Source organism: Enterobacter cloacae complex sp. OE43NF (assembly GCF_023544405.1).
GTDB classification, from domain to species: domain Bacteria; phylum Pseudomonadota; class Gammaproteobacteria; order Enterobacterales; family Enterobacteriaceae; genus Enterobacter; species Enterobacter cloacae.
The window spans coordinates 1-57671 of the sequence record NZ_JAMJFW010000017.1; the positions used below are offsets into that span (position 1 = coordinate 1).

Here is a 57671-nt window from a genome sequence, read left to right on the forward strand (position 1 = left end):
GAACGGCACCCTGAAGACGCTGCAGGTTTGACAGCTTCGCTTTTGTGCGGCGGATTTCGTTCGAAATAAAGCGCGATGACGGAATAATCAGGTCATCAGGGCGGGCGGTGAACGCAGGAATATCCCCAATAATTTCATTCAGGGATTTACTGCCTGGCTCAGGTTGTACCGCTTCGGTGCTGTCTGTTTCAGTCTGGCCGGTTACAGGGAGAGACCATGTCACGCCCTTCCCCTGGCCATTTTTGATAACTACACCTTGGCGCTCAAACGCCAGCATCACTGAGACCATGCCGCGGGCATTACGGTTAACAACTGCGGCCAGTGCCGCGGTGGTCATAGCTCCGTTCTTGCCAAGCAGCTGGCGGACGACCTCAGCATCAACCGGTGCTGGTTCCTCACCTTTCAGACGCGGTGCCAGGTGCACTGGTGTCACAGCTGGTGCTTTTGCCAGTTCCCTGGCCTGCTCTTTTGCGGTACCGACTGACCATGACCCATCGAAGAAATCACACAACCCCTGCTGTTTGTGCTCGCGTAGCATGTTCAGCGCTTCTACGGGCTCAATATCAAGACGGGCGGCAACCTCACGATATGTCGCTTTTTTCATGGCTTTCAGTGCGTCGATTACAGATTCCATAATTTTCTCCTCAAAATTTACTTAACAGGTCTCAGGTGGCTAACGTTTCCGCGATAGCTCTCCCAGTCAAAGTTCACCCAAATGCCGTTATCCATGCGCAGGCGGTCAACAACCCTTTCACCCAGGGTTTCTACCAGCGCGTCGTAATTCAGGTTGGTCAGAACACCAACCGGGCGCATGGCGGCCAGGCGGCGATCGATAATCTGGTTCAACAAAACTTTCTCGCCGCGGCTGTCGCGCTGGATGCCGACTTCATCGAGCACCAGCAGATCAACTTTGCAGAGATCATCCAGCAGCGCGGCTTCAGAACGCCCTTCGTCATAACAGGCCCTGGCGCGCAGGGTCAGATCCGGAACAGTGACAATCAGCACCGTTCGCCCCTGTTTCAGCAGATAATTTCCAATGGCTGCTGAGAGGTGGTTTTTGCCAGTACCCGGCTTTCCGGTGAAAACGAAACTCGCAAAACCGGTTCCAAAATTTTGCGCATAGCTCTTTGCCATACTCAGGGCGTGGCGCTGGCCATCGCCGTTCACCGTGTAATTCGCGAAGCTGCAGCTGCGGTGCAGGTTCTGGATCCCGGATCGCCCGAAAATTTTCTCTGCACGTGCCTGCTGGTTGAGTTTGTCCACCTCAGCGGCACGTTTTAGACCTTCCTCGCGCTGCCAGGCCATCAGCTCAGCGGCGCTCTTAAATTTGGGTTCTACGCCCGGCGGAATGACGCGGCGAAGGCGATCGAGAATGGAACCTGCGTTTTGCATGCTTACCCCCTGAATCCTGGCGGAACGGAGCTGTCAGGACAGGAGATCCGATTGATATCCCGGCCACCAGCCTGATTCTGAACCGCCCCTGGCGATGGCAGTCGAAGAATTAAGTCATCCCATTTTTCGCGCAGTTTTGACGGTGACATCACGTTCCGGCACCAGAACGGGTCTCGCTGTACACGCGAAAACATTTCGCAAATTTGCTTATGTGTTCTGCCGTCAACGGCACACATCAGCCGGATTTCATTGGACCATGCAGTCCAGTTAGGCTCTTTAGGGCGCACCAGTTCCCCGTCTGTCTCAGCGGCTTTTTCATACAGTTTGACGATGCGGTTCCACATCCACTGGGCGCAGGTCAGATCTTCCTTGCTTCCCCACTGCCGTTTTCCTGCATGGGCAACCACGGCTTCTGGATGACGATTTAAAAACGCCTCTTTGGTCAGTTGTTCGTCCGACAGCGAAGCGTCCGGACAAGAAGTGTTTTTATTCTCTGTAGTAGTCTCTGTAGTAATCTCTGTAGGATCGAAATGGGTTTTGCCGTCCCCGCGGGCTGGGCTTTCCCCAGTTCCCGAACAAGGGATTCCCTCGTTACCGACCTGGGCTTTGCCCATTTCCCGAAATGGGTTTTGCCCATTTGGTGATTTATCAATGGCTTGCGTTAGTACCTGATCCACTCGCTCAAAGTTAACTTTGAAGTAAATCCGGTGCTCCAGTCGCTTATGTGTCTCTACCAAAACCCCCAGACGCTTAAGCTTTTTCCGGGCCGTCAGCTGCTCTTCGTAACTCAGCCCGGTTTCATCCTGAATTTCCTCTGAGGTTTTATGCACACCCAGATCAGAGGTGAGCTTGTCCATCCAGTAGGTCATCTGGCAAAAAAGAACTGTGGCGCTAACGCCGCCGAGGTGTTCGGCCAGTGCCGGGTAATAAGCAACCGGACGACCGAACCCGCGAATGATGTCAGATGGATTCATGGTTTTACTGACCCTTACGCCGCACGGTGGCAGTGCATAATTTGGACTTTCACGCCAGCCATCTGCGCCAGCGCATCGATCGCTTCCAGAGTCTCGCGTCGGATTACCGGTTGCGGCTTGCCTGTGAAGACAGCATTGGTGGCTTCGATACACTCTTTGTTAACCCTGGCCGCCCGGTAATGCATGCAGTCCTTCTGCGCCAGTTCGTTATCAATGGCGGTACGGATTGCATAGCTCAGCGCTTCCGCCTGTTTCAGGTAATTAGGCGTATCGTTGCGGAACGCACGCTGAATGATTTGCTTGTTGTTATGCAACCGACGCGCGTACTCGTCCGGATCAGATACGTCATCCAGTGACTGAAGCAGATCACCAAAGTGATGTGGGGTTATCAGCTGCGTCACAGTCTTCCAGCCCTTTTCCTGCGCCCAGGACTCCAGCTCATATGCCAGTTTTTTGATTTCCATCAGTCAGACTCCTTAGAGGCCTTGGGGTTAACCTTGTGCTCATACAAAACTGAGTCGTACTTCAATGCACCACCCGTTAATTTTTCCAGTCGAGCGGCGCGTCGTTCAGGTACTAACTCCCCCCACTCACTCACAGAGGATCGAGCGATGTTGAGAGCCCTCGCCACGTTGGCTTTTTTCCCAAAGTGTTTGATTACATCTTCGGTTTTCATTTTGTTCTCCTTGGTAAGTTTTCCTAACTTTATATGTTAAGGAAACAAGAGTCAATGCGCGTTAGGATTTCCGAACTATGAAAACGATCGGTCAGCGTATAAAAGAGCGGCGCTCTGCTTTGAAATATACCCAGCGCAGCCTAGGCAAACAGGCTGGGGTTGCTCATGTCACAATCTCTCAGTGGGAACGTGATGAAACCTCACCAAGGGGCGATAATCTCTTCAAGTTAGCTGCAGCTCTGGGCGTTGAACCTGGCTGGATCATTAAAGGCGATGACGGATACGAACCCGCCCCAGCAGAATCGCATCGGTTGCTGTCACCGCAACAGATTCAGCTTCTGGAGCTGTTTGAAAAACTCCCCAATTCAGAGAAAGAGCAACACATCATCAACTTGCGGGACAAGGTCAAAGACTACGATGAAACGTTCAATGACCTGATAAAAACCAAAAGCAAAGAAGAAATCCTGCAGATCCTCAAAAATCTCGACATCAAATAATTTTTCTCCACGCCAGGCCGCATCAGTAGCGGCCTTTTTGTGTTTTTCACGACCTTGATGTTAGGTTTTACGAAATTCACCCTTGACGTTTTGTTAGGTTTAAATAACAATCTGCGTTATCAAAACTTAACAGCAGTAATCAGTAAACGTTCCGCCTACCCGGCGATAAGGGCTAACAAAGCGAACAGGCAGGATGCCCACGAAGTAGCCGCCGGTGGCGTATGAATGACCGGATGATTCGCAAAGATAGGCTCAGCAGTAGCTGTGAGAGGAAAACATGTCAAAACAACATTTAGATTTAGCAGTTCGGTATGTGAATGCTGGCGTTGTTACGGAGTTAGCAATTAAAGCGCAAGAAATGGCTAGTTCACTGCGTGGAGATATCGATCATCTGAAAGATACAATGCTGGCCGCTGATGCCGGAATTGGTATTGATTTTGATGAATTGACCGCGTTATTCAATCACCTTTCTGACGCAGAAGAATTGCTTGTTCGCTGCGAAAAGGCTGGCAGAAACATTAGTCAAGAGATGCGTAAAACACTGACTGAACTTGCTTAAACCTCGCAGAAAACTTGTCTGCAACATGGAAGCGCATTCCACCCTTTCACTGATGGGGATTGGTTTGTTAGCTGGCGGAGTGTTCTTCCAGTTGTGGACAATTGAAAATTGTAGATGGCTGTTAATAACCTTCATAGGGGATACATTATGACAGACTTTAATCGTCAACCATCACGGCAACAGGCAGTTCGCCTTAACTGGTTTGAAATAAAACTTCGACAACTTTGTTATTTTCTGGCTCAAAAAGGCAATCCTGAACTCTAAAGGTTAATAGCGTCGATATAAACGCAACAACCTGACTGCAATTTAATTATATACGATAAAAACGTGCCTTAAACGGCAGGGATTTTCACATCTTAAATTAAGGATTATAAAATGAAAGCAACTATTACTACCGTAGAATTGAGCCTGGCAATCGTAAATTCAGACCTTGCAACCTTTAATGTTAACGGCTCTATTTCAGGCGTAGTTCATTTGCCATCCTCCGGCCCTGTTACCGTTGTGATTGATGGTGGCTACGTACTCGGGGAGTTCGATTGCCCTGCATGCGCTGTTAAAAACATTAGTTTGCTGTCTGTGAAATTCGCAGAAGCGCAGAACTCCTGTGGCATATCCTATTACGACCATAAGCGCCAACAACTTAATTGATATGGATGACATCATTTGTCATTGCGCTGTTTGCTGCCACGAATATAAAAAATCGGAAATGCACGAAAGGAAAACAGACATATATCCCTTTAAGCGCACGATTTATTTATGTGAGCAATGCAATGAAAAAAGAGAAAAGCGTGACGCTTTAAGAAAAGTAAAACGCGGCATCCGCAAACCATTTCATTCAACATCATTTTTCAAATATTAAACGAGGTTAATATGTCTGTTGAGTTAAAAGTATTTGGTGGTGCTTACTTCCCAAAAGATAAAGCATTAAAAAAACATCCCGATCTAAAACCACTTGCAACCGCAGTTAATGCGGCAACAAAAGCCATCGCTGAAGCCGTTATTTTCGGTAAGCTGGCGGCAGAACTTCCTGAACATATGGATGATTACTTCAAGGTGAAAATCTGGGAGCACCGCGAAGGTCTTCCCTGCCCTGATTTTGACGTCTTCTCATCTGAGTTTTTCGACAGTGTGGCCGTATGGAATGTGAATGCTGGTGAACCAGCTGCGGCGCCACAGCCAGAAGCTGATGCAAAGGAAGAATGGGAGGACAACAAGACTCAGAAAGAAATTAAAATCGTTGCGCAGCTCGACCAGGCATCCCGCGCGGCTTGTCTGGCACTGTTCGGCCCGGTCCCGGGAATCACTACAGCGCAGTACGGCCAGATCGTTGACCTGGTTAATGATGATGCTGGCAGCTTTACACGCGAACTGGCAGAAGCCCTAACAAAAGAGAGACGTGCGCTTGAGCTGGCGCCGGAACGCCAGGCGCAATTACTCTCCTGGTTACGTGAGAACACCAAAGAATCTGCACAGTGGCCGGACATTAAAAAGCAGATCGCTAAATGGATCGATACACCAGTTGATAAGCGCCCTCTGTCTACCACCACCACAGAAGAAAACCGTACAGACACCGGCTCCACGCTGGGTGGTGGAAACAAGACAGACCGTAGCCCGGATCTGGTTCATAACCTCTCTACGCTGCGTATCGAAGTGGCTATTGCCATTCTGAGTATGTACGACGAGATCGACATTTACTGGATCCCGAATAAATACATGATTCCAGCGAAAGCAATGGCGGAAGCCGCACAGGATCCTCGTTTTACTGCATGGTGGGCGCAGCTACGCGGCACCCCTGGAATTTTGGACTATTCGCGTGCGTCCATCATCGCCCTGATCAAGTCAGCACCAGAAGACATCTGGCTCAATCCGATCAAATTACGGGAGTACATCAATCGCGAGTTGGTTGAATCTGACCACGCGCACCCTGACCAGAAAACAATTGATACGGCCTGCCGCCCAAAAACTCGCACCAATGCTGAGAAAAAAGAAAATGATGAAACCGAATCGACTGTACCGGGCGAAACTCTGCCACCAGCAGTTTGCCCTGGCAAAGCTGCGCAACTCGACAAAGAACTCAAAGAGGCATTCGCTCAGAGCCCAGCACCTGAAAATCAAACCGGGGATCAACCGCGGGTGGAGAACCTGGGCGGCGGCGTATTCTCTGTCGATGCATTGTTGAACACAGCCCCCTCAAATGAGGGCGAAAAACAGGAAGCACCAACAGCTCTAAATGATCGCGAGATTGAAATCGCCCATGCATTAAACGAACTGATGTCTGGGCGGATAAATATCGTTGACAATGACGATATTGAATACCTCATCGCCACCACGGGTAAAGAGATCGAGCAGATTATCCCGTTACTGATTGCAGATATCACCGCGACAGAATTCTGCCTGTCGCCTGATTTCAGTGATGAAGAAGTACAGAATGTTGCCACTACGATTCTTGAAAAGTGGTCAGACGATATCAGCGTTCGCCAGAAAATAGCGCTTGATGCGATCGTGGAATATCGCCGTCCGGAACCACCAAAATCTGTCGAGCTCGATCCGCCAGCCGTTCCTGCAAAATCGATTGCCGCCCCAGAACCAGCAGCTGTTACAAACGCGCCGCTTTCGCCTGTTACCTACCTGCAACAGCTTACCATTGCAGCGCTGCAGGGCTTATGTTCCAACCCAGCATATTGCAATCAGTATGAGGAATTACCGGCTATGGCCGCCGGGCTTGCCCGCAGCGTTATCAATCATCAGGAAGGCTCCAGTGCGTCTGATTAACCGGAGCAAACGAGACAGCATCGGCGGGCCAGCATGCGCCGCCGCGCTCAAATGCCATTTTGAAAAATATGGCGAACATGGGCGTCGCTACACCCAGACGATTTACACAGTGCGTGTCGGCGAACAGAAAGTGACAGTCGAAGTCGTCAACCGGAGCCGTAGTTATGTGGCGACGGCCATGACCAGAGCCCGTCATCTTCGCCGCCTGCCAGGGTTGGCTGATTCGTGAGATTCAATATCCGCCAGCTGCAGCACGTATGATCGCAGCTGGCTATCAAGAGTGATAGCTATGAGTGAACAAAGTCTGATACCGCTGCGTGACTGGAAAGCTCGCAGATTGCACTTCCCCATAACAATCACATGCCTGGTGAAACACGGGAAACTGGGATACATACAACCGAGGCCGATTAAAATTGGAAATCGTTGGTGTATAGACGAACAGGCAATTTATATCGGACCAGGCGCGACGGGAGTCGAACCAGAAATTCACAGTGACGATGACGAAATTTTGCGGGAGATCCTGAGCGATGTCACCAAGGCCACGAAAAAATAATGTATCAATTTCCGGGCTGTATGCCCGGTTTGATCGTCGCACAGCAAAAACATACTACCAGTATAAAAACCCTTTAACGGGTAAGTTCCACGGCCTGGGAACAGACAGAGAGAAAGCGGAAAAAATAGCCACAACGGCAAATCAGAGAATTGCAGCAGCAGAAGCCGAGCACTATTTGCGCCAAATTGATGATACTCCAAAAGCAGCAGCACAGCGCGGGATCAGCCTCAAAGCATGGATAGAACGATATCTGAAGATTCAGAAACAAAGCCTGGATGCCGGATCGCTATCGCTGAAACGCTTTAAAGAAAAAAAACGCATGGCAGAGTTGCTTTCCAGGCGGCTTGGTTCCCGGCCAATGAAGAGTTTGGAGGTAAAGGATTTTGCCGTGTTACTGGATGAATATCTGGATGCAGGACATGCCAGCAGTGCCCTCTGTAACCGGGTGGTATGGGTGGATATTTTCACTGAAGCACAACATGCAGGAGAGGTGCCTCCTGGATGGAATCCACCAGCAGCAACAAAAAAACCTTCGGTGAAGGTTACACGTGCGCGCCTCTCTCTGGACGAATGGAAAAAAATACTGGCGCAAATACCCGAGGATCGGTACTCCCATAAAGCGATGCTGCTTGCCTTAGTCACTGGTCAGCGCCGGGAGGATATTGCGAACATGAAGTTTTCAGACATTAAGGACGGCTATCTGCACATCGAGCAAAGCAAAACGGGGGCACGTATTGCATTGCCGCTGAACCTCCATTGTGAAGCCATTGGCTTATCGCTGGAGGATGTAATACGGAAATGTAGGGATAGGTTTGTCAGCCCCTACCTCTTGCACGGGAAAATGAACAGTAAGGCGAAACCTGTGAATCTGATTCTGGTTTCCAAAGAGTTTGCCGCGGCACGTGATGCCGCCGGTATCGTACCGCCTGCAGGAAAAACACCCACAACGTTTCACGAACAGCGCTCATTGTCCGAACGACTTTACCGCGCCCAGGGGATCGATACGAAAATTTTGCTGGGGCATAAAACACAGTCAACCACTGACAGATACAACGATGATCGCGGGAAGGAATGGACCAAACTTGCAATTTAATTTTTCGCTGCGGTGCTCCTGTGGAGAGGATTAATTACTGATGGAGGTCATAAAAAAGGTAGGTATTTTGGAGAAAAGTTTTGGAGAGGTTTTGGAGAAAGGAAAAAAGTTATATATTCCAGACCGTTAAAACAACATACACCTTCTGAGTTCAGAGGCTTACTCATGTCATGGCAATACTTCAAACAGACTTACCTGGTTAAGTTCTGGTCACCAGTACCGGCCGTCATCGCGGCGGGGATCCTTTCCACCTACTATTTCGGCATTACCGGCACCTTCTGGGCCGTAACCGGCGAATTCACCCGCTGGGGTGGGCAACTGCTGCAGCTCGCTGGCGTGCATACCGAGGAGTGGGGTTACTTTAAGCTTATTCATCTGGACGGCACGCCGCTGACCCGCACCGACGGTATGATGATTATCGGCATGTTCGGGGGCTGTTTTGCCGCCGCGCTGTGGGCTAACAACGTTAAGTTGCGAATGCCTAAAAGCCGGATACGCGTTATGCAGGCGATTGTCGGCGGCATGATTGCCGGATTCGGCGCCCGTCTGGCGATGGGGTGTAACCTGGCCGCTTTCTTTACCGGCATTCCACAGTTTTCGCTGCACGCCTGGTTTTTTGCTGTCGCCACGGCGATTGGCTCTTACTTTGGCGCGAAGTTTACCCTCCTGCCGCTGTTCCGCATTCCGGTCAAAATGGTGAAGGTCAGCGCTGCCTCGCCGCTGACGCAAAAGCCTTCTCAGGCGCGTCGTCGTTTTCGTCTCGGCATGCTGGTCTTTTTCGCCATGGTCGCCTGGGCGCTCTGTACGGCGCTCAACCAGCCTAAGCTGGGCCTGGCCATGCTGTTCGGTGTCGGTTTCGGCCTGCTGATAGAACGTGCGCAGATTTGCTTCACCTCGGCGTTTCGCGATATGTGGATCACCGGCCGTACAATGATGGCCAAAGCGATTATTGCGGGTATGGCGGTAAGCGCCATTGGCATCTTCAGCTATGTGCAACTGGGTGTTGAGCCGAAAATCATGTGGGCTGGTCCGAACGCGGTGATTGGCGGCCTGCTGTTTGGCTTCGGAATTGTACTGGCTGGCGGGTGTGAAACCGGCTGGATGTACCGCGCGGTTGAAGGTCAGGTGCATTACTGGTGGGTAGGTCTGGGGAACGTCATCGGCTCCACCCTGCTGGCCTGGTACTGGGACGATTTGTCTCCGGTGCTGGCCACGAACTGGGACAAGGTGAATCTGCTCAGCACGTTTGGCCCGCTCGGCGGGCTGCTGGTGACCTACGCCCTGCTGCTGGTCGCTTTTTTACTGGTTGTCGCGCAAGAGAAACGTTTCTTCCGCCGTGCCACGGTTAAACCTGAACCCCAGGAGAATGCAGCATGAAAGAGATTGTGCCTGACTACCGCCTTGATATGGTCGGTGAACCGTGTCCTTACCCGGCTGTCGCCACGCTTGAAGCGCTCCCGCAGCTTCAAAAAGGGGAAATTCTGGAAGTGGTGAGCGACTGCCCGCAGTCCATCAACAACATTCCTCTGGATGCCAAAAACCACGGTTACACCGTACTGGATATTCAGCAGGATGGCCCGACCATTCGCTATCTTATCCAGAAGTAAACCGCCAGGTGACGGGGGGCGTCCCCCCCGTCAAAAAAGCTGCCTCACCTCCCATTTTGATGGCGAATACAGCGCCACTGAAAATGGTAGCACTACACTTAAAGTGGATAAAAAACAAACAGGAGGTGAGGTATGTTTAATTCAATTTTAGTCCCTGTCGATATCTCTGAAAGTCGTCTGACCGAACAGGTGATTCCCTATGTTCAGGCAAACGCAGCAATCGGTAACGGTAAAATCCATTTTCTGACGGTAGTGCCTTCTTTCCCTTACTATTCATCGCTTGGGCTGGCGTATTCGGTTGAAATGCCAAAGCTGGCGGAGATTCAGGAGGAAGCCCTTACGAAGCTCAAAGAGATGGTTAAGCAGTTTAATTTACCTGCCGATCGTGTGGAGACACACGCCATTTCAGGTGCGCCTAAAGATCAGATCCTGAAGCTGGCTGACAGTATCAACGCAGACCTTATTATCATTGCGTCCCATCGACCGGATATCACAACCTACCTTTTAGGTTCAAACGCGGCGGTTGTGGTACGCCATGCAAAATGCCCGGTGCTGGTTGTACGCTAGCGAGGCTGCTGAGAAACTTAAGCCCCGGAATTCCGGGGCTTATTTAAGACGTTGTACAATAAAATAATTTCGATAAACGGACTTAACAATGAAAAAAGTAGTGATGCTGGTATGCCTTGCCACAGCAATAACGGGCTGTGCTCCTCTCGCGCCTGAAGGTTGTCAGAAGAAAACCGCTCTCGACTCGTGCTCCTATAAGCAGTCCGGTAAAGTCTCCGATAAGGATATCTATGGTCAACAGGCTGCCGCGATAAAGAAAGCGCTGGACTCGGCGCTGGCCGATCCACACGCTTGGAATGGTAAGCGATGCAACATGCATCTCGACTTTACCATCGACGGGCTATTGCAGAACCTGGAGATAAAAGGCGGAGACAAAGCGTATTGCCAGGCTTTAGCCGACGCGGCAACACGGGCCACCTTCCCGCCCCTCACAGACGAGCGTGTATTTCAGGATATGGGTTCTGCCCGCTGGAACATGGAGGGGCAACCGTAGAGGTAAGCCGCTAGAAAGACTGGCCATGTTCTGGCCAGTCCCGGAAAGTAGAATCAGAAACGATAACCTGCAGAGAACATAAATACCCATGGATCCAGACGGGTACTGATGCTTTGTTGCTGTCCGCCTGCCTTGAAGCGGACATCGGTATCGATATCCATATACCAGACTGAGGCATTAATTAACCAGTCGCGGTTAATGAGATAGTCCATCCCCACCTGTCCTGCCACGCCCCATGAATCTTTCAGGCTGAGATCGGTCAGCCCGGCCTCTTTACCGGTATCGTTGAATTTCTCATCAAAGAAGGTGGTGTAGTTCACGCCTGCGCCAATATAGGGACGCAGTTTGCTGCTTGAGTCACCAAAGTACCACTGCGCCATCAGCGTTGGCGGCAGATGATGCACCGTGGCGATATCACCGGTTGGGCCTAAACCAACGCGATGACGGAATGGCGTCGCTGCCAGAAGCTCAACGCCAATGTTATCCGTCGCCATATACGTGAATGTTAAACCTAACTGGGTATTGTTGCTGACGTTAAAGCCGCCCATCCCCAGCACGTTATCAGAACCTTCAGTTGGACGTACCGTTGCCGAACCGGCACGAATAAAGAATTCACCTGCTTCATGCGCATACGCGCCGCCAGAGAGACTGCTTAAGATAAGGGCTGCCACCGCTAATTTTTTCATATCCGCTCCATCGTTGTGGTTTTAGCTGCGGATGAGAATATACTCACAAATGAGTAATAAGTGATCTGTCACAGATCACATTAAAACCAGTAACTTAACATTCATTGATTTGGGTTAATTTTTGGTGACACACCGTAAGGCCAAAAGTTGTTCTTACGTCAATTTTTGGCATTTCCCGGTTACAAAATTTTCTGTTTCCCCCCTCTTGCTCTTCGAATGGCGGCTGGATAATTTAGCGCTCTCACAATGTGATTTGATGCGTTCTTTTTTGCAGGTGTGCCATGAGTGATATGAACCCGTGCATGACGTGCGGAGCCTGTTGTGCGTATTTTCGAGTCTCTTTCTACTGGGCCGAAGCCAGCGATGGCGGCGGCACCGTTCCGGTTCATCTCACTGAACCGTTATCCCCTTTTCTGCGCTGCATGAGCGGTACGAATCAAAAGCAGGCCCGCTGTGTGGCGTTACAAGGCGAGCCAGGCGTGTCGACCCGCTGCTCCATCTATGAGGATCGCCCCAGCCCGTGTCGGGACTTTGCGATGTCTGGCGAAGAGGGTCAGGTCAACGAAGCCTGTAATCGCGCCCGCGCGCGCTTCGGATTACCGCCGCTTTACAAAGATATGCTTTTCCATACAAGCCTTGATGCTGCCACGACCGCGTTATCCGGTGTACAATTGCCGGCTAATTAACACCTGCAATACTCAAGGAGAGTGCATGTCTATCACGGCGAAGTCTGTCTACCGTGACACGGGAAACTTTTTCCGCAATCAGTTCGTAACCTTTTTACTGATCGCGTTGTTATGCGCCTTTATTACGGTGGTGCTGGGTCACGCGTTCTCTCCGAGTGACGAACAGATCGCCAGCCTGAGCCAGGGCGACCATCTTGCAGGGAGCGTGGGGTTGTTTGAGCTGGTGCAAAACATGACGCCAGAGCAGCAGCAAATCCTGCTGCGGGCCTCTGCGGCATCGACTTTCTCTGGACTGATCGGTAATGCCATTCTCGCGGGCGGCGTTCTGCTGATGATCCAGCTGGTTTCTGCAGGCCACCGCGTCAGCGCCTTACGGGCAATCGGTGCCAGCGCGCCGGTATTGCCTAAGCTGTTTATCCTCATCTTTTTAACCACCCTGCTGGTGCAAATGGGGATCATGCTCGTTGTGGTTCCAGGCGTGCTGCTGGCTATCGTCCTCGCGTTCGCTCCGGTGATGGTGGTGCAGGACAAAATGGGGATCTTTACCGCCATGCGCAGCAGCATCAAACTGGCATGGGCCAATATGCGCCTGGTGGCACCGGCCGTAATTAGCTGGCTGCTGGCCAAAACGCTCCTGCTGCTGTTTGCCCCAAACTTTGCAGTCTTAACGCCGAACGTCGGTGCGGTGGTAGCCAACACGCTGAGTAACCTGATTTCAGCGATACTGCTGGTTTATCTGTTCCGCCTGTATATGTTAATTCGTCAGTAATCCTGTGGCCGGGTGCATCACAGCCCCCGGCCACACACAGAAGATGGAATCACAGAATGAAGCAGTTTCTTGATTTTTTACCGCTGGTCGTGTTTTTCGCGTTTTATAAGCTGTATGACATTTATGCAGCCACGATGGCGCTGATCGTTGCTACCGCTATCGTGCTGATCTACAGCTGGGTTCGCTATCGTAAAGTCGAAAAAATGGCTCTGATTACGTTCGCACTGGTGGCCGTGTTCGGTGGGCTGACGCTGTTCTTCCATAACGATGAATTCATTAAATGGAAAGTCACCGTGATTTACGCGCTGTTTGCCGGTGCATTGCTGATCAGCCAGTGGGTAATGAAAAAACCCCTGATCCAGCGCATGCTGGGTAAAGAGCTGACGCTGCCACAGGAAGTATGGTCTCGTCTGAATATCGCCTGGGCGCTGTTCTTTATTCTTTGCGGCCTGGCGAATATCTACATCGCCTTCTGGCTGCCGCAGAATATCTGGGTCAACTTCAAGGTCTTTGGCCTGACGGCGCTGACGCTCATCTTCACTCTGTTAAGCGGTGTCTATATCTACCGGCACATGCCGCAGGATGATAAACACTGATGAATCCCCGACCAGAACGTGCACAACAGGCGTTCTGGTCTATTCTCTCCTGCCAAAAATCATAGTAGCATCCCGCCTGAAGTCTTCAGTTACGAGTTTAAAACAATGACAACAAATGACGCCCCTCAGGGCGAACTGGTTTTACGCACACTGGCAATGCCTGCGGACACGAATGCCAATGGCGATATTTTTGGCGGCTGGCTGATGTCGCAAATGGATATGGGCGGCGCAATTCTGGCAAAAGAGATCGCGCATGGTCGCGTTGTGACCGTCCGGGTGGATGGGATGACCTTCCTGCGCCCGGTCGCGGTGGGTGATGTGGTCTGCTGCTATGCACGCTGCGTCAAGCGCGGTAATACTTCCATTTCCATTAACATTGAAGTCTGGGTGAAGAAGGTCTCATCTGAACCGATTGGACAGCGTTATAAAGCAACAGAAGCGCTGTTTATTTATGTGGCAGTCGATAGCGAGGGCAAACCCCGCCAGCTGCCTCAGGCCTGATCTTCAGGCATAAAAAAGCCTCCTTTCGGAGGCTTTTCTTATTCCATCTGCGCCCCGCCGTTCAGGCGGAAAACAATATTAACGATCAACCCACTGCCTGGTTTGCCTGGCTCATAACGCCATCTGCGCATCGCCGATTTCACTTCACGCTCAAACATATTTGAAGGCTGAGCAGACAAGATTTCCACGTTATCAACACGCCCGTCCGGGGTGACGTCAAATTTGACCCGCACGCGACCTTCAATGCGCAACGCCTGAGCACGAGGAGGATATTGCGGCTGGTTGCGGCTCACGGCGCGCGGGCCAGCGGGCGCGGTTGGCGTCGGTTTTGCGGTCGCGGGCGTGTTATTCATCAACGGACGCGAAGGCGCTGTGTTTTCTACCCTCTGCGTAGCGCGTGGTTCAACCGGACGTTCTTCCCGTTTAGGGCGCTCCTCCACCTTTTTCACCGGTTTTGGTTTCGGCTTAGGCTTCGGTTTGGGTTCTGGCTTATGGATCACCACCGGCGCTTCCTTTGGTGGCTCCGGAACCGGCTCAGGTTCTGGTTCTGGCTCAGCAACCGGCTGCGGCGGTGGTGCAACCTGCGGCGGCTCAAGATCCGCAGGCGAGACCATCGTCACTGAAATGGGCTGCGAAGGCGCTGGCATTTCAATAACCTGATGAACCGAGGTATAGAGCAAACCCGCCACGACAGCACCGTGAATCACGACAGAAAGCAGCGTCGGCCAGGGAAAGCGGCGAGGTAAATCAAGGGTCATCGAAGTCATAATCATCAACGTTAAAAAACCGAATCCTGATTTTAAATGCAAATAGCAATCATATTCAATAAGACACTTTGTTCTGGCGCAATTTAGGCGCGGGAGAGGCCAAAAAAGAGGCATTCAGATCAGGGTATTAACATTGTTTTTATTTTACATTGCAGTCAGTTGTCCTTTCACATAACGTAACTGACACTTTTAATGGTTAAGGAGCTTCACCGTGTTTTACGTGATTTACTCTGAAGATGTCGCTGATTCCCTGGAAAAACGCCAGTCTGTACGCCCTGCTCACCTCGCACGCTTACAGTTGCTGCAGGATGAAGGGCGTTTACTGACTGCGGGCCCTATGCCGGCCGTCGACAGCAACGATCCGGGTGCTGCCGGTTTTTCTGGCTCCACGGTGATTGCCGAGTTTGAATCCCTGGAGGCCGCTCAGGCCTGGGCCGATGCCGATCCGTACGTTGCTGCGGGTGTGTATGCGAAAGTGGCGGTTCGGCCGTACAAGAAAGTGTTCTGATACCAAAAAGGCTCCCTCAGGAGCCTTTCTTTCAATCAATGCAGCGATGCTAACCGCGCCGCAAACCCGACAAACAACAGTCCTATCAGGCCGTTCCCCAGCTTTGCCAGTTTCTTTTTCGTTTTCAGATAACGTGTGACAAAAGCGCCTGAGAAGATCAGGAAGCTCATATACATAAAGCTTATTAGCTCAAGCGTGGTCGCGAGGATCAGGAAAGAGGTACCGGTATTCTTCGCATTCACATCGATAAACTGAACAAAGAACGAGACGTAGAACAGAATCGCTTTCGGGTTCGTCAGGCTCAATACCAGCGAGCGTTTCATGATCATGCTGGCAGGCTCGGTACCGCTTTCATGTGTATTATTCTGACGGGTAATAACCGACCAAAGCATTTTACCGCCCAGCCACAGCAGATAAAAAGCACCTAAATAACGTACGATATTAAACAGTACCGGTGTGGTCTGAATTAACGCGGCAACGCCCGCCCAGGCCAGGAACATCAGTACGGCATCGCCGATAAACACGCCGGTGGCGGCGAGATACCCTTTTTTAACGCCGTGACCAATCCCGGTTTTCAGCACAAACAAAGTATTCGGCCCTGGCACCAGCACGATAAAAAATGCGCCGACAACGTATGTCCAGAAATTCAGTACGCCAAACTCCGCAAACACTTCTCCCTCCTTTTGCTCAACACAACAGGAATAGCGCTGCAAAGACGCTATTCCCAACAACCAGACGCCATAAAATCATTGGGCACCTTGCGGTGCCCTGATGGTTCTCAGAAATCCTGGACTGCGAACAGCAACGCGTTGCGGTGCCGGGTCATTCCACATTTCCTGATGGCGTGTATACGCATATTGCGGCGGGATTGTGCTTCCAGCCAACGAGCCTTACGACGGTTCACCTGTCGCAACATGCGCCAGCGCCCTACTTCAGTTCTACTGCGCTTCATGTCTACAACTCTTTCTTTAAAAGAGAGGCCATTATAAACCCAACCCTGCAGCAAACCAGCGCTTTTACCTGGCGTTTTTATTTGCCAGATAATTCCTGATGCGTACACTCATAACAATACGCTTTCAAAAGGATTTTTTTACCTATGACAACCTTCTACACCGTGGTGAGTTGGCTGGTCATTCTGGGATACTGGCTGTTAATCGCGGGTGTGACATTGCGCATCCTGATGAAGCGCAGAGCCGTACCCTCTGCCATGGCCTGGCTTCTTATAATTTATATCCTGCCGCTGGTAGGAATTATTGCCTATCTCTCTTTCGGTGAACTTCATCTGGGCAAGCGTCGTGCCGAGCGTGCCCGGGCCATGTGGCCTTCCACCGCCAAATGGCTGAGCGATCTTAAAGCCTGTAAACACATCTTCGCAGAAGAAAACAGCAGCGTTGCCTCCTCATTATTTAAACTGTGCGAACTCAGACAAGGTATTGGTGGGGTAAAAGGCAATCAGCTCCAGTTGCTGACCTCTTCTGATGACGTCATGCAGGCCTTGATCCGCGATATTCAACTGGCTCGTCACAATATCGAGATGGTGTTCTATATCTGGCAGCCCGGCGGGATGGCAGACCAGGTGGCGGAATCGCTGATGGCTGCCGCACGTCGTGGCATTCACTGCCGTTTGATGCTCGACTCCGCAGGTAGCGTCGCCTTTTTCCGTAGCCCCTGGGCAGGGATGATGCGTAATGCCGGCATCGAAGTGGTGGAGGCGTTAAAGGTCAATTTACTGCGCGTTTTCCTGCGCCGGATGGATCTTCGCCAGCACCGCAAGATGATCATGATCGACAACTATATTGCCTATACCGGCAGCATGAACATGGTTGACCCCCGCTTCTTCAAGCAGGACTCGGGGGTTGGCCAGTGGATTGACCTGATGGCAAGGATGGAAGGGCCTATCGCCACCTCCATGGGGATTGTCTATTCCTGCGACTGGGAGATAGAAACCGGTAAGCGTATTCTCCCGCCGCCACCGGATGGCAATATCATGCCCTTTGAAGAGGCCAGCGGACATACCATCCATACCATTGCCTCCGGGCCGGGTTTCCCGGAGGATTTAATCCATCAGGCGCTACTGACCGCCACTTACGCGGCGCGTGAATATCTGATCATGACCACGCCCTACTTCGTTCCGAGCGATGACCTGCTGCACGCAATCTGCACCGCAGCACAGCGCGGTGTCGATGTCAGCATCATTCTGCCACGCAAAAATGACTCGCTTCTGGTGGGCTGGGCCAGCCGCGCGTTCTTTAGCGAACTGCTTGCCGCCGGGGTAAAAATCTACCAGTTTGAAGGCGGGCTCCTGCATACCAAAAGCGTCCTCGTGGACGGTGAGTTAAGTCTGGTGGGCACGGTAAACCTGGATATGCGCAGCCTGTGGTTAAACTTTGAAATCACGCTGGTCATTGATGATGCCGGATTCGGCGGTGATCTGGCGGCGGTACAGGACGATTATATCTCCCGTTCGCGTCTGCTGGATGCCCGGCTGTGGGTAAAACGTCCGCTGTGGCAGAGAATTGCTGAACGACTGTTTTACTTCTTTAGTCCGTTGCTGTAAAACGTGCCCAACGATGTTTAACAGGTAGTCATCATGGAAATGGATCTGAACAATCGCCTGACCGAAGACGAAACGCTCGAGCAGGCCTATGACATTTTTCTCGAACTGGCGGTTGATAACCTCGATCCCGCAGATGTGATCCTCTTTAATCTGCAGTTCGAAGAGCGCGGCGGCGCGGAGTTATTCGACCCTGCAGAAGACTGGGCTGAGCACGTGGATTACGATCTCAATCCTGACTTCTTTGCCGAAGTGGTGATTGGGCTGGCAGATGAAGATGGTGGCGAAATTAATGACATCTTCGCCCGCGTGCTGCTCTGCCGCGAGAAAGACCATAAGCTGTGCCATATCATCTGGCGCGAATAGTAAAAGGCTGCGGATGCAGCCTTTTTTGTTTAATCCGGTAGCGCACTCCCGCAACGGTTACAGTAGCGGGCGTTAAGCTCATGTTCAGCCTGGTGACAACCCGGACATTTTCGCTGCTGTTTGCGGCTCTGAAATGCGCTGCTCATATGGGTTGTGATAAGACCTGTCGGAATGGCAATCACCGAATACCCAATCAGAATCAGCAACGATGCGACGATACGTCCAAGCGGCGTGTGCGGCGTGATATCCCCGTAGCCAACGGTCGTGACGGTGACAATGGCCCAATACACAGAGGCATTCAGCGTTGTGAAGCCATATTTTGGCCCTTCTATCAGGTACATCAACGCACCGAAAACAATCATGACGATCGCGATAAACGAGTAAAACAGAATGAGCTGATGCCGGGCACTGACTATTGCGCTCCAGAAGACCCGCAGAGGCGGCATAAAACGCAGCAATTTCAGAATACGTAATACACGAATAACGCGCATCGCCCGCCATGCAAAGACATAGCTCAGGCTAATCTCCGGCCACAACCACATGACATAGAGCGGCAGGACGGTGGCTAAATCGATAAATCCCCAGAAGCTGAAAACATATCTCGCCGGGTTGGGCCAGCAGACGACCCGCAGCAGATATTCAGCAGTAAAGACCAGGGTAATAATCAGTTCGATCCAGACAAAAATATGCCATTCATCATAGGTCAGGTGATACTGCGTCCCGGCTCCCGATTCAAAGAAAATAACCACCACGCTGATGAGTGCAAACAGTCCGCAGATCCCTTCGAAGCGGCGTCCGGATATCGTTTTAGGATCGAATAAAAAATGATAAAGCCGCCGACGGGCTGAGGTGAATAGACTCGACACGGTAACCTCGCAAAAAATAAGGGCTGACATCATGTCAGCCCTTGCGATTATAACGGGTCTACTTTCAGGCAGGAAACCGCATGTCGGAAACTGCCTTCCAGAACCGGTCGTGTTTTCGCACACTCCGGCCCGGCCAGTGGGCATCGCGTACGGAACACGCAGCCTGATGGCGGATTAATCGGCGACGGCAATTCGCCTTCCAGCAGCTGGATGGTTTTATTTTTTTCCAGATCGGGATCGGGAATTGGCACCGCGGACATCAGCGCTTTGGTGTAGGGGTGCAGTGGATTGTGGTACACCTCATCATAGGTGCCCAGCTCCACGGCATGGCCCAGGTACATAACCAGTACGCGGTCAGAAATGTGCTTCACCACCGCCAGGTCGTGCGCAATGAAGATCAGCGACAGCCCCATCTCACGCTGCAGCTTCTGCAGCAGGTTAACCACCTGCGCCTGAATCGACACGTCCAGCGCGGAGACAGGCTCATCGCAGATGATCAGCTTCGGCTCAAGGATTAACGCGCGGGCAATACCGATACGCTGACACTGGCCGCCGGAGAATTCGTGCGGATAGCGGTTGATGAGGTTTGGCAGCAGCCCCACTTTCATCATCATCGCCTTAACACGATCGCGTACTTCCTGACGTGGCATCTTCGGATGATAGGTCCGCAGCGGCTCGGCAATGATTTCACCAATGGTCATACGCGGGTTTAAGGACGCCAGCGGATCCTGGAATATCATCTGGATATCGCTGCGTACGTCGCGCCACTCTTCGGGCTTCATCCCCAGCAGATCTTTACCCAGCCATGCCACTTTACCACCGGTCGCTTTCACCAGACCGATAATGGCACGCGCAAAGGTCGATTTACCGCAGCCGGACTCACCCACCACGCCCAGCGTTTCCCCTTCATACAGACGAAGCGTTACGCCATCCACAGCTTTCAGGGTCTTGGGCGGCTGCCAGAACCACTGTTTACCGTCTTTGATGTCGAAATGCACTTTAAGATCGGCAATTTCGAGCAGCACATTTCTTTTTTCATCTAATGCGTTCATACCAGCTCCTCCTGCGGCTTAAAGCATGCGCGCAGACGGCCTGGTGCAAACTCTTCCAGCGGCGGAGCGCTGTTACAAATCTCCATCGCGTGCGGGCAGCGCGGCTGGAACGGGCAGCCTTTCGGCAGGCGCAGCAGGTTTGGCGGGTTGCCCGGAATGGTCAACAGGGATTCCCCTTCCGCATCAAGACGTGGCACCGCATTCAACAGGCCGATCGAGTACGGATGCGCAGGCTGATAGAAAACATCGCGCGCTTTGCCATATTCCATCGTACGACCAGCATACATCACCAGCACTTTGTCACAGATACCGGCAACCACGCCCAAATCGTGGGTGATCATGATAATCGCCGTGTTGAACTCACGCTTAAGCTCGTTCAGCAGGGTCATGATTTGCGCCTGGACGGTCACATCCAGCGCGGTGGTCGGTTCATCGGCAATCAGCAGTTTTGGACGACACAGCAGCGCCATGGCAATCATCACACGCTGACGCATACCGCCAGAGAACTCATGCGGGAACATGCGCATGCGCTTACGCGCCTCCGGCATTTTTACCGCATCGAGCATTTTGACGGACTCTTCAAAGGCTTCAGCTTTGCTCAACCCTTTGTGCAGCATCAGGACTTCCATCAGTTGCTCACCGACGCGCATGTACGGGTTCAACGAGGTCATCGGATCCTGGAAAATCATCGAAATCTGCTCAGCACGCAGCTTGTTCAGCTCGTGTTCAGGCAGGTTGAGGATCTCGCGTCCGTTGAATTTGGCGGATCCGCCAATCACACCGTTTGCGGCCAGCAGCCCCATCAGCGCGAACGCCGTCTGAGATTTCCCGGAGCCGGATTCGCCCACGATACCCAGCGTTTCACCCGCGCGCAGGTTGAAGTTGAGATCGTTTACGGCGGTGACATCACCGTCCGGTGTCTTAAAGGTGACACGGAGATCGTTTACATCCAGCAGAAGGTCACTCCGCTGTTGCGCCTGTGGCGCAGTTGCCGTTTCAATAATTGTCATGACGGCGCTCCTTAACGGTCTTTCGGGTCGAGGGCATCACGCAGGCCATCGCCGATAAAGTTGAAACAGAACAGGGTCACGACCAGGAAACCCGCCGGGTATAACAGCAGCCACGGTGAAACTTCCATTGAGTTTGCGCCATCGCTCAACAGCGCGCCCCAACTGCTCAGCGGCTCTTGCGTGCCCAGCCCAAGGAAGCTCAGGAAGGATTCAAACAGGATCATGCTTGGTACCAGCAGTGAGGCATACACCACCACCACGCCCAGTACGTTAGGAACAATGTGGCGGACAACGATATTCCCTGTCGATACCCCCCCCACCTGCGCCGCTTCGATAAACTCTTTGCGTTTAAGGCTCAGCGTCTGGCCACGTACGATACGCGCCATATCCAGCCAGGAAACCATGCCGATGGCCACGAAGATCAACAGGATGTTCTGGCCGAAGAAGGTCACCAGCAGGATCACGAAGAACATGAACGGGAAGGAGTTTAAAATCTCCAGCAGACGCATCATGACCGAGTCCACTTTCCCGCCGAGATAGCCGGAGAGCGAGCCATAGAGCGTGCCGACGATCACGGCCACCAGCGCTGCTGCAATCCCCACCATCAATGAAATACGGCCCCCAATGGCAACGCGGACCAGCAGGTCACGGCCGGACGAGTCCGTACCAAAGTAGTGGCCGGACTCCATATCCGGCGCGCTGGACATCATGCCCCAGTCCGTATCGAAATAGGTGAATTGCGACAGCATCGGCGCCAGGGTCACAAACAGCGCGATCAGCACCAGAACAACCAGACTGGCGACCGCTGCGCGGTTATGCATAAAGCGACGGCGGGCGTCCTGCCAGAGGCTACGACCTTCGACTTCCAGTTTTTCACTGAAGTTTTCCAGCGCCTCGCTGTTTTTCTTACTCAACATCATGGCGTGCTCCAGTTAGTAACGGATTTTCGGGTCGATAACGGCATACAGCACATCGACAACAGCGTTAAAGAGAATGGTCAACGCACCCACAAGGATCGTCAGGCTCAGCACCAGGGAATAGTCGCGGTTGAGGGCACCGTTAACAAACAGCTGGCCAATACCTGGCAGACCGTAGATGGTTTCAATAACCATTGAACCGGTAATAATACCGACGAACGCCGGTCCCATGTACGAGAGCACAGGTAACAGAGCCGGCTTGAGCGCATGGCGGAAGATAATCCGGCGCATCGGCAACCCTTTCGCGCGCGCGGTACGGATGAAGTTTGAATGTAACACTTCAATCATCGAACCACGGGTGATACGCGCGATACTGGCGATGTAAGCCAGAGAAAGCGCCACCATCGGTAAAATCATGAATTTCAGTGCCCCGCCGTTCCAGCCGCCGCCGGGCAGCCATTTCAGCGTGATGGCAAATATCATCACCAGTAACGGCGCGACAACGAAGCTGGGGATAACCACCCCGGTCATTGCGACCCCCATTACCGTATAATCCCATTTGGTATTTTGTTTAAGCGCGGCGATAACGCCTGCGGTGACCCCGAGAACCACGGCCAACAAGAATGCCGCAGCACCCAGTTTTGCCGATACCGGGAAGCTGGACGCCACCAGGTCGTTAACGGAATAGTCTTTATATTTGAATGACGGCCCGAAATCGCCATGCGCCAGTTGCTTCAGATAGTTGAAGTATTGCGTGGAGATAGGATCGTTTAAATGATATTTCGCTTCGATATTCGCCATCACTTCAGGTGGCAGCGTACGTTCACCCGTGAATGGACTTCCCGGCGCGAGACGCATCATAAAGAAGGAAATTGTAATTAGAATAAATAACGTTGGTATCGCTTCTAAACAGCGACGCAGGATAAATTTCAACATTGCCCGTACCTTCTGGCGTGTGCCTGATGAATGTTACAAAGTAGACACAGTGGGGCAAGCCAGGCCCGCCCCACGTATTGCCATTAATGCTTGATAATATAAAGATTCTTAACGGAAATATTATCCAACGGGTCTTTACCGGTATAGCCGCCAACCCATGGTTTCACCAGGCGGGCGTTCACGTAGTAGTAAACCGGTACAATTGCCGAGTCTTTATCGAGTTGTTGTTCTGCTTTGGCGTACAGGTCTGCGCGTTTTGCATCGTCAGTAACCTGCAGCGTTTCAGCGATAAGCTTATCGAATGCCGGGCTCTTATAGTGCGCCGTGTTGTTCGAGCTGTCGCTGAGCATGGTATTCAGGAAGGATGTCGGTTCATTATAGTCCGCACACCAGCCTGCACGCGCCACGTCAAAGGTGCCCTGATGACGGGTATCCAGGAAGGTTTTCCACTCCTGGTTTTCCAGCTTAACGTTCGCGCCCAGGTTTTTCTTCCAGATAGAGGCAACGGCAATCGCCAGTTTTTTATGCAGATCGGACGTGTTGTACAGCAGGTTAAACGTCAGCGGCTTATCTGCGGTATACCCCGCTTCGGCCAGCAGTTTTTTCGCTTCTTCGTTACGTTTTTCCTGTGCCCACTTGAACCACTCAGGCTCAACCAGTTTCATGCCGTCGGTGTACGGTGGAGTGTAGCTGTAGGCTGGCAGATCGCCCTGGTTTTTCACTTTGTTCACGATGATATCGCGATCCAGTGCCAGCTTCAGCGCCGTACGGACACGTACGTCGGTGAACGGTGCTTTCTGGTTGTTAATTTCGTAGTAATAAGTACACAGGTATGGATCGACGTGAACTTCTTTCGGGATCTCTTTCTTCAGTTTCTGGAACAGTTCAATCGGCATGTTGTTATAGGTCATGTCGATTTCACCGCTGCGGTAGCGGTTCACGTCAGTAACTTCAGAAGAGATTGGCAGGTAGGTCACCTGGTTAATCACGGTTTTGGCGTTATCCCAGTATTGCGGGTTACGCTCCAGAACCATACGTTCGTTGACCACCCAGTCTTTCAGTTTATAAGCACCGTTGGTCACAATATTGGCAGGCTGGGTCCATTTTTCACCGAATTTTTCCACTGCGGATTTCGGTACCGGGGAGACAGACGGGTGAACCAGCAGCTTATAGAAGTACGGAACAGGTTCGCTCAACGTCACTTCAAACGTGTTGGCATCAATCGCTTTTACACCCAGATCGGTGACCGGTTTTTTACCGGCGATGATGTCATCGATATTGGCGATATGGCCATATTGCAGATAGCTCGCATACGGAGAGGCGGTGTTTGGATTCGCCAGGCGCTGCCAGCTGTAAACGAAATCTTCGGCGGTAACCGGTGTACCGTCGGACCATTTAGCATCTTTGCGCAGATGGAAGGTCCAGACTTTAAAATCTTTGTTTTCCCACTTTTCGGCGACACCCGGCGCCGGGTGGCCTTCTACGTCAGTGACCAGCAGCCCTTCAAACAGGTCGCGGTTGACGTTTGACTCTGGCACGCCCTCAATTTTATGCGGATCAAGAGACTGAACTTCCGCCCCGTTGTTACGTACCAGCGTCTGCTTCTCAGCCAGCTGTACCCCTGCAGGCACGTCCGCAGCCATTGCAGCGTTGCCCGCGATTAGCGCAGTTAAAATCCCCGCCGCTACCAGATTTTTTTTTGTGATGATGGACATTGTGTTGGTACTCCACTCATTATAATTACTGGCCTTCGCCAGCTGTGTAATCCCCTGTTGGGGCCTGTACAGCGCAGGAGTTTTTTTTGCTGCTGTCAGGTTCTTTTTTTACTTCTTGCTATCACCGACTTCTTTATTACTGACCGCTCGTATGGCCGTCTTGCGTCGATTCTTTACACGTCTCCCCTGTCTGAGACATGTGTTGGATATTCGCGAAGATGACTATATGAAAATAATTCTCATCTTCTTGTTTTATGCCGCAAAATATTAGGCCGGAAAGTATCAAAAGGCGTAAACGCACGCCAATACATTTTGCAAATTTGTTAAGCAATTCTCTTTTACGAAGTGTACTAAATCGTTGAGGGCAGCCCTGCCTGACATGAAAGGACAAGAAAAATCTTTTCATTCAAAGAGATAAAGAAATCAGTCTCTCTGCGCGCGTCGCTGCGCTACCATCACGTCATTTTGTACAAAAATTTAACAACTGATTATTATTTAGCACATTCCTCTAAGGGAACGTGGATTAACTAATATCATTTCGGTTATCACTCAGCAAGCCCCAGAGTATCGTGTGAGTAAAATAACAGAATGATCGCAGGTTTTCTGTGCAGGCGGGAAACGGTGGGATTAATAACTTGTTGAAATATAAGAATTGAACATTATTAGTAGAATTTATTATGGCAGGTAAGCATTTCAACTTTATTTATATGATTTGCTGATATTCACGTAAAAAAACGGAGCCGTTGGCTCCGTTCTTTCGTATGAAATGTCAGTGCAATAAGCCAGGGAAAATGCTTTTGATGCCGGTCACAATGAATTCGATGCCCAGGGCCATCAATAGCAACCCCATAATACGGGTAATGACGTTGATGCCTGTCTGCCCAAGCAGACGCACCAGCCAAGGTGCCATGCGGAAAACGCCCCAACAACAAAGCGCAAAAATGGCAATGGCGACAGAAAAGCCAATCAGATGCATCCAGTTGTGGTAGCGCGTACCCCAGACAATCGTCGAGCTGATAGCGCCGGGACCGGCCATCAGCGGTAACGCCAGCGGCACTACGCCAATGCTCTCGCGAATGGCGGTTTCTGATTTTTCCTGCTTGTTCTGTTTGTCTTCCCCCAGCTTACCGCTGATCATCGACATAGCGATGGTGACCACCAGGATCCCACCCGCAATACGGAAAGAATCAATCGAGATACCGAACACCTGAAGAATGGCATCCCCAAGGTAAAGGGAGGTCAGGAGAATAATCGCCACTGACAGGTTAGCGGTAAGATTGGTTTTGTTTCTGGCCGCCGCCGTCTGGTAACTGGTCATACTAATGAAGACAGGAATGATCCCCACCGGGTTGACCAATGCAAACAAACCAATAAAAAACTTAAAATATGTAGGAAAATCAAAGAGCGATAAGATCACATTTTGCTCCGCTTATGCGTATGCCCCGGGGCTGACAACTGTCAGTGAAAATCGCGCTGAAGATACGCTTTTTATCAGCATACTTCACCAGAAATCTGTGCCAAAACGTTATCAATTCATGATGTTAAATATTTGTATAAGCAATGATAGCGCCACTTCCAATAGTTACTTAATTATTTAACACTGGAATAATCTCAAAGAAATAACCCTGCTGAAAGGTATCAGCTTGGGGGAAAATTGACGCAGATCATGATTTTCGTACTCAGAAGTGAGTAATCTTGATTACGCCCCCAGGGAGATGACCTGCCAAAAAAGGATGATGCTAAGGTAAGGCTCTTTTAGTAAATTAGTGTGCTGGTGCAGGAAGTAACCCATTGTTTTACTGTGTGTTACGCAAGTCGTATTGGCTCTGTCTATACTGTCTGACGTATCGAGCGCTGGTTTACTAAAAGAGTTTAAACATTATCAGGAGAGCATTATGGCTGTTACTAATATCGCTGAACTGAACGCCCTCGTCGAGCGCGTTAAAAAAGCCCAGCGTGAATATGCCAATTTCACCCAAGAACAGGTTGATAAAATCTTCCGCGCGGCCGCTCTGGCTGCTGCAGATGCTCGAATCCCTCTCGCTAAAATGGCCGTTGCCGAATCCGGCATGGGTATCGTTGAAGATAAAGTGATCAAAAACCACTTCGCTTCAGAGTATATCTACAACGCCTATAAAGATGAGAAAACCTGTGGCGTGCTGTCTGAAGACGACACTTTCGGTACTATCACCATTGCAGAACCTATCGGCATTATTTGCGGTATCGTTCCAACCACCAACCCAACGTCTACCGCTATCTTCAAATCTCTGATCAGCCTGAAGACCCGTAACGCAATCATCTTCTCCCCGCACCCACGTGCAAAAGATGCGACCAACAAAGCCGCTGACATCGTTCTGCAGGCTGCGATTGCTGCCGGTGCACCTAAAGATCTGATCGGCTGGATTGACCAACCGTCCGTTGAGCTTTCTAACGCGCTGATGCACCACCCGGACATTAACCTGATCCTGGCGACCGGTGGTCCTGGCATGGTTAAAGCGGCATACAGTTCCGGTAAACCTGCTATCGGCGTAGGCGCGGGTAATACCCCTGTAGTTATTGATGAAACGGCCGATATCAAACGTGCTGTTGCGTCCGTGTTGATGTCCAAAACCTTCGACAACGGTGTTATCTGTGCTTCTGAGCAGTCTGTTGTTGTTGTTGATTCCGTTTATGATGCTGTTCGCGAACGTTTCGCCAGCCACGGCGGCTACCTGCTGCAGGGCAAAGAGCTGAAAGCGGTTCAGGATATCATTCTGAAAAATGGCGCGCTGAACGCGGCTATCGTGGGTCAGCCAGCGTATAAAATCGCTGAACTGGCAGGCTTCACTGTTCCGGCAACCACAAAAATTCTGATTGGTGAAGTTAAAGTTGTCGACGAAAGCGAACCATTCGCTCACGAAAAACTGTCCCCTACTCTGGCGATGTACCGCGCCAAAGATTTCGAAGACGCAGTTGAGAAAGCAGAGAAACTGGTTGCGATGGGTGGTATCGGCCACACCTCTTGCCTGTACACTGACCAGGATAACCAGCCAGAACGTGTTGCTCACTTTGGTCAGATGATGAAAACTGCACGTATCCTGATCAACACCCCGGCTTCTCAGGGTGGTATCGGCGACCTGTACAACTTCAAACTCGCACCTTCCCTGACTCTGGGTTGTGGTTCCTGGGGTGGTAACTCCATCTCTGAAAACGTTGGTCCAAAACACCTGATCAACAAGAAAACCGTTGCTAAGCGAGCTGAAAACATGTTGTGGCACAAACTTCCGAAATCTATCTACTTCCGCCGTGGTTCTCTGCCAATCGCGCTGGATGAAGTGATTACTGATGGCCACAAACGTGCGCTCATCGTGACTGACCGTTTCCTGTTCAACAACGGTTACGCTGACCAGATCACCTCTGTTCTGAAAGCCGCTGGCGTAGAAACTGAAGTGTTCTTTGAAGTTGAAGCTGACCCAACCCTGAGCGTTGTGCGTAAAGGTGCGGAGCTGGCGAACTCCTTCAAACCAGATGTGATTATCGCACTGGGTGGTGGTTCCCCAATGGACGCCGCGAAAATCATGTGGGTAATGTACGAACATCCAGAAACCCATTTCGAAGAACTGGCGCTGCGCTTTATGGACATCCGTAAACGTATCTACAAGTTCCCGAAAATGGGCGTAAAAGCGAAGATGATCGCCGTTACCACCACTTCCGGTACAGGTTCTGAAGTTACGCCGTTCGCGGTGGTCACTGATGACGCAACGGGTCAGAAATACCCACTGGCTGACTACGCGCTGACCCCAGATATGGCCATCGTTGATGCCAACCTGGTGATGGATATGCCGAAATCACTGTGTGCATTCGGTGGTCTGGACGCTGTGACTCACGCCCTGGAAGCCTATGTTTCCGTACTGGCTTCTGAGTTCTCTGATGGTCAGGCTCTGCAGGCGCTGAAACTACTGAAAGAAAACCTGCCAGCGTCTTACAACGAAGGGTCTAAAAACCCGGTTGCCCGTGAGCGTGTCCACAGTGCAGCAACCATCGCCGGTATCGCGTTTGCTAACGCCTTCCTCGGGGTTTGCCACTCCATGGCTCACAAACTGGGTTCTCAGTTCCACATCCCTCACGGTCTGGCGAACGCCCTGTTGATCAGCAACGTTATCCGTTATAACGCGAATGACAACCCAACCAAGCAGACTGCTTTCAGCCAGTACGACCGTCCGCAAGCACGTCGTCGTTACGCTGAAATCGCAGACCACCTGGGTCTGAGCGCACCGGGCGACCGTACTGCTGCGAAGATCGAGAAACTGCTGGCATGGCTGGAAAGCCTGAAGGCTGAACTGGGCATTCCTAAATCTATCCGCGAAGCGGGTGTTCAGGAAGCTGACTTCCTGGCACACGTGGATAAGCTGTCTGAAGATGCATTCGATGACCAGTGTACAGGTGCGAACCCGCGTTACCCACTGATCTCCGAGCTGAAACAGATCCTGCTGGATACATTCTACGGACGTGAGTTCAAAGAAGGTGACGTTGCTGCTGTGAAAACAGAAGCACCCGTCATTAAAGCTGACAAAAAAGCGAAGAAAAGCGCTTAATTGACCGCTGTTAAAAAACCCGCCTCTGGCGGGTTTTTTTTATGTCTGAAGAGCAGGCTTTGAGTTCTTTGAAACTACTTCCGGTTATCGTGCTGAATCGCCGTCAGGGAGCCCACAGACAACGCCTCTTTATAATGCTTACGACAGACCGACACATAGCGTTCATTGCCCCCTATCACGACCTGCTCACCGTCTGCATAGGGTTTACCAGACTGATCAAGACGAAGCACCATACTGGCTTTACGGCCGCAAAAACAGATGGTTTTCAGTTCGACCAGTTTATCAGACCAGGCAAGCAAATACTGGCTACCGGCAAATAGCTCCCCGCGAAAGTCCGTGCGCAAACCATAGCAGAGAACGGGAATATCAAGTTCATCTACGACCTCTGAAAGCGCATGCACCTGTTCACGCGTCAGGAACTGGCTTTCATCGACCAAAACGCAATGAATGGGCTGGGAAGTATGCTCGGCACGGATATCCTGCAACAGGTCCGTTTGTGGGTTAAACAGTCTGGCCGGAGACGAGAGACCAATTCTTGAACTCACCTTACCTGCACCGAAGCGATCGTCGATTTCAGCGGTGTAAACAACGGTGCGCATCCCTCGTTCCTGATAATTGTAGGAGGATTGCAGTAACGCCGTGGATTTTCCGGCATTCATTGCCGAATAGTAGAAATAAAGTTGTGCCATTGGCCGTCAAACCCTAATCAATGTGTAATATTCCCAATGATTCATTGTACCATATTTTGTCTGGTCATCAGCGATACACCACACAGAGTATGGGGTTCAAGCCGTAGTTAACCACGAGATGTACAGGAAAATAATGCGATAAAACAGGAGGTAAACGGATTCAGCATGCTCTATATGTCGCGAACCCACTAAACATAACACTTCTTTTTATACTGGAATCCACGTTCATTAAAATTCACTATTTATTAACTATTTTTGCCCTGGCAACGCTGGCAGAAACTAATACAAAAGGCTGATATTTATCCGCCGCAACTATAATTCCTGCGGTAAATGTCACAAAAAAAAGATGCAACCGAACGGGTTAAGCAGGTAAGCGTGATAACAAGCGAGCCTGTGTGGGTATGAAATTTAAGTTAGCGTAATTAATAATAGCGCCCATTATTCCGTATTTTTTGAATTCCTTACATTCCCACCTATTGCACAACTGAATTTATCGCTCTATTATTAGGACAACAAACCACCCCCCATTATAAGTTTGAGATTACTACAATGAGCGAAGCACTTAAAATTCTGAACAACATCCGTACTCTTCGTGCGCAGGCAAGAGAATGCACCCTGGAAACGCTTGAAGAAATGCTGGAAAAATTAGAAGTTGTAGTTAATGAACGTCGCGAAGAAGAAAGCGCTGCTGCTGCTGAAATCGAAGAGCGTACGCGTAAACTGCAGCAATATCGTGAAATGCTGATTGCTGATGGTATCGATCCAAATGAATTGCTGAACAGCATGGCTGCAGCGAAGACCGGTACTAAAGCAAAACGCGCTGCTCGTCCTGCTAAATATAGCTATGTCGACGAGAACGGCGAAACTAAAACCTGGACTGGCCAGGGTCGTACACCTGCTGTTATCAAAAAAGCCATGGATGAGCAAGGTAAACAGCTGGACGACTTCCTGATCAAGGATTAATCCTAACGTATTCAGAAAAATCCCGCTTAATGCGGGATTTTTTTTATCCTCAATTCCTGCAAACATCCCCTTACATGCCGTCATATTGGGACATCGTACTATTTAACGTTCCTTACAGACCGGCGTGGTTACCCTGAGTTGTGGGCATAAAAAAAACCGGTGGGCATCGCCTCACCGGTCTTGATCATTTGCAGACGGGGTTATTTTTTAATACCCACGCTCTCTTTCAGCCAGGCTTTAAATTCTTCACCCAGTGAATTGTGGCGGATGCCATATTCCACGAATGCCTGCATATAACCGAGTTTATTACCGCAGTCATGGCTCTTACCTTTCATATGGTAGGCTTCAACGGTCTCTTTCTCGATCAGCATATCGATGGCATCGGTCAGCTGGATCTCATCTCCTGCTCCTGGAGGCGTTTTCGCCAGCAGTGGCCAGATTTCAGCACTCAGGACATAGCGACCTACTACCGCCAGATTAGACGGCGCTACGTCGGCTTTAGGCTTCTCTACGACGCCTACCATTGGCACGCTTTCACCGGGTTCAAGATTAACGCCTTTACAGTCAACAACACCGTAAGCCGTCACGTCTTCAACAGGTTCAACCATAATCTGGCTGCTACCCGTTTCGTCAAAGCGCTTGATCATCTCAGCAAGGTTATCCTGAGAGAGATCGGATTCATATTCGTCCAGAATGACGTCTGGCAGAATGACCGCAACAGGTTCATTACCCACAACAGGATATGCACAAAGTACCGCGTGGCCCAGACCTTTCGCCAGCCCCTGACGCACCTGCATAATGGTAACGTGCGGAGGGCAAATAGACTGAACTTCTTCTAACAGCTGACGCTTAACGCGTTTTTCCAGCATGGCTTCGAGTTCGAAACTGGTATCGAAATGGTTTTCGATAGAGTTTTTAGATGAATGTGTAACCAGCACAATTTCAGTGATGCCGGCCGCGATACATTCGTTTACGACATACTGAATTAATGGCTTATCAACCAGTGGCAACATCTCTTTAGGAATTGCCTTAGTTGCTGGTAACATCCTGGTCCCCAATCCCGCTACCGGGATGACGGCCTTTCTGACTTTCGAATTTAGGGCAGCCATTCAAATTCTCCTGAGCTGTTCAAGTTTTGAACTTTTATGCATTAAATAACGCGTTGAGTATATCAGCCTCATCACACAGTCCGGGTCTGAAAAGAACGCGTTGCCGATCAATTAGGATAAATACGCATGAATCTGGGCAGCGATAGTAGCACTCCCCACAAAACACAGGTAAGGCAATCTTAAAATTAAGATCCAACTGCTTATTCCGTGGACAACATTAACCGCAACCGTCCGCCGGCACCCCAAATTTGGCACTGCCAGGAAGAACAGCGATGGCTAATTTGATTAAGATAAGCCGTACCCAATGTCCCCAGCGGCACACCGTTGCTAACCTGAATATGATGTTCCCCGGTATTCAGAGAGGCGTTCAGACCCGCTGAAACGAGGATAAGATTTTTCAATCCACTATGGTAATAGCCAACCAGCAATGGAAATTGTCCTGGTAAATTGGCCTGGCGAAAAAGCTGGTTAACCTGTTTAAGTAAACTGCCTAACTCCGGAAGCCGTTGCCCCTGATGCGATAACTGTTCCTGCAACAGCCCGTTAAATAGCGCACGAAGTAATAACGCTGCTAATACACCATTATCCCCGGCACGGGTAACATCCAGGGAATAAAACGCAAGATCGGAATCCGATAATGGCGCAATATCCAGCACCAGACCGGGCTGATCCGCGGCCACAAGCTGGCGATAATTTATTCGACAGTGTGAAAAGGTCTGTTGTACCGGCGGCTGAAGTTCCTGCAATAGCTTGGCCGCGGCAGGCGGATTACTGACTAAAGCATCCCAGTCCTGGAAAAGGCGCTCTTCTTCCTCGACGCGGGAATTAAACATATTCGGATAAAGGCAGGCCAATACCGTTTCACGCAAACGGTTCAGATCTTTTACTGGTTTCAGCAGAATATCCTGCACCCCCAGACGTAATGCTTTGGCAATATCCGCCATATTTTCCGTCGCGGAGATCACCAGAATGGGCGTCTGGTTGCCCTCATTACGCAGATGTTCAACCAATTTCAGGCCATTCATCCGCGGCATTGCGATATCACAGATCATCAGATCGGGCGTGATACTGACCATTTTTTCCAGGGCATCAACACCATCTTCAGCCAGGGCAGTGGTTGCCCCCAGCGAGGATAACCACGAATCCAGTAGCGATCGGAAAACGGGCTCGTCTTCAACAATCAAAATGTGTTTTCCGGCCAATGGCTGCGTCATGGTTCCTCCCCTGGCTGACAGTTACTAAATAGTGGCATGCTATCGGCACTATCGCCTGTCAGATTTTGCTGAAGTAGTCAAAAAAAGGTGCTCAACGTGCGGTTCGCACAAATGGCAATAATTCGTCCATTTTCTTTTCGACGGCTAAAGAGCCCGCTGCGATGGCGGCCTCAGCCCGATGGAAATCAAGGGTAGAGATTTGTGGACAATAGGGTTGAATCAGAATATCCGGTGGGTCGCCCGCCATACGGTTACGTTTCAGGCGGTTTTCCAGCACCTGGATTGAGGTGGTCATAATCACCATTGCCGTGGGTGCAGCGACCGAGCGGCGCGCGGCTATCCGACCAATTCGCCCGCGTAAGCGCTCATGCCAGGCCAGTTTTTCCGCCTCGGCATCTTCGCTTTGCAAATTGACCGGCATGAGGTCTTGCTGCATCAGATGAGCGTCGTGTTGTAAATCGACCGCGATCACGATGTCAGCCCCCATTGCGCGCGTCAAAGAGATTGGCACGGGGTTAACGACTCCGCCATCAACAAGCCAGTACCCATTATGCGGGACAGGAGCCATAAGGCCCGGCATACTGCAGGAGGCGCGAACGGCAAGGTGGATATCCCCTTCGGTCAGCCACAGCTCACGTCCCGTACTGAGATTCGTCGCCACGGCACCAAATGGCATCTGACAATCGCTGAAGTCCTGAAGAGGCATAATCTGACGGAACTGGTTAAAGACGCGTTCACCGCGAAGCAACCCACCGCGCTGCCAGGAAAGGTCCATCAGACGCAGCACGTCCCAGTAACTGAAGGATCGCACCCACGCTTCAAGTTCGGGCAATTTGCCGCACGCATAGGCGGAACCTACCAGCGATCCAATCGAACATCCTGCAACAATATCGACATCGACGCCCATCTGGTTTAAGGCATTTATCACGCCGATGTGTGACCATCCGCGGGCTGCACCTGAGCCCAGCGCCAGTCCAATTTTAACCTTTCTCATTCGCCCTGTTTTACTTCCCCTGGATTCCCGACATAGCGTCAACGCAACAGCTCAGTTAACATGGTGCTACCCGAAGCGTTTTACGCCCTTAATTTTTTGTTCCAGGAAGAGAATCGTGTCTCAACTCTGCCCCTGTGGTAGCGCTCTGGAGTATAGCCTATGTTGCCAGCGATATCTTTCTGGCGATCAGGTTGCACCAGACCCATCACACCTTATGCGTTCACGGTATACCGCTTTTGTGATCAAGGACGCAGACTACCTGATTAAAACCTGGCACCCCTCATGCCAGGCCGCCAGTTTCAAACAGGAGATCGAAGCTGGGTTCGCCAATACCCAGTGGCTCGGTCTTACCGTTTATGAATCCGCACCCGGTAGTCACGAAAATGAAGGTTACGTCAGCTTTGTTGCCCGGTTTACTGAACACAATAAACCGGGTGCCATTATCGAGCGTTCCCGGTTCTTAAAGGAAAGCGGGCAATGGTATTATATTGACGGAACGCGCCCGCAGTTTGGTCGTAACGATCCCTGCCCTTGTGGTTCTGGTAAAAAATTTAAAAAGTGTTGCGGGCAGTAACGCCCGACAACCGAGACTTCGCAAATACTCAAACAGGATTTCCCGGCGATGCAATCACTACAACGTAAAGTTCTGCGCACCATCTGTCCCGATCAAAAAGGGCTGATCGCACGAATTACCAACATCTGTTACAAACATGAATTGAATATCGTGCAGAACAACGAATTCGTTGACCACCGTACCGGTCGTTTCTTCATGCGTACCGAACTGGAAGGTATTTTCAACGACACCACTCTGCTTGCCGATCTGGACAGCGCGCTGCCGGAAGGTTCCGTACGCGAGTTGACACCAGCAGGCCGTCGTCGCATCGTAATTCTGGTGACCAAAGAAGCCCACTGCCTGGGCGATCTGCTGATGAAAGCTAACTACGGCGGTCTGGATGTCGAAATCGCCGCCGTTATCGGTAACCACGAGACGCTGCGTACGCTGGTAGAACGTTTTGATATTCCGTTCGAGCTGGTGAGCCATGAAGGCCATACGCGTGAAGAGCACGACAACCTGATGGCAGAGGCTATTGAAGCGCACAACCCGGACTACGTTGTCCTGGCGAAATACATGCGCGTGCTGACGCCCTCCTTCGTGGCGCGTTTCCCGAACAAAATTATTAACATTCACCACTCCTTCCTGCCCGCCTTTATTGGCGCACGCCCCTACCACCAGGCCTATGAACGCGGCGTGAAGATCATCGGCGCAACGGCGCATTACGTGAATGACAATCTGGATGAAGGCCCAATCATCATGCAGGACGTGATTCATGTGGATCACACCTACACGGCGGAAGACATGATGCGTGCCGGACGCGATGTTGAGAAGAACGTTCTGAGCCGCGCACTCTATCAGGTGCTGGCGCAGCGCGTATTCGTTTACGGTAACAGAACGATCATTCTTTAATCGACAGTGAAATGAATTGGTTAGCTTTACAGCTTTGCGGGTAAAAATCAGGCAACCAGTTTATTTTTCTTGTGGTAACGCTTTACAGGGGCGTGTCATTTGATATGATGCGCCCCGCTTCCAGCAGGAAGCAGGCCAGTACAAGCATTACCCCGTGGTGGGGTTCCCGAGCGGCCAAAGGGAGCAGACTGTAAATCTGCCGTCATCGACTTCGAAGGTTCGAATCCTTCCCCCACCACCATCTCTCAGCACGACCTCAAAATTAGAATTACCCCTGGTGGGGTTCCCGAGCGGCCAAAGGGAGCAGACTGTAAATCTGCCGTCATCGACTTCGAAGGTTCGAATCCTTCCCCCACCACCATTAATTCCAAAAATCATAATAAAACCTAACCGAGCAAACTTTCGTAGGCCGGGTAAGGCGTAGCCGCCACCCGGCGACAGACGGCTACATCGGCGGCAAGCGTCGCTTCACCGGTGAGCTCTTCACAATCGACGTATTACACTGGGCATGCTCCGCCAGCCCGTCCAGCAACACATCCAGTTGTTCAATCGACCGCACCACCAGCCGGATGACAAAACAGTCTTCACCGGTCACTTTGTCGCTTTCAATGCACTCCGGCATCGCCTGGATGTATTTATCCACTTTATGTAACAGTCCAGGCAACGGGCGAACCCGCACCAGCGCCTGCAGCGTATAACCTAACGCCGCCAGATTGACCCGGGCACCGTAACCCTGAATCACTCCACGCTCTTCCAGCCTTTTCAGGCGTTCTGCCGTGCTGGGCGAAGTCAGACCGATACGGCCGCTGAGCACCTTCAGCGACATACGCGCATCCTCGACCAGACAAGCCAAAATTTGCCGATCGATATCATCGAGAAGGTATTCCATCGTTTTCACCTAATTTTAAAAAGCCATTCGCGTATTTAACCTTATCTCAACCCTGTAAAACCCGACAGCAATTTTCGACAATAGCGTCATCAACCAGGAGGTGAATGATGCGTGACTTACATAAAGGCGTCTGGCAAATGAGCCTGGCGATGTTAATTTCCGGCTCCATTGGCGCGTTTGTTTTACTCTCCGGACTGCCAGTGTCAGAAGTGGTTTTCTGGCGCTGTCTGATCGGCGCAATCGCACTGTTCATTTTCATTCGAATGAGCCAAAAACCCTTTAGTCCCCTCACCCGTACCTCTCTGCTGCTGGCTATTCTCGGCGGGGTAGCATTAGTGGTGAACTGGCTGCTGCTGTTCGCTGCCTATGAACGTATTTCGATTGGCCTTTCCACTGTGGTCTATAACACTCAGCCCTTTATGCTGATGATGATGGGTATGTTATTAGGCGAACGCGTCAGTCTGGTCAAATGGGGCTGGCTGTTTCTTGCCTTCGGCGGGGTGGTAATTTTGCTCTCAGGCGAACTGTCCGGTTCCCATGGCTCAGCCTGGCTCGCGGAGATCGGTCTGGCACTGGGTGCGGCGTTCTTCTATGCGTTGACGGCGATTATTGCCCGCAAACTGAAATCCATCGCGCCACAGCATATAGCGTTTATTCAGGTGCTGACAGGCGTGGTAATGCTACTGCCGTTTACCCGTATGCCCGCCTTGTCCGCTGATTTTCCGTGGCCAATTTTACTGACGCAGGGCATTGTCCATACCGGTATCATGTATCAGCTGTTGTATAGCGCCATCCAAAAACTTCCGACGCCCATTACCGGTTCACTGTCCTTTATCTATCCGGTAGTAGCCATCGTTGTCGATAATGTGGTCTTCGGGCATTCGCTGGATATTACCCAACTGGCGGGCGGCGCGCTGATCCTGTTTGCTGCGGCAGGCAATAACCTGGGCTGGGGCGAAAAAAAACCCCGCGAATGCGGGGTTAGTATCAAAACGACCAATTAGCGACGGGCACGCACAATCTGGTATTTGCGCGTCAGGTACTCCACCGGCGCGCTCCAGATGTGCACCAGACGAGAGAACGGGAACAGCACAAACAGGGTCATACCCAACACCAGGTGCAGGCGGAAGATAAACGCCACCCCGTCCAGATGTTCAGATGCACCACCGTGGAAGGTCACTACGGACTGCGCCCATCCCACCAGCTTCATCATTTCGCTGCCGTCCATATGCTGCGCCGAGAATGGAATGGTCAGCAGACCCAGTGCGCACTGAACCATCAGCAGAGAGAGGATCAGGATATCCGCCGTGGTAGTGGTAGCCCGCACGCGCGGACTGAACAGACGGCGTTTCAGCAGCAGCAGACCACCCACCAGGGTCATCACGCCGCAAGCGCCACCGGCGATCATCGCCATCTTCTGCTTCACTTCGATGGGCAGCCACGCTTCATACATCCAGTGTGGCGTCAGCATTCCCAGGAAGTGACCGGCAAAAATCCCCAGAATACCGATGTGGAACAGGTTAGACGCAACGTGCATCCCTTTACGATCCAGCATCTGGCTGGAGGCAGCACGCCAGGTATACTGGCCATAGTCATAACGCAGCCAGCTTCCCACCAGGAACACGGTGCCCGCGATATACGGGTAAATGTCAAAGAAGAACATATTCAGGAAGTGCATTAGTGCCGTCCTCCGTTAGAGATATTCAAATATTGCGGGGCAACCGCGCCGGCAAAACGACGCTGGTGAGCCGAAATTTCAGATTCGCCGCAGCTCTGGTCAGCAAAGAATTTCACCTGCTCTTCTTCCCAGACTGCATCCAGCGCCTGTGGCGTGTCGTCGCGGGCTTCGTCCGCAATTTTCTCCGCCACTTTTTCACTGTCGACCGAGGTATTCGCCAGCTTCACCAGCACCCCAAACAGCGCCGCATAGCGGCTCTCGCGCTGCTGAAGACGGGCGCTGAGCAACGCCAGAATCGGCGCGATGTCCTGCAGACCACCCAGCGCCTCTTCTTTTGGCAACTGCGCCAGATACTCCAGGTACAGCGGCAGATGATCCGGCAGCTCGCGGCTGTCGAGCTGCAGGCCGTGCTGCTCGTACTGGGCCATCAGGTCCACCATCGCCTGCCCCCGATCGCGGGATTCCCCGTGAACGTGTTCAAACAGCAGCAGCGAGGTTGCGCGACCGCGATCAAACAGCTGGCTGTAATCCGCCTGCGCATCGAGAAGATCGCGCGCTAACAGGTCGCGGAGGAAAACGCCCAGTGTCTGGGCATCTTCTTTATCGAGGTTTTCAGAGAACGCGAGCGCATCAAAGAGTTCCTGCTGATGCTGCGCCAGCGCAGCATCCGGGTACTCCAGCAGACGCGAAATAATCACGAGTTCAATCATGGGTGCGGCTCCGTTTTGCTGGTCACATCCATGGCGTCGATGCGGCGGCTGTTGAACAGGTTGAATTTGCTGTCAGACCCGTGGCAACCGTCGCCAAAGCTAAAGCCACAACCGTTTTTCTCCGGGAAGGCTTCGCGGGCCAGTTCACGGTGGCTGCTTGGTACCACGAAACGATCTTCATAGTTGGCAATGGCCAGGTAGCGGTACATCTCCTGGGCCTGCGCTTCGGTCAGGCCGACCTCTTCCAGCGCACGGGTGTCGGTCACGCCGTCCACCGTTTCCGCACGTTTGAAGTGGCGCATCGCCAGCATACGTTTCAGCGCCAGCAGTACCGGCTGGGTATCGCCTGCGGTCAGCAGGTTTGCCAGGTACTGAACCGGGATACGCAAGCTCTCCACGTCCGGCAGAATGCCGTTGCTGCCCAGCTCGCCTGCATCCGCGGCTGACTGAATCGGCGACAGAGGCGGCACGTACCAGACCATCGGCAGCGTGCGGTATTCCGGGTGCAGTGGCAGAGCCAGCTTCCAGTCCATCGCCATTTTGTATACCGGAGACTGCTGCGCCGCGTCGATTACGCTCTGCGGAATGCCGTCTTTCAGCGCCTGCTCAATCACTTTCGGATCGTTCGGGTCAAGGAACACGTCCAGCTGACGCTGGTACAGATCTTTCTCGTTCTCGGTGCTCGCGGCATTTTCAATCGCGTCCGCGTCATACAGCAGCACGCCGAGGTAACGAATACGGCCTACGCAGCTCTCGGAGCAAACGGTCGGCATACCGGCTTCGATACGTGGGTAGCAGAAGATGCACTTCTCAGACTTACCGCTCTTCCAGTTGAAGTAGATTTTTTTGTACGGGCAGCCGGTGATGCACATACGCCAGCCGCGGCACTTGTCCTGGTCGATCAGCACGATGCCGTCTTCTTCACGCTTGTAGATGGCACCGCTCGGGCAGGTCGCCACGCACGCCGGGTTGAGGCAGTGCTCACACAGACGCGGCAGGTACATCATGAAGGTGTTTTCAAACTGGCCGTACATCGCCTTCTGCATGTTCTCGAAGTTCTGGTCTTTGGCGCGCTTTTCGAACTCGCCGCCCAGAATCTCCTCCCAGTTTGGACCGCTGGTAATTTTGTCCATGCGCTGGCCGGTGATCAGGGAGCGAGGACGGGCGATCGGCTGGTGCTTACTTTCCGGCGCGTTATGCAGGTTCTGGTAGTCGTAGTCAAACGGTTCGTAATAATCTTCGATACCCGGCAGATGCGGGTTGGCGAAGATTTTACCCAGCAGCATCGCACGGTTACCCATGCGCGGCTGCAGTTTACCGTTGATTTTACGGATCCAGCCGCCCTTCCACTTCTCCTGGTTTTCCCAGTCGGTCGGGAAGCCGGTGCCCGGCTTGCTTTCCACGTTGTTGAACCAGGCGTATTCCATCCCTTCACGGCTGGTCCAGACGTTCTTACAGGTGACTGAGCAGGTATGACAGCCGATGCATTTATCCAGATTCAGCACCATGCCGACTTGTGAACGAATTTTCATTTTACGCTCTCCTGTACCTGGTCATTACCTTCGCCATCTAACCAGTTAATATTTTTCATCTTACGTACCACCACGAACTCATCGCGGTTAGAACCTACCGTACCGTAGTAGTTAAAGCCGTAGGCCAGCTGTGCATAGCCACCGATCATGTGGGTCGGCTTCGGCGTAATACGGGTCACGGAGTTGTGAATACCGCCGCGCTGCTCGGTGATCTCTGAACCCGGCAGGTTCACGATACGTTCCTGTGCGTGGTACATCATGGTCATCCCGGCCGGTACGCGCTGGCTCACCACCGCACGCGCCGTCAGGGCGCCGTTGCTGTTGAACACTTCGATCCAGTCGTTATCTTCAATACCCAGATCTTTGGCGTCCGCTTCACTCATCCACACAATCGGACCACCGCGGGACAAGGTCAGCATCAGCAGGTTGTCGCTATAAGTTGAGTGGATCCCCCACTTCTGGTGCGGCGTCAGGAAGTTCAGCGCCTTCTCCGGGTTGCCGTTCGATTTCGCGCCCATCACCGCTTTCACGGAGCGGGTGTCGATTGGCGGACGGTAAACCAGCAGGCTTTCACCGAAGTCACGCATCCACTGGTGATCCTGATACAGCGACTGACGACCGGACAGAGTACGCCATGGGATCAGCTCGTGAACGTTGGTATACCCGGCGTTATAAGAGACATGTTCATCTTCCAGGCCAGACCAGGTCGGGCTGGAGATAATTTTGCGCGGCTGCGCCTGAATATCGCGGAAGCGGATTTTTTCGTCTTCTTTGTTGAGCGCCAGATGCGTATGGTCCCGGCCGGTGAATTCACTCAGCGCTTTCCAGGCCTTCACGGCAACCTGGCCGTTGGTTTCCGGTGCCAGGGTCAGGATCATTTCTGCCGCATCAATCGCCGTATTCAGCATCGGCTGGCCTTTGGCCGGACCGTTCGCTTTGGTGTAATTGAGCTTGCGCAGCAGATCCATTTCGCTCTGGGTGTTCCAGGCAATCCCTTTCCCGCCGTTGCCGATTTTCTCCATCAGCGGGCCGATAGAGGTAAAGCGCTCGTAGGTCGCCGGGTAGTCACGTTCCACCGGAATAATGTGCGGTGCCGTTACGCCCGGGATCAGGTCACATTCACCTTTTTTCCAGTCCTTCACGTCCAGCGGCTGCGCCAGTTCTGCGGCGGAGTCGTGCTGGATAGGCAGCGTCACCACGTCGGTCTCTTTGCCCAGGTGCCCTACGCAGACTTCAGAGAATTTCTTCGCGATGTCTTTGTAGATATCCCAGTCGCTTTTTGATTCCCACGCCGGGTCAACGGCCGCAGACAGCGGATGAATAAACGGATGCATATCCGAGGTATTCATGTCGTCTTTTTCGTACCAGGTAGCGGTAGGCAGCACGATATCGGAGTACAGGCAGGTGCTGGAGAGACGGAAGTCGAGGGTCACCACCAGATCCAGCTTGCCGTCGAGACCGTTGTCTTTCCACTCCACCTCTTCCGGCTTCACGCCGCCCTGCTTGCCGAGATCTTTACCCTGGATACCGTTTTCGGTACCGAGCAGGTATTTCAGCATGTACTCGTGGCCTTTACCGGACGAGCCCAGCAGGTTGGAACGCCAGATGAACAGGTTACGCGGATGGTTTTTACCGTTTTCCGGCTGCTCGGCCGCAAAACGGATTGAACCGTCTTTCAGAGACTTAACGGTGTAATCCACTGGCGACATCCCTGCCTGCTTCGCCTCTTCCGCAATACGCAGCGGGTTAGTGCCCAGCTGAGGCGCGGACGGCAACCAGCCCATGCGTTCAGCGCGGACGTTAAAGTCGATCAGATGACCGCTGTAGCGGGATTTATCTGCCATTGGCGACAGCAGCTCCTGCGCGGTAACCGTCTCATAGCGCCACTGGCTGGAGTGGTTATAGAAGTAGGAAGTGCTGTTCATGTGACGCGCCGGACGCTGCCAGTCAAGGGCAAACGCCAGCGGCTGCCAGCCGGTCTGCGGACGCAGTTTTTCCTGGCCCACGTAGTGCGCCCAGCCGCCACCGCTCTGACCGACACAGCCGCAGAAGATCAGCATGTTGATCAGGCCACGGTAGTTCATATCGAGGTGATACCAGTGGTTCAGACCGGCACCAACGATAATCATTGAACGACCATGGGTTTTGTCGGCGTTTTCTGCGAATTCACGGGCGATACGGGTGATCTGCGCACGCGGTACGCCGGTGATCTGCTCCGCCCAGGCTGGGGTGTACGCCTTCACATCGTCATAGCTGGTCGCGCAGTTTTCATCGTTCAGACCGCGCTCCAGACCGTAGTTGGCCAGCGTCAGGTCATACACGGTGGTCACCAGGGCGCTAGAGCCGTCGGCCAGTTGCAGGCGTTTCACCGGCAGTTTGTGCATCAGGACGTTCTGTAGCTCAACCTTGTTGAAGTGCTCAGAACCTTCGCCGCCGAAGTACGGGAAGCCCACTTCTGCGATCTCATCCTGGCTGCCCAGCATGCTCAGGCGCAGCTCGGTCTCTTCGCCGGTTGTACCGTTACGTTGTTCAAGGTTCCATTTGCCCTTCTCACCCCAGCGGAAGCCGATTGAACCGTTTGGCACCACCAGCTCACCGTTGCTGTTATACGCGACGGTTTTCCACTCAGGGTTGTTTTCCTGGCCAAGCGCGTCCACCAGATCCGCCGCACGCAGCGTACGGCCTGCCGCGTAGTAGCCGTCACGCTCTTCCAGCATCACCAGCATTGGCATGTCGGTATAACGACGCACGTAATCGGTGAAGTACTGGCTTGGTTTATCGAGGTGGAATTCACGCAGCATGACGTGGCCCATCGCCAGCGCCATCGCGGAGTCAGTACCCTGTTTAGGCGCCAGCCACAGGTCACACAGCTTGGCAATTTCGGCGTAGTCCGGGGTCACCGCAACGGTTTTGGTGCCTTTGTAACGCACTTCAGTAAAGAAGTGGGCATCCGGGGTACGGGTCTGCGGTACGTTTGAGCCCCAGGCGATAATGTAGCTGGAGTTATACCAGTCGGCGGACTCTGGCACGTCGGTCTGCTCACCCCAGGTCTGTGGAGACGCTGGCGGCAGGTCGCAGTACCAGTCGTAGAAGCTCAGACAGGTTCCCCCAATCAGGGAAAGATAGCGCGCGCCAGAAGCGTAAGAGACCATCGACATCGCCGGGATCGGCGAGAAGCCTGCCACGCGGTCAGGACCGTAAGTTTTGACGGTATAGACGTTAGAGGCGGCAATTAGCTCATTCACCTCTTTCCAGGAGGAGCGAACAAAACCACCGCGGCCACGCGCCTGCTTGAAGCTTTTCGCTTTGTCGGCGTCTTCGATGATGGATGCCCACGCCTCTACCGGATCGCTGTGCTGCACCTTGGCTTCACGCCACATTTTCATCAGGCGCTTGCGCATCAGAGGATATTTAAGACGGTTCGCACTGTAGAGATACCAGGAGTAGCTGGCACCACGCGGGCAGCCACGTGGTTCATGGTTCGGCATATCCGGGCGGGTGCGCGGATAGTCGGTCTGCTGCATTTCCCAGGTCACCAGACCGTTTTTAACGAAAATCTTCCAGCTACACGAGCCAGTGCAGTTTACACCGTGGGTTGAACGGACGACTTTGTCATGCTGCCAGCGCTGGCGGTAACCGTCTTCCCAGTCCCGGTTGGTATCCAGAACCTGGCCGTGCCCATCGGCAAAAGTTTCACCCTTCTGTTTGAAGTAGCGAAACCGGTCCAAAAATTTGCTCATCGGGTATCTCCTGTGTGGAGCCTGTGGCTCTCTAAATCGACATTGCTGATTTGCAGCGAAGGTAACGTCCTGTAAGAGAGGGAGAATTGATAACGATCAAGACGGAGGGGGACTATGAAGTGAGGTGTTATAACGAATACCACCAAAGCGGTAGAATTTTTATTTTTATATCTAAATGATTTTAAAGGGTATTTTTTATTTATCGTACAATAAGCCCGCCTGTTTTTAACATCTCGGGTATTAAGGGGTAGGCTCGGCTGAAAAGCGATGGCGATCACAGAGTTACCTGCGGGCGGGACGTTAGAAAAGCCAATAGTATGTTGTAACTACTAAGGAAACAAAAAAACGCGACCCGAAGGTCGCGTAAACGGATAATCAAACTTACTTATTTTTCTTGGAATTACGGCCATATACCAGCCACGTGATGGCGACACAGGCGATATAGAAAACGAGGAATACTTTCATTGCTCCTGCCGGGGAGCCGGTCAGGTCCAGCGAGATCCCGAACGCTTTTGGAATAAAGAAGCCACCGATAGCGCCAATCGCGGAGATAAAGCCCAGCGCTGCCGCCGTATCCGTTGCCGCTTCGCGCATGGCCTGCTCTTCGCTACCGCCCTGCGCTTTCACGCGGTCCATGGTCAGCTTACGGAAGATGACGGAGATCATCTGGAAGGTAGAAGCACTTCCCAGCCCGGCCGTCAGGAACAGCACCATAAACACGCCGAAGAAGGCGATGAAGTTACCGCCCTGTCCGTCGGCTGGCAGGGTCAGGAACAGCAGCGCACAGAAGACAGCCATCACAACGAAGTTAATCAGCGTCACGCGGGTCCCGCCCAGACGGTCAGAGACCATGCCGCCCAGCGAACGCGCCAGCGCGCCAATAAACGGTCCGAAGAAGGCGAACTGCAGAATTTGCACCTCCGGGAACTGGGTTTTCGACAGCATGGCAAAGCCCGCAGAGAAACCAATGAACGAGCCGAAGGTCGCCAGATAGAGCAGCGCCATCACCCACAGGTGGCCGCGCTTCAGCACCGGCAACTGCTCGCTCAGGGATGCCTTCGATGCAGACAGGTCATTCATAAAGAACCAGGCCGCAAGGGTAAAGACCACAAGGAACGGTACCCAGATCCAGGCCGCGTTTTGCAGATAGAGGGAAGAGCCATCTGCCTGCGTCACACCACCGCCGCCAAACGCCGCGAAGATAGAGACGGAGATCGCCAGCGGTGCAATCAGCTGCATTACGCTGACGCCCATGTTACCCAGGCCGCCGTTAATCCCCAGCGCACCACCCTGCTTCGCTTTCGGGAAGAAGAAGCTGATGTTTGCCATGCTGGACGCGAAGTTTGCGCCCGCAAAACCGCAGAGCAGAGAGATGATCACGAACACGCTAAACGGCGTGGAGGTGTCCTGCACCGCAAAACCGAGCCACACGCAAGGCACGATCATGATACCGGTACTGAACGCCGTCCAGCGACGGCCGCCAAAAACCGGCACCATGAACGCGTAAGGCACGCGCAGCAAGGCTCCCGACAGCGACGGCAGCGCGGTCAGCATAAACAGCTGATCGGTGGTAAAGGTAAATCCGACCTTAGGCAGGTTCACCGCTACCGCGCTGAACAACATCCAGACGCAAAACGCTAACAATAAACATGGAACGGAAATCCACAGATTTCGGCTTGCGACACGGTGGCCGCGCTGCTGCCAGAACGCCGGATCTTCCGGACGCCAGTCAGTTATAACGGCACCATTTTCCCTTTCGGGAGCGGATGTGTGACTCATAGACACCTCTGATTCTCGAATGATGCTGCAAACATTAGGGTTTTAGGGCGGCGGTAAGTTGATATAAATCAAAGGAAAAGTGGGAGGATTTGCGGCGAAAAAAAAGCCATCATCCTTAGTGAGTAGAGTAAAACGGTAAAAAAGACGTGGTTTTTCACAGGACTGACGTCTCGCTGTCCATTCCTCCCCCTGAGCCTTACCCCATTGGCAATTTAGAGGTAATCCTTTATTGGTATGGGTATACTCCAGGGTATGCACCAGAATAACGCCATTCCTGCAAGCAGGCCACGTCAGGAGCCCGGCAACTCTATGTTAAAAAGATGTTTATCTCCGCTAACACTCGTCAATCAGGTCGCCCTGATCGTTTTGCTGTCCACCGCCATCGGCGTGACCGGCATGGCGATTTCCGGCTGGCTGGTACAGGGTGTACAGGGTAATGCCCATGCCATCAACGAGGCAGGCTCACTACGCATGCAGAGTTATCGTCTACTTGCATCGGTGCCGTTAACCCAGGACGATCAGAAGCTGCTGGACGATATGGAACATACCGCTTTCAGCACCGAACTGGAAAGTGCCGCGATTCGTGCCGGTCAGGAATCCCAGCTTAAAGCCCTTCAGGGCTACTGGCACACTCAGCTGGAGCCGGGGTTAAAGCAGGCGAAAAATCCTGATACCGTTGCCCATGATGTCGCCGGGTTCGTTTCCCGCATTGATACCCTGGTCTCCTCTTTCGATCAAACCACCGAATTACGCATCGACCGGGTGGTGATGATCCACCGGGCGATGGCGCTGTTTATGGGGCTGCTGCTGATTTTCACCATTGTCTGGCTGCGCGCCCGGCTGCTGAATCCCTGGAAGCAACTGCTGGCGATGGCCCGCGCGGTGACTGCCCGGGATTTTACCCAGCGCACCCACATCAGCGGACGTAACGAAATGGCGATGCTGGGCCAGGCGCTCAACACCATGTCAGATGAACTCGCCGAGAGTTATGCGGTGCTGGAAAAACGCGTACAGGAGAAAACAGCGGGGCTGGAGCAGAAAAACGAGATCCTCTCGTTCCTGTGGCAGGCTAATCGCCGCCTGCATATGCAGGTGCCGCTGTGCGAACGTCTCTCCCCGGTCCTGAATGGCCTGCAGAATCTGACCCTGCTGCACGACCTGGAGCTTCGGGTGTACGACATGGAAGATGAAGAAAATCACCAGGAGTTTACCTGTCAGTCAGATATGACCTGCGATGACAAAGGCTGCCACCTGTGCCCACGAGGCTTACCGCCGCTGACCACCAGCGGCACGACGCTAAAATGGCGGCTGACAGACAGCCACACCCAGTACGGTATTCTGCTGGCGACCCTGCCCGCCGGGCGTCATCTGAGCCACGACCAGCAGCAACTGGTGGATACGCTGGTTGAACAGCTGACGGCCACGCTGGCCCTAGACCGCCATCAGGAGAAGCAGCAGCAGCTGATCGTGATGGAAGAGCGCGCCACCATCGCCCGCGAACTCCACGACTCTATCGCCCAGTCGCTCTCCTGTATGAAAATGCAGGTCAGCTGTCTGCAAATGCAGGCCGCAGAAATGCCGGAAAGCAACAAAGCGCTGCTGAGCCAGATCCGCAACGAGCTGAACACCTCCTGGGTACAGCTTCGCGAACTGCTGACCACCTTCCGCCTGCAGCTCACCGAGCCCGGCCTGCGCCCGGCGCTGGAAGCAAGCTGCCAGGAATTTAGCGCCCGACTGGGGTTCCCGGTGAAGCTCGATTACCAGTTGCCGCCTCGTTTTGTGCCTTCTCATCAGGCCATTCATTTACTGCAGATCGCCCGCGAAGCGCTGAGCAACGTGCTAAAACACGCTGACGCGACGGCGGTCACCGTTACCGTTAGCCAGCACGATAATCAGGTGAAGCTCACGGTTCATGACAACGGCCGCGGCGTGCCGGAAAATGCCGAACGGACAAACCATTACGGTTTAATTATCATGCGAGACCGCGCCCAAAGCCTGCGCGGTGATTGCCAGGTTCGTCGGCGAGAAACAGGTGGCACAGAAGTGGTTGTCACCTTTATCCCCGAAAAACCCCTCACAACTATCCAGGGAGAAACCCATGACTAATCAGGAACCGGCATCCATCCTGTTGATTGACGACCATCCGATGCTGCGTACTGGCGTAAAACAGCTGGTCAGCATGGCACCTGATATCACCGTGGTTGGCGAAGCCAGCAACGGTGAACAGGGTATTGAACTTGCCGAATCGCTTGATCCTGATTTGATCCTGCTCGATCTGAACATGCCAGGCATGAACGGTCTGGAGACGCTCGATAAACTGCGTGAAAAATCGCTGTCGGGACGCGTGGTGGTCTTCAGCGTCTCAAACCATGAAGAAGATGTCGTCACGGCGTTAAAACGCGGTGCAGACGGCTACCTGCTGAAAGATATGGAGCCGGAAGATCTGCTCAAGGCCCTGCAACAGGCTGCCGCAGGCGAAATGGTACTGAGCGAGGCGTTAACCCCGGTGCTGGCCGCCAGCCTGCGGGCAAACCGCGCCACCTCCGACCGCGACGTCAGCCAGTTAACCCCGCGCGAGCGCGATATTCTGAAGCTGATTGCCCAGGGTCTGCCGAACAAAATGATCGCCCGTCGTCTGGATATCACCGAAAGCACGGTCAAGGTGCATGTGAAACATATGCTGAAGAAGATGAAGTTAAAATCCCGCGTTGAAGCCGCCGTGTGGGTGCATCAGGAACGCATTTTCTGAGGATTACTCATCCGGGAGTAACTTCCAGCGCGGGTCGTCGTCAGGTAACGCGACAAGCGGCTGAACCACGGTAAGCGTGATCTCATTGGATGAGACGCGCTGTCCTTTTTCATCTTCAACCACCGCCGACAGGTGCCAGCGGTTCTTCGCCCCGTCACTGTCATCCCAGGCAGGCATAATCACACTCCAGCCATCGCTGCTGTGCGTGTTGGCCGGTGCGGTCAGGCTCAGTGCCTGGGTATCGCCCTGCCAGTGGATCTGCCGAATACCATGAGTGCTGCGTACCTGAAGCTTGAGCATCACGGTCTCGCCCCCTTTCAGATCCCACGGCGGGGTCGCCAGCCAGACGGAGAGCGTTTTGCGCTGGCGGAACTCCATTACCGGCAGGTTATCCCGCTCCGGTGAATCATAGCGACTGCCGCGCAGGGAGCGCGTGGCGGCAACTTCGCTGGCGGAAAGCTGCTTGGAAAGAGGCACGCCGAAGCGGTAGTTGAGCTTAAGCCCGAGGTTGTTCTGACTCGCACCGCTCTCGCCCTGCTTATGCGCCGCCGTCAGGGTGACCAGCGGAACAGGCGTATAGTTAAGCCCCAGGTTGACCGCCACCGGGTTGTGATAGCCGGTTCCACTGTTGAACAGGTCAACGTTGTCACCAAAGTACTGCTCAAAGCTGACGCTGGTGTTGAAATGATGAAACCACGGCAGCCAGGCTTTAGCGGTCACGTCATAGCCACGCGCCATGCGCTGCTCCTGCACGTCCGAACTCTCGCGCCAGCTGGCCAGCGGTTGATAGTAATTGGCAGACAGACGCAGATTCTCGCCCCACGCCTCCGCACCCAGCCCGGCACGCTGCAGGTTTTCATCAAGCAGGTTATCGTAAAAGGTGTTGTAGCCGAGCAGCCATTTTCCGGCAACCCAGCGCTGACCGATGCCGGCATTGCTCACCAGGCCGTCACTCTGCTGCGTCAGCCCCAGCTGGCTCCAGCTCAGGTAACGGTTGTTATCATTCCAGGGGATGAACCAGCTCCCGCTGCTGCCGTTAAAGTTCCCCTCGTCATCCACCAGTAAATTGACGCTGGCGTTGCCCCAGGGCGAGAGCCAGGACTCAATCTGCTGATTCACCTCGCCGCTCACCGCGTCACGCACCTTACCAAACGCGAACTGACGCGCCTGCTCGCCGGTGGTGAGGCCGTTATCGGTCATACTGGCTTCGCCAAAGGCTTTTGCCATTTCGGCCAGGTGCTTTTCCCCCTCGTCTGTTGGCGTCGCCATGCCGAGATCGGGCAAACTGTCCCCGTTGTTATCAAAGGGGTTTTCTGCCTGATGCATAAAGGAATTCGGGGCACCGTGAACGGCACCCGCCGTAAGAAGTGGGAGTAATAACAGAAAGCGAATGCGGGACGATACAGCCATCAACGTCGTAAATAAGAACCTGTGTTTATGAGGCAACGCTTTTAATGTTAACGCGATAAGCTGTGAAATGCAGTCTTAGCGCAAATTTCAGGAATATCCTGAACATTATTGTCGCTTTACCCGACACTCTTAGACCATTATCCAAACAGCCCTTTCAGCTCCGGCACGCAGGAGCCGCAATTCGTCCCACACCGTAGCTTCGCCCCCAGCGCTGCAACGGAATCGCACCCGCCGACAATCGCCTCCCGTATCGCATTTTCCCCGACGCAGTAACAGCTGCAGATTATGCGTCCCGGATCGACACTCTCCCCCGCGCCCGCGCCGTTCAGGAGCGCATGCCGCTCCGCAAGCGTCTCTGGAGCCCGACGGAAAGCCTCTTCAATAGTCGCATGCGCCAGCGCTGGCAACGTAGTCCCTTCCCAGAATCCGAGCATCAGCTCGCCGTTATGCCATGCCAGTACGCTGCTGCGCGCATCCGTTCGGGCAAGTTGCAGTTGCCAGCCCTGCTGTTCAGCATACTCTTTCACCCACGGCATCAACGGTTCGTCAGCCGCCACCGTCAGGCGTGAGGCTTTGCGCCACCAGTGTACCGAAGGCGGCAGTTCCGGCAGCACACGGGCATACAGCTCTCCCTGCCATTCAGGCTGCCATGGCATGATCCTGACGGCGGTCTGTTTACTCTCCGGCTGACCGGACTGCGGATCGCAGCGCCCTGCCACCAGCGTATTAACCTTTCCCTGACGGGCAAACTGCGCATTCCAGTGCATGGGGGCGAATACTTCACCCTCCCTTTGCCCATCGTTGATACGTACTTTTGCCACCATCACTCCACGCGGAGAGCTGATCCGCGCCAGTTGCCCGTCGCAAAGGGCGAAACGCGCGGCATCTGCGGCGCAGATCTCAACGCAGGGCTCAGAGATATGCTGCATCAGCCCGGGAACATATCCCGTACGGGTCATGGTATGCCATTGATCGCGGATGCGTCCGGTATTCAGCAGCAACGGATATAACGCATCTGGCACCGCGCCGTGCGGACGCGGGTCAACGGGCACCATATTCCGGTGGGGAAAATCGCCCGCCGCCCACTGATAAGGCTCAAGCTGATCCCAGGCCTCACGGGTAAGCCCCGCCAGCGCATGCAGATTAAACGCCCGTGCCCCGTCATTCTCAAACGCCGACAGCGCCGCATGTTCACAAAAAATTTCCTGCGGATGTTCCCAGGCAAAGGCCTCACCATAGCCCAGCTGTTTCGCCACCTGGGCAACTATCCACCAGTCCGGTTTTGCCTGGCCCGGGGCAGCCAGAAAGGCGCGCTGGCGCGAGATCCGCCGTTCGGAGTTGGTGACCGTGCCATTTTTCTCTCCCCAGCCCAGCGCCGGGAAACGAATATGGGCGTAGCGGCTGGTGTCGGTCTCCTGCATCACCTCAGAAACAATGACCAGCGGACAGTTAGCCAGCGCCTGGCATACCGCGTGACTGTCCGGCAGCGAGACAGCCGGATTGGTGCCCATGATCCATACCGCCTTTACCTCACCGCGGGCAATGGCGTCAAACAGATCAACGGCCATCAGGCCCGGCGTTTGCGCCAGCCGTTCGGTTCCCCAGAAACGCGCCACCCGCGAGAGATCGTCCGGCTCGAAGTTCATGTGCGCCGCCAGCTGATTCGCGAGTCCCCCCACTTCCCGTCCCCCCATCGCGTTTGGCTGGCCGGTCAGCGAAAACGGCCCGCAGCCCTGACGCGCAAATTTCCCGCTCGCAAGATGAACGTTAATGATGGCGTTGCACTTGTCGCTGCCGCTGGAAGACTGGTTGATCCCCATGGTGTAGAGCGTAATGGCACGCGGCGCCGTGAGGAACCAGTCGTAAAACGTGGCAATCTCCTGTGCATCAAGACCACAAAACCCGGCCACGCGGGCAATCGGCCAGTCGTCAGTACCCTGAATCAGGTTGAGCAAACCGACAAACAGCCCGGCGTCACTGCCGGGCGCGAGCGCCAGATGCAGGTCGGCGATATCACAGGTGGCGGTTTTACGCGGATCGATCACCACCACTTTCATTTGCGGATTGTTTTGCCGCGCCTGAACCAGCCGCTGATAAAGCACCGGATGCGTCCATGCCGCGTTTGAACCCACCAGCACCACCAGATCGCTGTTCTCCACGTCCTCATAGCTGCACGGCACCACATCTTCGCCAAATGCGCGCTTATAGCCTGCTACCGCCGACGACATGCAGAGCCGCGAGTTGGTATCGATGTTCGCCGCGCCGATAAACCCTTTCATCAGCTTATTGGCAGCGTAGTAATCCTCGGTGAGTAGCTGGCCGGAGGCGTAAAACGCCACCGCCTGCGGCCCCCAGGTGTCGATAATCGCCCGCAGCCGCTCGCCGGCCGCGCTTAACGCCTGCGGCCAGTCCACCTCCAGCCCGTCCACCACCGGGTGCAACAGCCGCCCCTGCAGGCCCGTGGTTTCACCTAACGCCGCGCCTTTGACGCACAGCCGTCCAAAACTGGCGGGATGGCGTTCATCGCCGCGCACCGTGACCTTGTCGCCCTCAACCCGGGCCACCACGCCGCAACCGACGCCGCAGTACGGGCACGTTGTTCGGGTTCCATTCATGATGCCTCCGCACGCACCAGCAACGCGTCGTTCCCCACCCACACCTTGCCGTTTTCGATTTTCACCGGCCAGGCGCGCACCGCAGGCTCACCGTTATCCACCTGGCAGCCGTCGCGCAGGCGAATACGCTGTTTATAGAGCGGCGAGATGACCACCGGCTCACCCGCCGCATCGCCAAGAATACCGCGTGACAGTACGTTCGCATCGCTGCCTGGCTCCTGATCGTCAAGGGCATAGACCGATGTGCCAAAACGGAACAGCGCGATCGGCTTACGCCCCAGCCGGGCGCCGATCCCCGCCTGCTCCGGGATCTCATCCAGACCGCAAATTTCCTGCCAGCGTTTACTCTCTTCCGTCGCCGGACCGTTCACCGCCGTGCGGAACAGCGCCAGACGGTTCGGATCGTTAAGCGTGGTCTGCCATTCACACTGATACGTTTCCACCACACGGGCCATCTCCTGCTCCAGCTCCTGCGCAATACCGAGGCTATCGTCGAGGATCACCTCCCGCAGATAGTCGAGACCGCCTTCAAGGTTGTCCATCCAGGTGCTGGTTCGCTGCAGGCGTTCCGCCGTGCGAATGTAGAACATCAGAAAACGGTCGACGGTACGGATCAGCGTCTCTTCATCCAGATCGCTGGCGAAGAGATCCGCGTGTCGCGGCTTCATGCCGCCGTTGCCGCACAGATAGAGATTCCAGCCCTTGTCCGTGGCGATCACGCCGACATCTTTGCTTTGCGCCTCGGCACACTCGCGGGTACAGCCGGACACCGCCATTTTGATTTTGTGCGGCGCGCGCAGCCCCTTGTAACGGTGCTCCAGTTTGACCGCAAGGCCGGTGGAGTCCTGCACGCCATAGCGGCACCAGGTTGACCCGACGCAGGATTTCACGGTACGCAGGGATTTACCGTACGCATGCCCGGTTTCAAATCCGGCCTCCACCAGCGCCTGCCAGATCTCCGGCAGCTGCTCCAGCGTGGCACCAAACAGGTCAATACGCTGGCCGCCGGTGATCTTGCTGTACAGCCCGTAGCGCTTTGCGATCTGCCCGATAGCAATCAGCCCGTCGGCCGTTACTTCCCCGGCGGGCATGCGCGGAACGATGGAGTACGTTCCGTCCTTCTGAATATTGGCAAAGTAGCGGTCGTTGGTGTCCTGCAACGGCAAATGCGCCGGTTTCAGCAGGTATTCGTTCCAGCAGGAGGCCAGCACTGACCCCACCAGCGGTTTACAGATCTCACAGCCGTGCCCTTGGCCGTAGCGGCTAATCAGCTGGTCGAAGGTACGAATATGGTTGACGCGCACCAGGTGGTATATCTCCTGACGCGAGTACGGGAAGTGCTCACAGATATCTTTTTTCACCTCCACGCCCTGCTCAGCCAGCTGGAACTCCATCACCTGTTTCACCAGCGCGCTGCACCCACCGCAGCCGGTCGCCGCTTTGGTGCACTGCTTGATGGCGCCGATGTCCGTCGCACCGGCGCTTACTGCCTGGCAGATATCGCCTTTGCTGACGTTATGACAGGAGCAGATCTGCGCGCTGTCCGGCAGCGCCGCCACCCCCAGCGCTTTTGGCGCGCTACCGGAGAAGGCTGGCAAGATGAGCGTTTCAGGCTCTTTCGGCAGGCTGATTCCGTTAAGCATCATCTGCACCAGCGTGGCGTATTCGCTGGCATCCCCCACCAGCACGCCGCCGAGCAGGGTTTTGTTGTCATGGCTGACGACAATTTTTTTATAGATTTGCTGCGGGCCGTGGGTCCACTGGTAGCTCAATGCCCCCGGCGTACGGCCATGGGCATCCCCAAACGAGGCCACGTCCACGCCCAGCAGCTTAAGCTTGGTGCTCATATCCGCGCCGGTGAAGGATTTCTCCTCACCCGCCAGCGTGGCCGCCGCCACGCGTGCCATCTGATAACCCGGCGCCACCAGGCCGAAGATTTTACCTTCCCACAGCGCGCACTCCCCGATGGCGAAGATGTCCTTATCTGAGGTCTGGCAGGCGGTATCAATGCAGATCCCGCCACGCTCGCCGATCGCCAGGCCGCTGCTGCGCGCCAGCGCATCCTGCGGGCGGATCCCGGCAGAGAAGACCACCATATCGGTGTCCAGCTGTTCACCGTCGGCAAAACGCAGGACCAGTCCGTCGTCGGTGGCCGCAATTTCAGTGGTGGCTTTGCTGGTGTGAACCCCGACGCCGAGCGCTTCTATTTTTTTACGCAGCATCGCCGCGCCGTCGTTGTCGAGCTGTACCGCCATCAGGTTGGGGGCGAATTCCACCACGTGGGTTTCTAGCCCCAGCTGTTTGAGGGCGTTGGCCGCCTCCAGCCCGAGCAGGCCACCGCCAATGACCACGCCGCGTCGGGATCCCTTCGCATGCGCGGCAATGTTATCGAGATCGTCCAGCGTACGGTAGACAAAGCAGCCCGGCAGCGTGTTGCCCGGCACCGGCGGCACAAACGGATACGAGCCGGTCGCCAGCACCAGTTTGTCCCAGTGGATTTCGTGACCGCTGGCGGTACGCACAACGTGCGCGTCGCGATCGATGGCGACAATTTGCTGCGACAAACGCAACTCTATGCCGTGTCTGGCAAAGAAATCGCCCTCCACCAGCGAGAGGGACTCCGCGCTGCGGCCGCCAAAATACTCTGAGAGATGGACGCGGTCGTAAGCGGCATAACGCTCTTCGCCAAAGACGACAATCTGGTATTGCTGATGCAGATTGCGGTTTACGCAGTCTTCAAGAAAATGGTGGCCGACCATACCGTGCCCAACCACCACCAGAGTAGGTTTTGTCATAGCGTTCTGTCCTGCAACCTGCGGTTGCGTCGTAGTGAATCGATCGAACAGCCAGTCCACGTGTGCGGGCGCAGCCGTTGCCAGTAAATCGGTAAATGTTGCCGCGTTGCGGCAATCTCCCATCAGCAGTACGCCAGCCAGCGCACCGCGATGAATCAGTAAGCGACGGTAGTGACGGGTCAGCGGATCCCTCGCGTCCCAGACCGTATCCTCCGGTTGCGCCGTTACGCGCCCGGCGCTGAAGAGCTCCACACCGGTGACCTTCAGGCGCATCCCGCTGTCGGTATGGGCAAAAGGCACTGGGGCGTCCCCTGCCAGCCGGGCGGCGAGAATGTCCGCCTGTGCCAGGCAGGGGGCAACCAGGCCAAACGTCTGACCGTCGATTTCGCAGCACTCCCCAATGGCGCTAATAGCCGGGACGGAGGTCTGCATCTGCTGGTCGACCACAATGCCACGGGCGCAGTGAATACCGCTGGCGCTTGCCAGGGCGATGTTGGGCAGTACGCCGGTAGCCAGCACCACGCGCGCGGCGCTAACCTGGCGTCCGTTGAGCAGCGTCACTGAATCCGGCGCGATTGCCGCGATCCCTGACGACAGCTCGCAGCGCACGCCGCGCTCCGCCAGCGCAGCCTCCAGCAGCAGCCCCGCCTGCCGATCCAGCTGTTGTTCCATCAACCACGGTCCGCGATGCACCAGCGTGACGTTGTCACAACTTTGTGCCAGCGCCGCTGCCGTCTCAACGCCCAGCACGCCACCGCCCAACACCACCGCTGGCCCCGGGATCTGCGCAATGGCTCGCGTATCCTCAAGGCGGCGGAAGGTAAAGACGTGTGGCGCATCGCCCCCGGGGATCGGCGGCACGAACGGTATCGACCCGGTGGCGAAGACCAGTTCATCCCACGCCAGCGTGGTCTGCGCGGTACGTATTTCCCGTTTCGCCACGTCCACGGCGAGCACCTTTTGCCCCCTGAGCACCGTGACGCCGCGCTCGCGGTACCAGTCATCGTCCTGCAGGCGGATCTGTTCCGGACGTTTTTCCCCACCCAGCACCGGCGAAAGCTGGATGCGGTTGTACGCATGCTCAGGCTCCTCACCCAACACGGTGATCGCGAAGCGGCCAGGCGCACGCCCGGTCAGCGAGGCAATCAGCCGTGTTGCTGCCATTCCATTGCCGATAATGACCAGTCGCATCGTGGTGCCCCCACTACGCCGCTTTGGGCTGTTTTTCATAGAGGAAATGGAGGATCTGCTGGCGCATGTGGTGGTAGCGGCTATCGTCCGCCAGCTGCACCCGGTTACGCGGACGCGGCAGGTCAACCTCCAGGATTTCGCCGACGGTCGCCGCCGGGCCGTTGGTCATCATCAGCACGCGGTCAGAGAGCAGCACCGCTTCGTCCACGTCGTGGGTGATGAGCACAATGGTGGTGTTGAGCGCCTGCTGGATTTGCATCACCGAATCCTGCAAATGGGCACGCGTCAGGGCATCCAGCGCGCCAAACGGTTCATCCATCAGCAACACTTTCGGCTTCATCGCCAGCGCACGGGCAATGCCCACGCGCTGCTTCATGCCGCCTGAGATCTCCCCCGGGCGTTTATGCAGGGCGTGCCCCATCTGCACGCGATCGAGGTTGTGTTCAATCCACTCACGACGCTC

Annotated in this window: 55 protein-coding genes and 2 tRNA genes (1 of these 57 running past the window's edge); 27 read left to right on the top strand and 30 right to left on the bottom strand. The window is 53.7% G+C overall.

Annotated elements, in window-relative coordinates:
* The 5 genes from M8370_RS10090 to M8370_RS10110 form a co-directional block, all read right to left on the bottom strand.
* On the bottom strand, positions 1 to 634 hold a 634-nt coding region (locus M8370_RS10090; protein ID WP_250020890.1), incomplete at its 3' end, for a DUF1627 domain-containing protein.
* A 17-nt stretch (positions 635 to 651) separates the two neighbouring features.
* Entirely contained in the window at positions 652 to 1392 is a 741-nt protein-coding gene (locus tag M8370_RS10095) for an ATP-binding protein (RefSeq protein WP_063435384.1), read from the bottom strand.
* A gap of 2 nt (positions 1393 to 1394) precedes the next feature.
* A complete protein-coding gene (locus tag M8370_RS10100) occupies positions 1395 to 2366 on the bottom strand; it encodes a phage replication protein O (RefSeq protein ID WP_250020892.1) in 972 nt (323 codons plus the stop codon).
* Positions 2367 to 2380: 14 nt separating this feature from the next.
* Positions 2381 to 2830, bottom strand: a complete 450-nt coding sequence (locus tag M8370_RS10105; RefSeq protein WP_114518986.1) for a toxin YdaT family protein — start codon at positions 2828 to 2830, stop codon at positions 2381 to 2383.
* A complete protein-coding gene (locus M8370_RS10110) occupies positions 2830 to 3042 on the bottom strand; it encodes a Cro/CI family transcriptional regulator (protein ID WP_193144343.1) in 213 nt (70 codons plus the stop codon). Before M8370_RS10110 ends, M8370_RS10105 begins: the two co-directional genes overlap by 1 nt.
* 77 nt (positions 3043 to 3119) lie before the next feature.
* On the opposite strand from M8370_RS10110, the gene M8370_RS10115 reads away from it, so the two are divergent.
* From M8370_RS10115 to M8370_RS10165, 10 genes are all read left to right on the top strand, one after another.
* On the top strand, positions 3120 to 3539 hold the full coding sequence (locus tag M8370_RS10115; protein ID WP_058651033.1) for a helix-turn-helix domain-containing protein: 420 nt from the start codon (positions 3120 to 3122) through the stop codon (positions 3537 to 3539).
* Between the two features lie 277 nt (positions 3540 to 3816).
* Positions 3817 to 4098 carry a hypothetical protein gene (locus M8370_RS10120; protein WP_250020894.1) on the top strand — a complete coding sequence of 94 codons (282 nt, stop codon included), beginning with the start codon at positions 3817 to 3819 and terminating at the stop codon, positions 4096 to 4098.
* A gap of 375 nt (positions 4099 to 4473) precedes the next feature.
* The gene (locus M8370_RS10125; RefSeq protein ID WP_250020896.1) at positions 4474 to 4746 is read left to right on the top strand and encodes a hypothetical protein; all 273 of its coding nucleotides are present in this window, start codon (positions 4474 to 4476) and stop codon (positions 4744 to 4746) included.
* Between the two features lie 222 nt (positions 4747 to 4968).
* Positions 4969 to 6870: a RecE-related exodeoxyribonuclease gene (locus M8370_RS10130; RefSeq protein ID WP_250020897.1), complete on the top strand. Its 1902-nt coding sequence runs from the start codon at positions 4969 to 4971 to the stop codon at positions 6868 to 6870.
* Positions 6857 to 7099 carry a DUF4060 family protein gene (locus M8370_RS10135; RefSeq protein WP_114518983.1) on the top strand — a complete coding sequence of 81 codons (243 nt, stop codon included), beginning with the start codon at positions 6857 to 6859 and terminating at the stop codon, positions 7097 to 7099. Before M8370_RS10130 ends, M8370_RS10135 begins: the two co-directional genes overlap by 14 nt.
* A gap of 298 nt (positions 7100 to 7397) precedes the next feature.
* Complete coding sequence (locus tag M8370_RS10145; protein WP_250020899.1) at positions 7398 to 8516, top strand: phage integrase Arm DNA-binding domain-containing protein; 1119 nt, start codon at positions 7398 to 7400, stop codon at positions 8514 to 8516.
* A 165-nt stretch (positions 8517 to 8681) separates the two neighbouring features.
* Entirely contained in the window at positions 8682 to 9893 is a 1212-nt protein-coding gene (gene yedE, locus M8370_RS10150; RefSeq protein WP_250020900.1) for a selenium metabolism membrane protein YedE/FdhT, read from the top strand.
* Positions 9890 to 10123 (top strand): sulfurtransferase-like selenium metabolism protein YedF, encoded by a 234-nt coding sequence (yedF, locus tag M8370_RS10155; RefSeq protein WP_013096288.1) that lies wholly within the window; start codon positions 9890 to 9892, stop codon positions 10121 to 10123. The genes yedE and yedF overlap by 4 nt, the downstream gene beginning before the upstream one ends.
* Before the next feature lie 132 nt (positions 10124 to 10255).
* Positions 10256 to 10690, top strand: a complete 435-nt coding sequence (gene uspF, locus M8370_RS10160; RefSeq protein ID WP_013096287.1) for a universal stress protein UspF — start codon at positions 10256 to 10258, stop codon at positions 10688 to 10690.
* Positions 10691 to 10778: 88 nt separating this feature from the next.
* The gene (locus tag M8370_RS10165) at positions 10779 to 11183 is read left to right on the top strand and encodes a cell envelope integrity TolA C-terminal domain-containing protein (RefSeq protein WP_250020902.1); all 405 of its coding nucleotides are present in this window, start codon (positions 10779 to 10781) and stop codon (positions 11181 to 11183) included.
* Positions 11184 to 11236: 53 nt separating this feature from the next.
* On the opposite strand, the gene ompW is transcribed toward M8370_RS10165, so the two are convergent.
* Positions 11237 to 11869 carry an outer membrane protein OmpW gene (gene ompW, locus M8370_RS10170; protein ID WP_013096285.1) on the bottom strand — a complete coding sequence of 211 codons (633 nt, stop codon included), beginning with the start codon at positions 11867 to 11869 and terminating at the stop codon, positions 11237 to 11239.
* Positions 11870 to 12150: 281 nt separating this feature from the next.
* Between ompW and M8370_RS10175 the strand changes: the two genes are divergently transcribed.
* From M8370_RS10175 to yciA, 4 genes are all read left to right on the top strand, one after another.
* Positions 12151 to 12555 carry a YkgJ family cysteine cluster protein gene (locus M8370_RS10175; RefSeq protein WP_058650762.1) on the top strand — a complete coding sequence of 135 codons (405 nt, stop codon included), beginning with the start codon at positions 12151 to 12153 and terminating at the stop codon, positions 12553 to 12555.
* Positions 12556 to 12580: 25 nt separating this feature from the next.
* Positions 12581 to 13324, top strand: a complete 744-nt coding sequence (locus M8370_RS10180; protein ID WP_013096283.1) for a YciC family protein — start codon at positions 12581 to 12583, stop codon at positions 13322 to 13324.
* A gap of 56 nt (positions 13325 to 13380) precedes the next feature.
* Complete coding sequence (locus M8370_RS10185) at positions 13381 to 13920, top strand: septation protein A (protein ID WP_013096282.1); 540 nt, start codon at positions 13381 to 13383, stop codon at positions 13918 to 13920.
* Between the two features lie 105 nt (positions 13921 to 14025).
* Positions 14026 to 14421 (top strand): acyl-CoA thioester hydrolase YciA, encoded by a 396-nt coding sequence (yciA, locus tag M8370_RS10190; RefSeq protein WP_013096281.1) that lies wholly within the window; start codon positions 14026 to 14028, stop codon positions 14419 to 14421.
* Positions 14422 to 14459: 38 nt separating this feature from the next.
* Here the strand turns inward: yciA and tonB are convergent, their stop codons facing one another.
* Entirely contained in the window at positions 14460 to 15179 is a 720-nt protein-coding gene (gene tonB / locus M8370_RS10195) for a TonB system transport protein TonB (RefSeq protein WP_023620261.1), read from the bottom strand.
* A gap of 220 nt (positions 15180 to 15399) precedes the next feature.
* On the opposite strand from tonB, the gene M8370_RS10200 reads away from it, so the two are divergent.
* Positions 15400 to 15696: a YciI family protein gene (locus M8370_RS10200; RefSeq protein WP_040022181.1), complete on the top strand. Its 297-nt coding sequence runs from the start codon at positions 15400 to 15402 to the stop codon at positions 15694 to 15696.
* Between the two features lie 35 nt (positions 15697 to 15731).
* Here the strand turns inward: M8370_RS10200 and leuE are convergent, their stop codons facing one another.
* Positions 15732 to 16367 (bottom strand): leucine efflux protein LeuE, encoded by a 636-nt coding sequence (gene leuE / locus M8370_RS10205; protein ID WP_013096278.1) that lies wholly within the window; start codon positions 16365 to 16367, stop codon positions 15732 to 15734.
* 107 nt (positions 16368 to 16474) lie between these two features.
* Positions 16475 to 16648 (bottom strand): YciY family protein, encoded by a 174-nt coding sequence (locus M8370_RS10210; RefSeq protein WP_086528096.1) that lies wholly within the window; start codon positions 16646 to 16648, stop codon positions 16475 to 16477.
* Positions 16649 to 16792: 144 nt separating this feature from the next.
* Between M8370_RS10210 and cls the strand changes: the two genes are divergently transcribed.
* Both cls and M8370_RS10220 read left to right on the top strand, forming a co-directional pair.
* On the top strand, positions 16793 to 18253 hold the full coding sequence (cls, locus tag M8370_RS10215) for a cardiolipin synthase (protein ID WP_020690926.1): 1461 nt from the start codon (positions 16793 to 16795) through the stop codon (positions 18251 to 18253).
* A gap of 33 nt (positions 18254 to 18286) precedes the next feature.
* Complete coding sequence (locus tag M8370_RS10220) at positions 18287 to 18616, top strand: HI1450 family dsDNA-mimic protein (protein ID WP_013096276.1); 330 nt, start codon at positions 18287 to 18289, stop codon at positions 18614 to 18616.
* A gap of 29 nt (positions 18617 to 18645) precedes the next feature.
* Here M8370_RS10220 and M8370_RS10225 read toward each other — a convergent pair whose 3' ends face one another.
* From M8370_RS10225 to M8370_RS10255, 7 genes are all read right to left on the bottom strand, one after another.
* A complete protein-coding gene (locus M8370_RS10225; protein ID WP_250020904.1) occupies positions 18646 to 19515 on the bottom strand; it encodes an ion transporter in 870 nt (289 codons plus the stop codon).
* Positions 19516 to 19529: 14 nt separating this feature from the next.
* Positions 19530 to 20534, bottom strand: coding sequence for a murein tripeptide/oligopeptide ABC transporter ATP-binding protein OppF (gene oppF, locus M8370_RS10230; protein WP_020690924.1), 1005 nt, complete (start codon positions 20532 to 20534; stop codon positions 19530 to 19532).
* Positions 20531 to 21544, bottom strand: coding sequence for an ABC transporter ATP-binding protein (locus tag M8370_RS10235; RefSeq protein ID WP_013096273.1), 1014 nt, complete (start codon positions 21542 to 21544; stop codon positions 20531 to 20533). The genes oppF and M8370_RS10235 overlap by 4 nt, the downstream gene beginning before the upstream one ends.
* A gap of 11 nt (positions 21545 to 21555) precedes the next feature.
* Positions 21556 to 22464 (bottom strand): oligopeptide ABC transporter permease OppC, encoded by a 909-nt coding sequence (oppC, locus tag M8370_RS10240; RefSeq protein WP_013096272.1) that lies wholly within the window; start codon positions 22462 to 22464, stop codon positions 21556 to 21558.
* 12 nt (positions 22465 to 22476) lie between these two features.
* A complete protein-coding gene (gene oppB, locus M8370_RS10245) occupies positions 22477 to 23397 on the bottom strand; it encodes an oligopeptide ABC transporter permease OppB (RefSeq protein WP_013096271.1) in 921 nt (306 codons plus the stop codon).
* A gap of 83 nt (positions 23398 to 23480) precedes the next feature.
* Positions 23481 to 25112 (bottom strand): oligopeptide ABC transporter substrate-binding protein OppA, encoded by a 1632-nt coding sequence (gene oppA, locus M8370_RS10250; RefSeq protein WP_250020910.1) that lies wholly within the window; start codon positions 25110 to 25112, stop codon positions 23481 to 23483.
* 769 nt (positions 25113 to 25881) lie between these two features.
* Positions 25882 to 26529: a YchE family NAAT transporter gene (locus M8370_RS10255; RefSeq protein WP_020690921.1), complete on the bottom strand. Its 648-nt coding sequence runs from the start codon at positions 26527 to 26529 to the stop codon at positions 25882 to 25884.
* Between M8370_RS10255 and M8370_RS10260 the strand changes: the two genes are divergently transcribed.
* The gene (locus M8370_RS10260; RefSeq protein WP_162185062.1) at positions 26435 to 26710 is read left to right on the top strand and encodes a hypothetical protein; all 276 of its coding nucleotides are present in this window, start codon (positions 26435 to 26437) and stop codon (positions 26708 to 26710) included. The two genes, M8370_RS10255 and M8370_RS10260, sit on opposite strands and share 95 nt — an antisense overlap.
* Positions 26711 to 27007: 297 nt before the next feature.
* Positions 27008 to 29686, top strand: coding sequence for a bifunctional acetaldehyde-CoA/alcohol dehydrogenase (gene adhE, locus M8370_RS10265; protein ID WP_013096268.1), 2679 nt, complete (start codon positions 27008 to 27010; stop codon positions 29684 to 29686).
* 74 nt (positions 29687 to 29760) lie between these two features.
* Here the strand turns inward: adhE and tdk are convergent, their stop codons facing one another.
* Positions 29761 to 30375 (bottom strand): thymidine kinase, encoded by a 615-nt coding sequence (gene tdk / locus M8370_RS10270; protein WP_013096267.1) that lies wholly within the window; start codon positions 30373 to 30375, stop codon positions 29761 to 29763.
* 549 nt (positions 30376 to 30924) lie between these two features.
* Here tdk and hns point away from each other — a divergent pair.
* Entirely contained in the window at positions 30925 to 31338 is a 414-nt protein-coding gene (hns, locus tag M8370_RS10275; protein WP_008502781.1) for a histone-like nucleoid-structuring protein H-NS, read from the top strand.
* Positions 31339 to 31538: 200 nt separating this feature from the next.
* Here hns and galU read toward each other — a convergent pair whose 3' ends face one another.
* The 3 genes from galU to rssA form a co-directional block, all read right to left on the bottom strand.
* Entirely contained in the window at positions 31539 to 32447 is a 909-nt protein-coding gene (gene galU, locus M8370_RS10280; protein ID WP_029883446.1) for a UTP--glucose-1-phosphate uridylyltransferase GalU, read from the bottom strand.
* Positions 32448 to 32647: 200 nt separating this feature from the next.
* A complete protein-coding gene (gene rssB / locus M8370_RS10285) occupies positions 32648 to 33661 on the bottom strand; it encodes a two-component system response regulator RssB (RefSeq protein WP_013096265.1) in 1014 nt (337 codons plus the stop codon).
* A gap of 91 nt (positions 33662 to 33752) precedes the next feature.
* The gene (gene rssA, locus M8370_RS10290) at positions 33753 to 34655 is read right to left on the bottom strand and encodes a patatin-like phospholipase RssA (RefSeq protein WP_250020912.1); all 903 of its coding nucleotides are present in this window, start codon (positions 34653 to 34655) and stop codon (positions 33753 to 33755) included.
* Positions 34656 to 34770: 115 nt separating this feature from the next.
* Here rssA and M8370_RS10295 point away from each other — a divergent pair, with 115 nt between their 5' ends.
* The 4 genes from M8370_RS10295 to M8370_RS10310 all read left to right on the top strand — a co-directional run bounded on the left by M8370_RS10295 (position 34771) and on the right by M8370_RS10310 (position 36481).
* Entirely contained in the window at positions 34771 to 35229 is a 459-nt protein-coding gene (locus M8370_RS10295) for a YchJ family protein (protein WP_029883447.1), read from the top strand.
* Positions 35230 to 35277: 48 nt separating this feature from the next.
* Complete coding sequence (gene purU / locus M8370_RS10300) at positions 35278 to 36120, top strand: formyltetrahydrofolate deformylase (protein ID WP_013096262.1); 843 nt, start codon at positions 35278 to 35280, stop codon at positions 36118 to 36120.
* A gap of 156 nt (positions 36121 to 36276) precedes the next feature.
* Positions 36277 to 36361: transfer RNA gene (locus M8370_RS10305), tRNA-Tyr, on the top strand.
* 35 nt (positions 36362 to 36396) lie between these two features.
* Positions 36397 to 36481 (top strand) — tRNA-Tyr (locus tag M8370_RS10310).
* Positions 36482 to 36565: 84 nt separating this feature from the next.
* Here M8370_RS10310 and M8370_RS10315 read toward each other — a convergent pair.
* Positions 36566 to 37009: an Lrp/AsnC family transcriptional regulator gene (locus tag M8370_RS10315; protein ID WP_029740417.1), complete on the bottom strand. Its 444-nt coding sequence runs from the start codon at positions 37007 to 37009 to the stop codon at positions 36566 to 36568.
* A gap of 107 nt (positions 37010 to 37116) precedes the next feature.
* Between M8370_RS10315 and M8370_RS10320 the strand changes: the two genes are divergently transcribed.
* The gene (locus tag M8370_RS10320; protein WP_250020945.1) at positions 37117 to 38013 is read left to right on the top strand and encodes a DMT family transporter; all 897 of its coding nucleotides are present in this window, start codon (positions 37117 to 37119) and stop codon (positions 38011 to 38013) included.
* On the opposite strand, the gene narI is transcribed toward M8370_RS10320, so the two are convergent.
* From narI to M8370_RS10345, 5 genes are all read right to left on the bottom strand, one after another.
* A complete protein-coding gene (narI, locus tag M8370_RS10325) occupies positions 38010 to 38687 on the bottom strand; it encodes a respiratory nitrate reductase subunit gamma (RefSeq protein ID WP_013096259.1) in 678 nt (225 codons plus the stop codon). The two genes, M8370_RS10320 and narI, sit on opposite strands and share 4 nt — an antisense overlap.
* Positions 38687 to 39397 carry a nitrate reductase molybdenum cofactor assembly chaperone gene (gene narJ / locus M8370_RS10330; RefSeq protein WP_250020914.1) on the bottom strand — a complete coding sequence of 237 codons (711 nt, stop codon included), beginning with the start codon at positions 39395 to 39397 and terminating at the stop codon, positions 38687 to 38689. The genes narI and narJ overlap by 1 nt, the downstream gene beginning before the upstream one ends.
* Complete coding sequence (narH, locus tag M8370_RS10335; RefSeq protein WP_013096257.1) at positions 39394 to 40929, bottom strand: nitrate reductase subunit beta; 1536 nt, start codon at positions 40927 to 40929, stop codon at positions 39394 to 39396. Before narH ends, narJ begins: the two co-directional genes overlap by 4 nt.
* A complete protein-coding gene (locus M8370_RS10340) occupies positions 40926 to 44669 on the bottom strand; it encodes a nitrate reductase subunit alpha (RefSeq protein ID WP_048972378.1) in 3744 nt (1247 codons plus the stop codon). Before M8370_RS10340 ends, narH begins: the two co-directional genes overlap by 4 nt.
* A gap of 381 nt (positions 44670 to 45050) precedes the next feature.
* Positions 45051 to 46448 (bottom strand): NarK family nitrate/nitrite MFS transporter, encoded by a 1398-nt coding sequence (locus M8370_RS10345; protein WP_013096255.1) that lies wholly within the window; start codon positions 46446 to 46448, stop codon positions 45051 to 45053.
* Between the two features lie 309 nt (positions 46449 to 46757).
* Between M8370_RS10345 and narX the strand changes: the two genes are divergently transcribed.
* Together narX and narL are read left to right on the top strand one after the other, a co-directional pair.
* Positions 46758 to 48554, top strand: coding sequence for a nitrate/nitrite two-component system sensor histidine kinase NarX (narX, locus tag M8370_RS10350; protein ID WP_013096254.1), 1797 nt, complete (start codon positions 46758 to 46760; stop codon positions 48552 to 48554).
* On the top strand, positions 48547 to 49197 hold the full coding sequence (gene narL, locus M8370_RS10355) for a two-component system response regulator NarL (RefSeq protein WP_003856701.1): 651 nt from the start codon (positions 48547 to 48549) through the stop codon (positions 49195 to 49197). Before narX ends, narL begins: the two co-directional genes overlap by 8 nt.
* Positions 49198 to 49200: 3 nt before the next feature.
* Here the strand turns inward: narL and M8370_RS10360 are convergent, their stop codons facing one another.
* The 4 genes from M8370_RS10360 to M8370_RS10375 all read right to left on the bottom strand — a co-directional run.
* On the bottom strand, positions 49201 to 50607 hold the full coding sequence (locus M8370_RS10360; protein WP_044158289.1) for a YchO/YchP family invasin: 1407 nt from the start codon (positions 50605 to 50607) through the stop codon (positions 49201 to 49203).
* 137 nt (positions 50608 to 50744) lie between these two features.
* Positions 50745 to 53222 (bottom strand): nitrate reductase, encoded by a 2478-nt coding sequence (locus M8370_RS10365; protein ID WP_250020917.1) that lies wholly within the window; start codon positions 53220 to 53222, stop codon positions 50745 to 50747.
* Positions 53219 to 57208 (bottom strand): nitrite reductase large subunit NirB, encoded by a 3990-nt coding sequence (nirB, locus tag M8370_RS10370; protein WP_250020919.1) that lies wholly within the window; start codon positions 57206 to 57208, stop codon positions 53219 to 53221. The genes M8370_RS10365 and nirB overlap by 4 nt, the downstream gene beginning before the upstream one ends.
* A 13-nt stretch (positions 57209 to 57221) precedes the next feature.
* On the bottom strand, positions 57222 to 57671 hold the 3' portion of the coding sequence (locus tag M8370_RS10375; RefSeq protein ID WP_013096250.1) for an ABC transporter ATP-binding protein. It continues 339 nt past the right edge of the window; the window shows 450 of its 789 coding nt (coding positions 340-789); its start codon lies beyond the right edge, outside the window; it ends in the stop codon at positions 57222 to 57224.

What these genes read in the sequence shown, in the direction of transcription:
- M8370_RS10095 (WP_063435384.1), bottom strand. Translation starts at nt 1,392, where the DNA reads ATGCAAAACGCAGGTTCCATTCTCGATCGCCTTCGCCGCGTCATTCCG.
- M8370_RS10100 (WP_250020892.1), bottom strand. Translation starts at nt 2,366, where the DNA reads ATGAATCCATCTGACATCATTCGCGGGTTCGGTCGTCCGGTTGCTTAT.
- M8370_RS10105 (WP_114518986.1), bottom strand. Translation starts at nt 2,830, where the DNA reads ATGGAAATCAAAAAACTGGCATATGAGCTGGAGTCCTGGGCGCAGGAA.
- M8370_RS10110 (WP_193144343.1), bottom strand. Translation starts at nt 3,042, where the DNA reads ATGAAAACCGAAGATGTAATCAAACACTTTGGGAAAAAAGCCAACGTG.
- M8370_RS10115 (WP_058651033.1), top strand. Translation starts at nt 3,120, where the DNA reads ATGAAAACGATCGGTCAGCGTATAAAAGAGCGGCGCTCTGCTTTGAAA.
- M8370_RS10120 (WP_250020894.1), top strand. Translation starts at nt 3,817, where the DNA reads ATGTCAAAACAACATTTAGATTTAGCAGTTCGGTATGTGAATGCTGGC.
- M8370_RS10125 (WP_250020896.1), top strand. Translation starts at nt 4,474, where the DNA reads ATGAAAGCAACTATTACTACCGTAGAATTGAGCCTGGCAATCGTAAAT.
- M8370_RS10130 (WP_250020897.1), top strand. Translation starts at nt 4,969, where the DNA reads ATGTCTGTTGAGTTAAAAGTATTTGGTGGTGCTTACTTCCCAAAAGAT.
- M8370_RS10145 (WP_250020899.1), top strand. Translation starts at nt 7,398, where the DNA reads ATGTCACCAAGGCCACGAAAAAATAATGTATCAATTTCCGGGCTGTAT.
- yedE (WP_250020900.1), top strand. Translation starts at nt 8,682, where the DNA reads ATGTCATGGCAATACTTCAAACAGACTTACCTGGTTAAGTTCTGGTCA.
- yedF (WP_013096288.1), top strand. Translation starts at nt 9,890, where the DNA reads ATGAAAGAGATTGTGCCTGACTACCGCCTTGATATGGTCGGTGAACCG.
- uspF (WP_013096287.1), top strand. Translation starts at nt 10,256, where the DNA reads ATGTTTAATTCAATTTTAGTCCCTGTCGATATCTCTGAAAGTCGTCTG.
- M8370_RS10165 (WP_250020902.1), top strand. Translation starts at nt 10,779, where the DNA reads ATGAAAAAAGTAGTGATGCTGGTATGCCTTGCCACAGCAATAACGGGC.
- ompW (WP_013096285.1), bottom strand. Translation starts at nt 11,869, where the DNA reads ATGAAAAAATTAGCGGTGGCAGCCCTTATCTTAAGCAGTCTCTCTGGC.
- M8370_RS10175 (WP_058650762.1), top strand. Translation starts at nt 12,151, where the DNA reads ATGAGTGATATGAACCCGTGCATGACGTGCGGAGCCTGTTGTGCGTAT.
- M8370_RS10180 (WP_013096283.1), top strand. Translation starts at nt 12,581, where the DNA reads ATGTCTATCACGGCGAAGTCTGTCTACCGTGACACGGGAAACTTTTTC.
- M8370_RS10185 (WP_013096282.1), top strand. Translation starts at nt 13,381, where the DNA reads ATGAAGCAGTTTCTTGATTTTTTACCGCTGGTCGTGTTTTTCGCGTTT.
- yciA (WP_013096281.1), top strand. Translation starts at nt 14,026, where the DNA reads ATGACAACAAATGACGCCCCTCAGGGCGAACTGGTTTTACGCACACTG.
- tonB (WP_023620261.1), bottom strand. Translation starts at nt 15,179, where the DNA reads ATGACCCTTGATTTACCTCGCCGCTTTCCCTGGCCGACGCTGCTTTCT.
- M8370_RS10210 (WP_086528096.1), bottom strand. Translation starts at nt 16,648, where the DNA reads ATGAAGCGCAGTAGAACTGAAGTAGGGCGCTGGCGCATGTTGCGACAG.
- cls (WP_020690926.1), top strand. Translation starts at nt 16,793, where the DNA reads ATGACAACCTTCTACACCGTGGTGAGTTGGCTGGTCATTCTGGGATAC.
- M8370_RS10220 (WP_013096276.1), top strand. Translation starts at nt 18,287, where the DNA reads ATGGAAATGGATCTGAACAATCGCCTGACCGAAGACGAAACGCTCGAG.
- M8370_RS10225 (WP_250020904.1), bottom strand. Translation starts at nt 19,515, where the DNA reads ATGATGTCAGCCCTTATTTTTTGCGAGGTTACCGTGTCGAGTCTATTC.
- oppF (WP_020690924.1), bottom strand. Translation starts at nt 20,534, where the DNA reads ATGAACGCATTAGATGAAAAAAGAAATGTGCTGCTCGAAATTGCCGAT.
- M8370_RS10235 (WP_013096273.1), bottom strand. Translation starts at nt 21,544, where the DNA reads ATGACAATTATTGAAACGGCAACTGCGCCACAGGCGCAACAGCGGAGT.
- oppC (WP_013096272.1), bottom strand. Translation starts at nt 22,464, where the DNA reads ATGATGTTGAGTAAGAAAAACAGCGAGGCGCTGGAAAACTTCAGTGAA.
- oppB (WP_013096271.1), bottom strand. Translation starts at nt 23,397, where the DNA reads ATGTTGAAATTTATCCTGCGTCGCTGTTTAGAAGCGATACCAACGTTA.
- oppA (WP_250020910.1), bottom strand. Translation starts at nt 25,112, where the DNA reads ATGTCCATCATCACAAAAAAAAATCTGGTAGCGGCGGGGATTTTAACT.
- M8370_RS10260 (WP_162185062.1), top strand. Translation starts at nt 26,435, where the DNA reads ATGAAGACAGGAATGATCCCCACCGGGTTGACCAATGCAAACAAACCA.
- adhE (WP_013096268.1), top strand. Translation starts at nt 27,008, where the DNA reads ATGGCTGTTACTAATATCGCTGAACTGAACGCCCTCGTCGAGCGCGTT.
- tdk (WP_013096267.1), bottom strand. Translation starts at nt 30,375, where the DNA reads ATGGCACAACTTTATTTCTACTATTCGGCAATGAATGCCGGAAAATCC.
- hns (WP_008502781.1), top strand. Translation starts at nt 30,925, where the DNA reads ATGAGCGAAGCACTTAAAATTCTGAACAACATCCGTACTCTTCGTGCG.
- galU (WP_029883446.1), bottom strand. Translation starts at nt 32,447, where the DNA reads ATGGCTGCCCTAAATTCGAAAGTCAGAAAGGCCGTCATCCCGGTAGCG.
- rssB (WP_013096265.1), bottom strand. Translation starts at nt 33,661, where the DNA reads ATGACGCAGCCATTGGCCGGAAAACACATTTTGATTGTTGAAGACGAG.
- rssA (WP_250020912.1), bottom strand. Translation starts at nt 34,655, where the DNA reads ATGAGAAAGGTTAAAATTGGACTGGCGCTGGGCTCAGGTGCAGCCCGC.
- purU (WP_013096262.1), top strand. Translation starts at nt 35,278, where the DNA reads ATGCAATCACTACAACGTAAAGTTCTGCGCACCATCTGTCCCGATCAA.
- M8370_RS10315 (WP_029740417.1), bottom strand. Translation starts at nt 37,009, where the DNA reads ATGGAATACCTTCTCGATGATATCGATCGGCAAATTTTGGCTTGTCTG.
- M8370_RS10320 (WP_250020945.1), top strand. Translation starts at nt 37,117, where the DNA reads ATGCGTGACTTACATAAAGGCGTCTGGCAAATGAGCCTGGCGATGTTA.
- narI (WP_013096259.1), bottom strand. Translation starts at nt 38,687, where the DNA reads ATGCACTTCCTGAATATGTTCTTCTTTGACATTTACCCGTATATCGCG.
- narJ (WP_250020914.1), bottom strand. Translation starts at nt 39,397, where the DNA reads ATGATTGAACTCGTGATTATTTCGCGTCTGCTGGAGTACCCGGATGCT.
- narH (WP_013096257.1), bottom strand. Translation starts at nt 40,929, where the DNA reads ATGAAAATTCGTTCACAAGTCGGCATGGTGCTGAATCTGGATAAATGC.
- M8370_RS10340 (WP_048972378.1), bottom strand. Translation starts at nt 44,669, where the DNA reads ATGAGCAAATTTTTGGACCGGTTTCGCTACTTCAAACAGAAGGGTGAA.
- M8370_RS10345 (WP_013096255.1), bottom strand. Translation starts at nt 46,448, where the DNA reads ATGAGTCACACATCCGCTCCCGAAAGGGAAAATGGTGCCGTTATAACT.
- narX (WP_013096254.1), top strand. Translation starts at nt 46,758, where the DNA reads ATGTTAAAAAGATGTTTATCTCCGCTAACACTCGTCAATCAGGTCGCC.
- narL (WP_003856701.1), top strand. Translation starts at nt 48,547, where the DNA reads ATGACTAATCAGGAACCGGCATCCATCCTGTTGATTGACGACCATCCG.
- M8370_RS10360 (WP_044158289.1), bottom strand. Translation starts at nt 50,607, where the DNA reads ATGGCTGTATCGTCCCGCATTCGCTTTCTGTTATTACTCCCACTTCTT.
- M8370_RS10365 (WP_250020917.1), bottom strand. Translation starts at nt 53,222, where the DNA reads ATGAATGGAACCCGAACAACGTGCCCGTACTGCGGCGTCGGTTGCGGC.
- nirB (WP_250020919.1), bottom strand. Translation starts at nt 57,208, where the DNA reads ATGCGACTGGTCATTATCGGCAATGGAATGGCAGCAACACGGCTGATT.